Origin of the sequence: Paenibacillus sp. FSL R7-0333, from assembly GCF_038000365.1 — a bacterium.
GTDB lineage: Bacteria > Bacillota > Bacilli > Paenibacillales > Paenibacillaceae > Paenibacillus_AQ > Paenibacillus_AQ silagei.
Window position 1 is genome coordinate 4,554,602 of the sequence record NZ_JBBOBZ010000001.1, and the last position, 57,671, is coordinate 4,612,272.

Annotated in this window: 50 protein-coding genes and 3 riboswitches (2 of these 53 running past the window's edge); of the genes, 13 read left to right on the forward strand and 37 right to left on the reverse strand. The window is 52.8% G+C overall.

The genetic code is table 11. The annotated features are described in order from the left end of the window. The 6 genes from MKY86_RS19320 to MKY86_RS19345 all read left to right on the forward strand — a co-directional run. A protein-coding gene (locus tag MKY86_RS19320) for a helix-turn-helix transcriptional regulator (RefSeq protein ID WP_076079158.1) crosses the window boundary here: on the forward strand, nucleotides 1-661 show its 3' portion. Its footprint begins 293 nt before the window's first position; the window shows 661 of its 954 coding nt (coding positions 294-954); its start codon lies beyond the left edge, outside the window; its stop codon occupies nucleotides 659-661. A gap of 73 nt (nucleotides 662-734) precedes the next feature. Continuing rightward, nucleotides 735-1,985, forward strand: a complete 1,251-nt coding sequence (locus tag MKY86_RS19325; protein WP_036727350.1) for a methyl-accepting chemotaxis protein — start codon at nucleotides 735-737, stop codon at nucleotides 1,983-1,985. A 501-nt stretch (nucleotides 1,986-2,486) separates the two neighbouring features. After that, a riboswitch (cyclic di-GMP riboswitch) is annotated at nucleotides 2,487-2,583 on the forward strand. 146 nt (nucleotides 2,584-2,729) lie between these two features. Beyond that, nucleotides 2,730-4,343 carry a thiamine pyrophosphate-binding protein gene (locus MKY86_RS19330; protein WP_445669903.1) on the forward strand — a complete coding sequence of 538 codons (1,614 nt, stop codon included), beginning with the start codon at nucleotides 2,730-2,732 and terminating at the stop codon, nucleotides 4,341-4,343. A 50-nt stretch (nucleotides 4,344-4,393) separates the two neighbouring features. Continuing rightward, nucleotides 4,394-4,774: a carboxymuconolactone decarboxylase family protein gene (locus tag MKY86_RS19335; RefSeq protein ID WP_051478169.1), complete on the forward strand. Its 381-nt coding sequence runs from the start codon at nucleotides 4,394-4,396 to the stop codon at nucleotides 4,772-4,774. A gap of 151 nt (nucleotides 4,775-4,925) precedes the next feature. After that, nucleotides 4,926-5,276, forward strand: a complete 351-nt coding sequence (locus tag MKY86_RS19340) for a hypothetical protein (protein ID WP_036727352.1) — start codon at nucleotides 4,926-4,928, stop codon at nucleotides 5,274-5,276. 139 nt (nucleotides 5,277-5,415) lie between these two features. After that, nucleotides 5,416-6,408 (forward strand): 3-oxoacyl-[acyl-carrier-protein] synthase III C-terminal domain-containing protein, encoded by a 993-nt coding sequence (locus tag MKY86_RS19345; protein WP_036727354.1) that lies wholly within the window; start codon nucleotides 5,416-5,418, stop codon nucleotides 6,406-6,408. Between the two features lie 94 nt (nucleotides 6,409-6,502). Here MKY86_RS19345 and glpK read toward each other — a convergent pair whose 3' ends face one another. The 8 genes from glpK to MKY86_RS19385 form a co-directional block, all read right to left on the reverse strand. Continuing rightward, nucleotides 6,503-8,008 carry a glycerol kinase GlpK gene (glpK, locus tag MKY86_RS19350; protein WP_076079157.1) on the reverse strand — a complete coding sequence of 502 codons (1,506 nt, stop codon included), beginning with the start codon at nucleotides 8,006-8,008 and terminating at the stop codon, nucleotides 6,503-6,505. 121 nt (nucleotides 8,009-8,129) lie between these two features. Further along, a complete protein-coding gene (locus MKY86_RS19355) occupies nucleotides 8,130-9,569 on the reverse strand; it encodes a HAMP domain-containing sensor histidine kinase (RefSeq protein ID WP_076079156.1) in 1,440 nt (479 codons plus the stop codon). Continuing rightward, nucleotides 9,570-10,286, reverse strand: a complete 717-nt coding sequence (locus MKY86_RS19360) for a response regulator transcription factor (protein ID WP_036727360.1) — start codon at nucleotides 10,284-10,286, stop codon at nucleotides 9,570-9,572. Nucleotides 10,287-10,364: 78 nt separating this feature from the next. Next, a complete protein-coding gene (gene ccsA / locus MKY86_RS19365; RefSeq protein ID WP_036727362.1) occupies nucleotides 10,365-11,627 on the reverse strand; it encodes a cytochrome c biogenesis protein CcsA in 1,263 nt (420 codons plus the stop codon). After that, a complete protein-coding gene (gene resB, locus MKY86_RS19370; RefSeq protein WP_076079155.1) occupies nucleotides 11,624-13,312 on the reverse strand; it encodes a cytochrome c biogenesis protein ResB in 1,689 nt (562 codons plus the stop codon). Before resB ends, ccsA begins: the two co-directional genes overlap by 4 nt. Then, nucleotides 13,309-13,833, reverse strand: a complete 525-nt coding sequence (gene resA / locus MKY86_RS19375; RefSeq protein WP_076079154.1) for a thiol-disulfide oxidoreductase ResA — start codon at nucleotides 13,831-13,833, stop codon at nucleotides 13,309-13,311. Before resA ends, resB begins: the two co-directional genes overlap by 4 nt. Nucleotides 13,834-13,945: 112 nt before the next feature. Continuing rightward, nucleotides 13,946-14,704 (reverse strand): pseudouridine synthase, encoded by a 759-nt coding sequence (locus MKY86_RS19380; protein WP_036727368.1) that lies wholly within the window; start codon nucleotides 14,702-14,704, stop codon nucleotides 13,946-13,948. Nucleotides 14,705-14,724: 20 nt separating this feature from the next. Next, a complete protein-coding gene (locus MKY86_RS19385; RefSeq protein ID WP_076079153.1) occupies nucleotides 14,725-15,069 on the reverse strand; it encodes an N-acetylmuramoyl-L-alanine amidase in 345 nt (114 codons plus the stop codon). Nucleotides 15,070-15,314: 245 nt separating this feature from the next. Here MKY86_RS19385 and MKY86_RS19390 point away from each other — a divergent pair, with 245 nt between their 5' ends. Beyond that, entirely contained in the window at nucleotides 15,315-16,676 is a 1,362-nt protein-coding gene (locus MKY86_RS19390; RefSeq protein WP_076079152.1) for an erythromycin esterase family protein, read from the forward strand. Nucleotides 16,677-16,705: 29 nt separating this feature from the next. Here the strand turns inward: MKY86_RS19390 and MKY86_RS19395 are convergent, their stop codons facing one another. From MKY86_RS19395 to MKY86_RS19455, 13 genes are all read right to left on the reverse strand, one after another. Beyond that, a complete protein-coding gene (locus MKY86_RS19395; RefSeq protein WP_036727371.1) occupies nucleotides 16,706-17,239 on the reverse strand; it encodes a spore maturation protein in 534 nt (177 codons plus the stop codon). Between the two features lie 6 nt (nucleotides 17,240-17,245). Further along, the gene (locus tag MKY86_RS19400) at nucleotides 17,246-17,917 is read right to left on the reverse strand and encodes a nucleoside recognition domain-containing protein (protein WP_076079151.1); all 672 of its coding nucleotides are present in this window, start codon (nucleotides 17,915-17,917) and stop codon (nucleotides 17,246-17,248) included. A 54-nt stretch (nucleotides 17,918-17,971) separates the two neighbouring features. Then, nucleotides 17,972-19,255: a serine hydrolase gene (locus tag MKY86_RS19405; protein WP_083685045.1), complete on the reverse strand. Its 1,284-nt coding sequence runs from the start codon at nucleotides 19,253-19,255 to the stop codon at nucleotides 17,972-17,974. A 174-nt stretch (nucleotides 19,256-19,429) separates the two neighbouring features. Then, nucleotides 19,430-19,924, reverse strand: a complete 495-nt coding sequence (gene ytfJ, locus MKY86_RS19410; RefSeq protein WP_076079149.1) for a GerW family sporulation protein — start codon at nucleotides 19,922-19,924, stop codon at nucleotides 19,430-19,432. A gap of 80 nt (nucleotides 19,925-20,004) precedes the next feature. Further along, nucleotides 20,005-20,703 carry a DUF2953 domain-containing protein gene (locus MKY86_RS19415; RefSeq protein ID WP_340827345.1) on the reverse strand — a complete coding sequence of 233 codons (699 nt, stop codon included), beginning with the start codon at nucleotides 20,701-20,703 and terminating at the stop codon, nucleotides 20,005-20,007. Nucleotides 20,704-20,877: 174 nt separating this feature from the next. After that, nucleotides 20,878-21,474, reverse strand: coding sequence for an SMC-Scp complex subunit ScpB (gene scpB, locus MKY86_RS19420; protein WP_076079250.1), 597 nt, complete (start codon nucleotides 21,472-21,474; stop codon nucleotides 20,878-20,880). Further along, nucleotides 21,443-22,234, reverse strand: a complete 792-nt coding sequence (locus MKY86_RS19425) for a segregation and condensation protein A (protein WP_076079148.1) — start codon at nucleotides 22,232-22,234, stop codon at nucleotides 21,443-21,445. Before MKY86_RS19425 ends, scpB begins: the two co-directional genes overlap by 32 nt. Before the next feature lie 133 nt (nucleotides 22,235-22,367). Then, nucleotides 22,368-22,835, reverse strand: coding sequence for a 6,7-dimethyl-8-ribityllumazine synthase (gene ribH, locus MKY86_RS19430; protein ID WP_076079147.1), 468 nt, complete (start codon nucleotides 22,833-22,835; stop codon nucleotides 22,368-22,370). A gap of 42 nt (nucleotides 22,836-22,877) precedes the next feature. After that, nucleotides 22,878-24,131 (reverse strand): bifunctional 3,4-dihydroxy-2-butanone-4-phosphate synthase/GTP cyclohydrolase II, encoded by a 1,254-nt coding sequence (locus tag MKY86_RS19435; protein ID WP_076079146.1) that lies wholly within the window; start codon nucleotides 24,129-24,131, stop codon nucleotides 22,878-22,880. A 62-nt stretch (nucleotides 24,132-24,193) separates the two neighbouring features. Beyond that, nucleotides 24,194-24,862, reverse strand: coding sequence for a riboflavin synthase (gene ribE, locus MKY86_RS19440; RefSeq protein WP_076079145.1), 669 nt, complete (start codon nucleotides 24,860-24,862; stop codon nucleotides 24,194-24,196). A 26-nt stretch (nucleotides 24,863-24,888) separates the two neighbouring features. Then, the gene (gene ribD / locus MKY86_RS19445) at nucleotides 24,889-25,995 is read right to left on the reverse strand and encodes a bifunctional diaminohydroxyphosphoribosylaminopyrimidine deaminase/5-amino-6-(5-phosphoribosylamino)uracil reductase RibD (protein WP_076079144.1); all 1,107 of its coding nucleotides are present in this window, start codon (nucleotides 25,993-25,995) and stop codon (nucleotides 24,889-24,891) included. 223 nt (nucleotides 25,996-26,218) lie between these two features. Beyond that, nucleotides 26,219-26,393, reverse strand: a riboswitch (FMN riboswitch). Between the two features lie 106 nt (nucleotides 26,394-26,499). Continuing rightward, complete coding sequence (mscL, locus tag MKY86_RS19450; RefSeq protein WP_076079143.1) at nucleotides 26,500-26,901, reverse strand: large conductance mechanosensitive channel protein MscL; 402 nt, start codon at nucleotides 26,899-26,901, stop codon at nucleotides 26,500-26,502. 258 nt (nucleotides 26,902-27,159) lie between these two features. Further along, entirely contained in the window at nucleotides 27,160-30,651 is a 3,492-nt protein-coding gene (locus MKY86_RS19455; RefSeq protein WP_076079142.1) for a collagen binding domain-containing protein, read from the reverse strand. 281 nt (nucleotides 30,652-30,932) lie between these two features. Here MKY86_RS19455 and MKY86_RS19460 point away from each other — a divergent pair, with 281 nt between their 5' ends. Then, complete coding sequence (locus MKY86_RS19460) at nucleotides 30,933-31,694, forward strand: TMEM164-related integral membrane acyltransferase (protein WP_083685039.1); 762 nt, start codon at nucleotides 30,933-30,935, stop codon at nucleotides 31,692-31,694. Nucleotides 31,695-31,946: 252 nt separating this feature from the next. On the opposite strand, the gene MKY86_RS19465 is transcribed toward MKY86_RS19460, so the two are convergent. The 8 genes from MKY86_RS19465 to MKY86_RS19500 all read right to left on the reverse strand — a co-directional run bounded on the left by MKY86_RS19465 (nucleotide 31,947) and on the right by MKY86_RS19500 (nucleotide 43,116). After that, entirely contained in the window at nucleotides 31,947-33,269 is a 1,323-nt protein-coding gene (locus tag MKY86_RS19465; RefSeq protein WP_076086935.1) for an IS4 family transposase, read from the reverse strand. Nucleotides 33,270-33,700: 431 nt separating this feature from the next. Beyond that, entirely contained in the window at nucleotides 33,701-35,023 is a 1,323-nt protein-coding gene (locus tag MKY86_RS19470) for an IS4 family transposase (protein WP_076086935.1), read from the reverse strand. 660 nt (nucleotides 35,024-35,683) lie between these two features. After that, entirely contained in the window at nucleotides 35,684-37,135 is a 1,452-nt protein-coding gene (locus tag MKY86_RS19475; protein WP_340827346.1) for an IS1182 family transposase, read from the reverse strand. A 184-nt stretch (nucleotides 37,136-37,319) separates the two neighbouring features. Beyond that, on the reverse strand, nucleotides 37,320-37,751 hold the full coding sequence (locus MKY86_RS19480; protein ID WP_036727386.1) for a peptidylprolyl isomerase: 432 nt from the start codon (nucleotides 37,749-37,751) through the stop codon (nucleotides 37,320-37,322). 127 nt (nucleotides 37,752-37,878) lie between these two features. Beyond that, a complete protein-coding gene (lysA, locus tag MKY86_RS19485) occupies nucleotides 37,879-39,213 on the reverse strand; it encodes a diaminopimelate decarboxylase (RefSeq protein ID WP_076084227.1) in 1,335 nt (444 codons plus the stop codon). Nucleotides 39,214-39,405: 192 nt separating this feature from the next. Further along, nucleotides 39,406-41,151, reverse strand: a complete 1,746-nt coding sequence (locus tag MKY86_RS19490) for a spore germination protein (protein ID WP_445669936.1) — start codon at nucleotides 41,149-41,151, stop codon at nucleotides 39,406-39,408. An 877-nt stretch (nucleotides 41,152-42,028) separates the two neighbouring features. Beyond that, nucleotides 42,029-42,454, reverse strand: coding sequence for a stage V sporulation protein AB (locus tag MKY86_RS19495; protein ID WP_076084230.1), 426 nt, complete (start codon nucleotides 42,452-42,454; stop codon nucleotides 42,029-42,031). Next, nucleotides 42,451-43,116: a stage V sporulation protein AA gene (locus tag MKY86_RS19500; RefSeq protein WP_076084233.1), complete on the reverse strand. Its 666-nt coding sequence runs from the start codon at nucleotides 43,114-43,116 to the stop codon at nucleotides 42,451-42,453. Before MKY86_RS19500 ends, MKY86_RS19495 begins: the two co-directional genes overlap by 4 nt. A 187-nt stretch (nucleotides 43,117-43,303) precedes the next feature. Between MKY86_RS19500 and MKY86_RS19505 the strand changes: the two genes are divergently transcribed. Continuing rightward, entirely contained in the window at nucleotides 43,304-44,461 is a 1,158-nt protein-coding gene (locus MKY86_RS19505; RefSeq protein ID WP_143803871.1) for a hypothetical protein, read from the forward strand. Between the two features lie 146 nt (nucleotides 44,462-44,607). Here the strand turns inward: MKY86_RS19505 and MKY86_RS19510 are convergent, their stop codons facing one another. Then, nucleotides 44,608-45,570, reverse strand: a complete 963-nt coding sequence (locus MKY86_RS19510; protein WP_076084238.1) for a DMT family transporter — start codon at nucleotides 45,568-45,570, stop codon at nucleotides 44,608-44,610. A 127-nt stretch (nucleotides 45,571-45,697) separates the two neighbouring features. Continuing rightward, nucleotides 45,698-45,844, reverse strand: a riboswitch (FMN riboswitch). A 233-nt stretch (nucleotides 45,845-46,077) separates the two neighbouring features. Here MKY86_RS19510 and MKY86_RS19515 point away from each other — a divergent pair. Beyond that, complete coding sequence (locus tag MKY86_RS19515) at nucleotides 46,078-47,256, forward strand: PstS family phosphate ABC transporter substrate-binding protein (RefSeq protein ID WP_076084241.1); 1,179 nt, start codon at nucleotides 46,078-46,080, stop codon at nucleotides 47,254-47,256. 299 nt (nucleotides 47,257-47,555) lie between these two features. On the opposite strand, the gene MKY86_RS19520 is transcribed toward MKY86_RS19515, so the two are convergent. The 5 genes from MKY86_RS19520 to MKY86_RS19540 form a co-directional block, all read right to left on the reverse strand. After that, nucleotides 47,556-49,037 carry a carboxylesterase/lipase family protein gene (locus MKY86_RS19520; RefSeq protein ID WP_076084244.1) on the reverse strand — a complete coding sequence of 494 codons (1,482 nt, stop codon included), beginning with the start codon at nucleotides 49,035-49,037 and terminating at the stop codon, nucleotides 47,556-47,558. A gap of 19 nt (nucleotides 49,038-49,056) precedes the next feature. After that, nucleotides 49,057-50,214 carry an AI-2E family transporter gene (locus MKY86_RS19525; RefSeq protein WP_076084247.1) on the reverse strand — a complete coding sequence of 386 codons (1,158 nt, stop codon included), beginning with the start codon at nucleotides 50,212-50,214 and terminating at the stop codon, nucleotides 49,057-49,059. 101 nt (nucleotides 50,215-50,315) lie between these two features. After that, entirely contained in the window at nucleotides 50,316-51,047 is a 732-nt protein-coding gene (locus MKY86_RS19530; protein WP_076084250.1) for an SDR family NAD(P)-dependent oxidoreductase, read from the reverse strand. A gap of 42 nt (nucleotides 51,048-51,089) precedes the next feature. Beyond that, complete coding sequence (locus MKY86_RS19535) at nucleotides 51,090-51,899, reverse strand: GNAT family N-acetyltransferase (RefSeq protein ID WP_076084253.1); 810 nt, start codon at nucleotides 51,897-51,899, stop codon at nucleotides 51,090-51,092. A 110-nt stretch (nucleotides 51,900-52,009) separates the two neighbouring features. Next, nucleotides 52,010-52,369, reverse strand: coding sequence for a (2Fe-2S) ferredoxin domain-containing protein (locus tag MKY86_RS19540; protein WP_036727434.1), 360 nt, complete (start codon nucleotides 52,367-52,369; stop codon nucleotides 52,010-52,012). A 148-nt stretch (nucleotides 52,370-52,517) separates the two neighbouring features. On the opposite strand from MKY86_RS19540, the gene MKY86_RS19545 reads away from it, so the two are divergent. The 3 genes from MKY86_RS19545 (at nucleotide 52,518) to MKY86_RS19555 (ending at nucleotide 55,609) form a co-directional block, all read left to right on the forward strand. Beyond that, entirely contained in the window at nucleotides 52,518-54,104 is a 1,587-nt protein-coding gene (locus MKY86_RS19545) for an AraC family transcriptional regulator (protein WP_076084256.1), read from the forward strand. A gap of 102 nt (nucleotides 54,105-54,206) precedes the next feature. Further along, the gene (locus MKY86_RS19550; protein WP_340827347.1) at nucleotides 54,207-55,232 is read left to right on the forward strand and encodes an ABC transporter substrate-binding protein; all 1,026 of its coding nucleotides are present in this window, start codon (nucleotides 54,207-54,209) and stop codon (nucleotides 55,230-55,232) included. A 143-nt stretch (nucleotides 55,233-55,375) separates the two neighbouring features. Next, entirely contained in the window at nucleotides 55,376-55,609 is a 234-nt protein-coding gene (locus MKY86_RS19555; protein WP_076084259.1) for a hypothetical protein, read from the forward strand. Between the two features lie 5 nt (nucleotides 55,610-55,614). On the opposite strand, the gene MKY86_RS19560 is transcribed toward MKY86_RS19555, so the two are convergent. Both MKY86_RS19560 and MKY86_RS19565 read right to left on the reverse strand, forming a co-directional pair. Continuing rightward, entirely contained in the window at nucleotides 55,615-56,712 is a 1,098-nt protein-coding gene (locus MKY86_RS19560; protein WP_076084262.1) for a GerAB/ArcD/ProY family transporter, read from the reverse strand. Nucleotides 56,713-56,746: 34 nt separating this feature from the next. Further along, nucleotides 56,747-57,671, reverse strand: partial view of a Ger(x)C family spore germination protein gene (locus tag MKY86_RS19565; protein WP_076084265.1) — the 3' portion only. 281 nt of this gene lie beyond the right edge of the window; 925 of the gene's 1,206 nt are visible here — the last part of the coding sequence; the start codon falls outside the window, past its right edge; it ends in the stop codon at nucleotides 56,747-56,749.

The following is a 57,671-nucleotide window of genomic DNA, read 5'->3' on the forward strand; positions in this document are numbered from 1 at the left end:
CTCCTCGGCGGCCCGCAAGCTGCAAGCCGTCGCTACCAGACAGCCCGTCACCCCCTTCAGCTTCCTCAGCCAGCGGATTCACATCGACGGAGCCGGGTGGCATCCTTCCGGGGAGACCTATCCCTGCCTGTCCGCTTTGCAGGGAGCCTTATGGGAGAACCGCAAGGTGAGAATCACCTATATGCGCGGGGAGGACACTGCCGAGCGGCTGGTTGCACCGCTGGGGCTGGTAGTCAAGCGCGGAGTCTGGTACTTGGTCGCAGGGCATGACAGCGAGCTGCGGACCTACAGGGTCTCCAGAATCACTGAGGCCAAAGTCACAGATGAGTCTTTTGAGCAGCCGGAGGATTTCCACCTGTCTGAGTACTGGGAGACCTCCACCGCCGCATTCAAGTCTGCCTTGCCCAGGTACCCCTCCAGCCTTCTTGTAAGAGAGCAAACGATGAAGGAGCTGCAGAAGGAGCGATACGTCGCCCTGTTGCACCAGGAGCCTTCTGAGGCCCCGGGCTGGATCAGGGCCGAGGCCGAGTTCAACACGCCGGAGTCTGCGTGCCGGATCGTCCTGTCCCTGGGTCAGGGCATCAAGGTGACAGCACCGCCTGAGCTTGCGGATACGGTTGCTGCGGCTCTGCGTGAAGCGGCAGCATTATACGATTTTTAATAATAGACCAAATGCACTAGTATCCCCTATAATATTACAATACACATTATTATTTATAGGGGGACTTTACATTATGGACTGGATGAACAAGCTGCCGTTGAAACAAAAAATCGTCACCGGATGTTACCTGGTTGCCGCTTTATTCGCTGTCCCTGTCTTAATCACGCTAATCCTCATGGACAGGCTGCTCATCGGCATTATTCTTGTCGCCGTCCTGGCAGCGCTGACTTACCCGCTTGCGCGCTTCATTGAGAGAACGCTTACATCTTCATTTGAGGATATCTCCAATGTGACGCACACGATTGCCAAAGGCGACTTCACCAGCCGTGCCGACGAGAATGGCTCCATGGGCGACATCAGCCGCTCCTTCAACACCATGATTGACAAGCTCAAAAAAATCCTCACCGATGCTTCACAGATTACCCGTCAGGTTATGGACGCCAGCCGCGGGATTGAAGACAAGAATCAGAACCTGAAGTTTGTCATGGCGCAGGTGGCCTCCTCCTCCAATGAACTGGCTCTCGGTGCTAACGAAATCTCGGTGGATATCGCTGATATGACCGAATCGATCAAGGATATCGAAATCAAAGTCTCCAATTATACGAATTCCACCAAGGAAATGAATAAAAGATCTGTACATACGCTGGAATTGGTAGAACAGGGACGGCAATCGGTGGATACCCAAGCCGAAGGCATGCGCAAGAACATCCAGGCTACCCAGAAGGTGGCGGATACTATCGAAGCCCTATCGCATAACGCACGAGGCATTACGATGATTACCAAGACGATTACCGAAATTGCTGAACAGACCAATCTGCTGTCGCTCAATGCTTCTATTGAAGCCGCCCGTGCAGGCGAGCATGGCCGCGGGTTCGCCGTTGTTGCCCAGGAGGTCCGCAAGCTGGCCGAGGAATCCACCGCTTCAACCAAAGAGGTGTTCGGTCTGGTACGCAGCATCGAAGCGGATATCAAGCAGGCTATCGATAACATCGCCATCAATGAAGAGGTAGTCCAGGTGCAGAATGAGATGATTACGGAGACAGCCAACATTTTTGCTCAAATTGTGCATAGTGTCCAATACATAACCGAGCAGATTGCCTCCTTTTCCGCAGAGAGTGACCTTATGCTGGAGAGCGCGCTCAAGATCTCCGGGGCGATCGAGAATATCTCAGCCATCACCCAGGAGACCGCCGCAGGGACGGAAGAGGTATCCGCAGCGATGAACGAACAGATTCATGCTCTTCAATCCGTAGCTGAGGAGACAGAGAAGATGACCTCCGCGGTCTTCAACCTACAAAAAACGATTCATATTTTCAAATTTTAACCTCAGCACAAAGAGACACGCCTGCGGAATTTTCTGCGGGAGGTGTCTCTTTTTTTGGGCAAAACAAAGATTGTTATGTAATATTCACAAATTGTTGAAATTGTGCATAAGGGTAAAAACCGTGCTTTGCACTTCTTTACTATAGTCGTTCTATTGTCATAGCTTGTCTATAAGCTAACATCTCACATCACTATTACTTAAGTCCTATCACCGAAATTTGTAATGCTGTATATCTAGTGAATTCTTAATGTTTTGCAGTAAATCAGGAATGTAATGAGTCTTTGTGCTCACTTCCCACATTAATCAACCTAAATGGCCATTTGCATTTTAAGACTTTAGTCTTCCAGGGACAACCATTTTCAAAAGTTTGAAAATCCAAATATTTAGCCATTTTCACTCCTGAATATTCGCCAAATTCCGAGTTTCTTCTCACAGGGGTTATTGACAAAAGAGGAGCAAGGAATATATTGTAAAGGAAAATTCTCCACAAATTCATTTATAACCGCATACCGGCAAAATTCACCGAAAGGGAATGACGCAAAGCCATGGATCTACAGTCTCATTTCTGAAGTGGGATCATGACAGCCAGGTTGCTGAAAAACTGTGAACGCCTTAGGTTTCGCGTTTGATTATGGTGATTCGTGCAACAGACCTGTGCTCCAATGGTGAGTACAGGTTTTCTATTGCTGACGTATACAAATAACAACTTGCGGGGTGGATGTTCTGAAGACAGTTGCAGATTATATGGCGGAAGCATTACGCAATCTGGGAGTCACTCATTCTTTTGGAATCATAGGCAAGTCTATTTGCCCCATCGCTTTGAAAATGGTTGACTACGGTATAGAGTTCATCCCCGGCCGGCACGAATCCAGCTCCGGCTTCGCCGCCGGCGGTTATGCTCTGAAGACCGGCAGTCTCGGGGTAGCCTTCGGCACCTCCGGTCCGGGGGGAACGAATCTGCTCACCGCAGCAGCGCATGCCAAGGCCAATAATCTTCCCGTCCTCTTCATCACCGGACATCAGTCCATCAAGGAGCTGGGCATTCCCCAATGTCAGGATTCCACTTCCTACCTGGCTGATTTGGCGGATATGTTCCGGCCGGCCACCCTCTTCAGCAAGCTCGTTGAACGCGGCGATCACTTCAGCACGATTTTCAACCATGCCCTATCCATCGCCCTCGGTGACCAAAAAGGCCCAGTCCATCTCTGCATTCCGTTTGATGTGCAGACAGAGCGGCTCGCGGAATGCCGGATTGTTCTGCCGGAACGCGAGGGACTAGTCAGTTATCAGAACTATGACCGGGTCATCTCGGCGATTAATCAATCCGCTAGGCCGCTGATCATTGCCGGTAAAGGCGTCAACCGCTCAGGTGCCCATCAGGAACTGGTTCAGCTGGCCGAAACCTTCAACATTCCTGTAGTCACCTCTCCAGGCGGCAAAGGTGCAATAGCTTATGATCACCCGCTCTACCACGGTCCTGTCGGCGTTGGCGGCTCCTCGCACGGCGATGAATTGCTGAACAACAGCGACCTGTTCATTGTTCTGGGCTCTCGTCTGAGCGACATGACCATCTGCAACCTGAAGCCGGAGAATCATCCGCAGCAGCTGATCCAGTTCGATGTAGATCCAACCTTTGTCGGCAAAATACTGTCCTCATCCACCATCGCTGTCGGCGGGGACTTAAGGGACAACCTGGCACTGTATCTTCAGAAGCTGGACCCCTCTACGGTCACCAGGCATGAAATCACAATCTCCAATGCTTACAATGACGAGTTGCCCGTGCTGGCGGGACTCTCTCTGGCTTCGGTAATGAGCACGATGAGCGACTTGATTCCTTACAACAGCAGCGTTTTTGTAGATGACGGCAGCCACGGGTTCAATGCTGTGAAATGGTTCAATGTCCGCAGGCCCGGCAGCTTCATATTCGATGCCTACTTTGCTTGCATGGGCAATTCAATTGGCATGGCGATCGGCGCCAAGACGGCTTCTCCCGGAGAGACAGTCTTCTGCATTACCGGTGACGGCTGTTTTATGATGCTCGGAACTGAAATAAACACAGCCGTTTGCAAGGACATTCCGGTGATTTTCATTGTGGTGAACAATAAGCAGCTGGATATGGCGCTTAAGGGTATGGAGAAAACGACCGGCCGGATTGACGGTACGATCTTCGAGGTTCCGATGGATGCCGTGAAATTCGCCGAATCGCTGGGTGCAGCCGGCTTCCGCTGCGAGACGCAGGAGGAGTTCGCTGCCGCAATCCGCGAAGCTGTGGCACTTAACAAGGCAGCTGTCATTGAGCTGCTGACTGACCGTGATGAAATGCCTCCTACGGCCCACCGCACGCTGGATCTTACGTAAGGAAGCCGTATCCGCACACCTTTTTTAACCTACTATCAGGAGGACATATCGTGAACAAGAACATGAACAGCGGACTCGATCATTTCACTGATCTCTCAGGAGATTATGGGGCCAAGGCCCTGGCTCCGATCAAAGAGCATTTTCCGGAATTAGCCGAATATATCATGGGCAATGCCTATGGCGATATTTTTCAGCGGACCACGATTGGCTCTGACTGGAAGGAGATCGCGGTGATCTCGTCGCTGATTACGATGGGACAATATGAACAGCTGGGGGTTCATTATGTAATGGCGCTCCGCGTTGGCATGACCGTCGAGCAGATCAAGGGTGTGCTGCTGCATCTGACGCCTTGCGTCGGTGCCCCCCGGGTGATTTCGGCCTTTAATGTGCTGCTGGATACCCTGGAGGAGATCAAAGAAAAATCTTCATAAATCTACAAATTTCGACTTTTGATTGCACGTTTCAGTATGATCTGGTTATAATGAAGGCAAAATATCCCAAATCAAATTGCGGTTTTGTCGAATAGAGTCGCAGGAATAACGTTTTGGAGGTATTGGAAATTACACTTAGGGAGAGATCAACATGGGACAATTTATTTTGAAGACAGATACTGCGAAGAAAGTAATCAATATTGAGCTGGAGGGAACCTTCTCTAACGAGGACGGGCTCAAATCTATACAGGCTTACCAGCAGACTATTAACCCGATCAGCCCTGCTGAATATGCACTAGAGATCGACTGCCGCAAGCTGAATGTAACAGCTCCTGATGTTGTACCGCTGCTTGAAGGCTGCTTCATCATGTTCAAGGCTGACGGCTTCCAGAAAGTGAGTCTTACCCTGGAAAATAACCCGATCCTCAAAATGCAGCTGGCACGCCTGGGCCGCAAAGCAGGACTTGAGAATCTGGAGATCACTTCAACCGTACAAGCTTAATAAATACAAATTAAACCTAAATCAGCCGCTTGAAACGCACAGGTTCATTCATTAAACCGACTGCTAATGCCGGAAGAGAGTTTTGTAAGAAGCAGATTCGTGAGAAGTATAGCTAACAAAACTTTAGGAGGTCTGTACTATGGCGGGGATTCGCATTAAGGACATTGATATCTACCATCCAGACAAAAGAATCGGCAATGACTTTTTCATACAGCATTTTGACGATAAAGGTATTGATATCCGTGGACTGCTGGCTACTCTAGGCCGTGAAAACCGCTACAGCATCGACAGCCCGGATGAGAATTCCCTGACAATGGCTTTTGAAGCCGCAAGTAATGTTCTGGAGAAGACCGGTCTTACCGGCCCTGACATTGACCTGATCGCTTATGCAAGCCAGACCCCTGAATATATATTTCCTACGAACTCATTGATGATTCACCGCCTGATTAACGGGGCTTCGCATACCATCTGTATTGACAGCAATGCCAACTGTGCCGGAATGACCGCCTCGGTTGAGCAGGTCAGCCGCCAGATGATGGCGAACCCGAGAATCCGCCGCGCCCTGGTCATCGGCTCCGATTACGTGGCACCGCATGCGGACAAAAATGATCCGGTGTATTACGCGAACTTCGGTGATGCCGCTGCCGCTGTTATTCTGGAGCGCGATGAGCATTCGGTCGGCTTCATTGACTCTATCTACCAGACAGACACCTGTGTGTACGGCAACTCTCTGTTCCCGGCAGAAGGCCTGGCTAAGCTCGGACGCACCGGTGTTGCCGCAGGAGAGTTCAATGTGAAGTTCATTCCATTCGATGATTCCATCTGTGTGGATGCCGCTTCCGAATCAATCAACACTCTGCTGAGCAACAACGGGATTGCCCCTGAATCGGTCAAGGCTGCCTGCTTCTCACAGCTGTCTCTTCCGAACATCCAGGCCGTCTCCGGCAAAACCGGCATTAACCCTGAGGCCGCAGTCTACATAGGCGATGAGTTCGGCTATACCTCGACCAGCAGCCCGTTCATTGCCCTTCACAGAGCCGTCACTACCGGGCAGCTTGAACGCGGAGACAAAGTTCTGTTCTGGACCGTGGGCGCCGGATGGCAGAATGTCGCATTTGTAATGGAGTACTAATCTTACCGTTCACTTCTGTTTCAGAGTAAGCAAACGGCCCGCAGCAGAGTTTCTGCCTGCGGGCCGTTTCTGTTCTTAATGCCTCTACTCCGCTCTAAAATCTGCCTTCGTGCTTGCCCTCATGCTTCTCCCAGCCCATCGTGCGCGACACAGCATCCTGCCAGGCACCGTATCTGCGTTCCCGCTCCTCCGGCTCCATCTGCGGCGAGAAGACCTTCTCGGCCGTATTGAAGCTCTCCAGCTGCTCACGGGTCCATACCCCGGAGGTAAGTCCGGCTAGCAGCGCAGCGCCAAGTGCTGTAGTCTCCGCGTAGGTTGTACGTGTCACTTCGCTGCCCAGAATATCGGCTTGGAACTGCATCAGCAGATTGTTGCGCACCGCACCGCCGTCTACCCTCAGGCCGGTGAGCGGCATGCCGGCATCCTTCTGCATCGCGTCGATGACATCGCGGGACTGGAAGGCCAGTGATTCCAGCGTCGCCCGTACCAGATGTGCGGAGGTGGTGCCCCGCGTCAAGCCGAATATGGCGCCCCGCGCATACATATCCCAGTAAGGCGCACCCAGGCCGGTAAAGGCCGGCACCACCACAACTCCTTCACTCTCGTCCACCTCGCTGGCCTTCTCTTCCGAGTCGGCGGGCGCGACGATCAGCCCTAGCCCCTCCTGCAGCCACTGCACAGCCGCTCCAGCCACGAAGACACTGCCCTCCAGCGCATAATAGAGCTCATCGCCCATACCCCAGGCTACCGTGGTCAATAGGCCATGACTGGATGCCACAGCTTCAGTGCCTGTATTCATAAGGATGAAGCAGCCTGTTCCATAGGTGTTCTTGGCACTGCCTGCCTCCAGGCAGGTATGACCAAAGAGCGCTGCCTGCTGGTCCCCCAGCACCGACCGGATAGGAATCTCCAGACCGAACCACTGCTGGTCACAGACACCGAAATCTCCGCCCGACATCCTCACCTCCGGCAGAATGGACGGCGGAATACGCAGCGTGTCCATCAGCTCTTCATCCCACTCGCGCTTATGCAGGTTATACATCATCGTTCTTGAAGCATTAGTAACATCTGTAGCGTGTACCGCACCCCCGGTCAGCTTCCAGATCAGCCAGGTGTCTACCGTTCCCGCCAGGAGCTCTCCCTTGCCCGCACGCTCTCTTGCTCCCGGTACATGGTCCAGAATCCATGCCAGCTTGGTCGCCGAGAAATACGCGTCGATGACAAGCCCCGTCTTGTCCGCAATGACTCCGGCCATCCCCTGCGATTTCAGCTCCTCACATTGGTCTGCTGTCCGCCGGTCCTGCCAGACAATTGCCGGATAGATCGGTTCGCCTGTAATTTTATCCCAGATAAGTGCAGTCTCCCGCTGGTTGGTAATGCCGATTGCCGTGATGTGATCAGCCGGTACGGAGCTTGCTGCAATGGCATCTCTGGCTGCGCCAAGCTGGCTCTCCCAGATCTGCTCCGGGTCATGCTCCACCCAGCCCGGGCGGGGAAAGGATTGCCGGATCTCATATTGCCCCTGCGAGATCACTTCCGCCTCTGCATCAAAGAGAATTGCCCGTGAGCTGGTAGTACCTTGGTCCAAGGATAAGATCATAATGCCCAGCCTCCTGCAAGCCTTAGCTTGAAATATATGTTTCACGATGAACAATATTAATGTGCTGATTTCAACAAAAAGCACCTCTGCTCTCAGAGGCGCTGTCATGCACGGTCTTGGTTTACTGTTTTTCGACAGGAAGCCGCAGGGTAAATGTGGTGCCTTCTCCTAGCTTGCTGAAGGCGTAAATGCTGCCATGATGCGATTCGACGATATTCTTCACGATCGCCAGCCCCAGCCCCGTACCGCCCGACTCTCCGCGCAGGCGCGCTTTATCCGCTTTGTAGAAGCGTTCGAAGATAAACGGCAGATCCTCGGGGTTAATGCCGGCCCCCTGGTCTCTGATCGCGATCTCCACCAGACTCCTGCCCTCCAGCACTACTGTGCCTGCCAGAATAGAGATTCTCCGGTCAGCCGGGGTATGGCGGAAGGCATTATCCAGCAGATTGGTCAGCACCTGCTCCAGCTTGTCTTCATCGGCTGCCTCCAGCAGTAGCTCCTGTTCAGGCCTCTTAAGCTCCAGCATGATATCCCGCTCCTTGGCTCTGACGGAGAACTTGCGGTATACCCGCTCCAGCAATTCTCCCACATCCACCCTGGACTTCAGCATATCCGTATGTCCTGCTTCCATGCGCGCCAGGTCCAGCAGATCCTTCACCAGACGGCCCATACGCAAGGATTCATCGTGAATGACCTGAACCAGCTCACTGCTCTCCTCCGGGGAGGAAGCCATTCCGTCTAATAGTGCTTCACTGTAGCCCTGCATCATGGATAGCGGGGTGCGGATCTCATGGGATACATTGGCCACGAAATCACGCCGCATCTTCTCCAGACGTACCTCTTCGGTCACATCCCGCAGAACGGCAACAGCTCCGCGCAGATGATCTTCGGAATAGAGCGGTGCCATGTGCACCGACCATACCCCCTGCCGGACATGGACATTGGAGCGTTGATCGCCCCCGCCCTCAAGGGTGCTGAAGAACAGCGGACGCAGCGGCGGCGGCACCTCACTGGAAGCGGAGGCCTTCGGAACGAGTCCGTTATCCTCTTCCTCCTCCCAGGCAAGATCACTCCACGTTTCGAGGAGGGTCTGGCCATGCGGATTGGTGAGGATGATCCGGCCTTCGATATCGAAGGTGATTACCGCATCGCTCATGCTGCGCAGAACACTGGATAAATGCCCTTTTTCATTATTCAGACTGCGTATATTCTCTTCCAGCTCTTCCGCCATGTGGTTAAACGATGTGGCGAGCTGGCCGATCTCATCGCTTGTGACTAGGGTCAGTCTTGTTCCATACTCGCCGCGGCGGATGTCATTCGCTGCCTCAATAACCTGCTGCATCGGCTGGGTGATCTTCGTGAACAGGAACAGGGCAAAGAAGGTGGTCAGAGAGAACCCGATCATGCATGTATACATGAACAAGCGCTTGATTGCCCCGGAATTGGTGAAATTACTGTCGATGTAAGGCAGCAGGAACAGCCCGAGTGTAATGAGCACGACAGCAACCAGAAAGATGATCGTGATCCACAGCTTACCGACAAGGCTTCTCCAGAAGTTCACTTATTTAGGCACCTCTAGCTTATAGCCTACTCCCCATACCGTTGTAATCATCGCTGCCGATTCCGGGGATACCTTATTCAGTTTTTCACGCAGACGCTTGACATGGGTATCCACGGTGCGCAGATCTCCGAAGAACTCGTAATTCCATACATCCTTCAGCAGCTCCTCACGCGAGAATACCTTGTCCGGTGAGATGGCCAGATAATGCAGCAGCTCGTATTCCTTGGGCGTCAGACTTACCTCTTGGCCCCCTGCGCTTACGCGGTGTGCATCATGCTCAATAATCAGGAACGGGAACACGATATTGTTGCTTGAATTACTCTCTTTGGACAAAAATGCCGTTGCGGAAGAACGGCGCATGATCGCCTTGACCCGGTAGATCACCTCGCGCGGACTGAATGGCTTGACGACATAATCGTCTGCCCCCATCTCAAAGCCCTGAACCCGGTTGATCTCCTCACCCTTAGCGGTAAGCATCAGGACCGGTGTGGATTTCACCCCTCTGAGCCGGGTCAGCACTTCAATCCCGTCAATACCCGGCAGCATCACATCCAGCAGAATCAGACCGTAGTCATTCGCGGTTGCTTTGCGCAGGGCAATTTCCCCGTCCTCTGCCTCATCAATCTCGTAGCCTTCTTTTTCAAGATACATTTTGAGCAGGCGGCGGATACGTTCTTCGTCATCCACCACCAGAATTCTATTCAAGTGCTCAGCCATTTACACAACAACCCCTTCATCAATTACAGTAGAACGTCACCCTGCATCATACGCATGCCCGAAAGAAGCCTGAGCTTATCAGTCCGTTCCCGCATATGAATGAAGTCCGGCGATAACCAGGTTAACGCCAACCAGGGTAAACATTACGATTAGAAAGCCGAGTACAGCGAGCCAAGCGGATTTGCGTCCCTGCCAGCCGCGGGCCAGCCGCAAATGGAGATACGCACTGTAGAACAGCCAGGTGACGAGAGCCCAGACTTCCTTGGGGTCCCATCCCCAAAATCTGCCCCAAGCCACCTCGGCCCATATCATTGCAAAAATCAAAGCCCCCAGTGTGAAAATCGGGAACCCGATGGCGATTGCCCTGTAGGTAATCTCATCCAGGTCATTCTCATCAATTCCATCAAGTACCGGATGAAGGGCCTTCCCAAGCGGCTTACGCACAGCCAGCCGAAGAAGCCCGTACAGGAGCAGTCCGGACAGCAGTGACCAGATCACAGTGTTGAACTTGCGCCCTGCATTGACGCCATTCATCCAGGATGGTGCTTGAAACAAAGGCTTCTGAAGTCCAAGAAACGGCTGGAAGCTCTCAATTTCGCTATGGTACGGTGCCACAATCGGCGGCATTTTATAACTCACTTTCTCTATTGTACTATCTTCCTGCCCGGGGCTGTCAATCGTAACGTTCGAACGGACAAAAACAGATTCATAGCCCGCGCCGCGGAAGGCAAATACAGATCCAAGAAATCCAATTATAACAATGATCGAGAACAGAGTAAATTCGACCAGCCGCTGCTGCTTGCGGTCACTGCGTTCCTTACTGTCAAACTTCACTGTCCGCAGCAGGTACATCAGCCCTGCGGCAAAGCCCACCGCGAAGAAGGACTCCCCGAGCGCAGCGAGCGTGACATGAATATTCAGATAGATCGACTTCAGCGAAGGGATAAGCGGCTGCACTTCCTGCGGAAATACCGCTGCATAAGCCATTACAACAATGGAGATCGGAACCGCGAATACCCCGAGAATCATCTTGCGGTAGATGGCGAAGATGACTGTAAAGGCAACCATCACCATCATCGATAGGAAGGTCATGAACTCGTACATGTTACTTACCGGAATATGACCGGCCCCCATCCAGCGGGTAATGAAGTAAGCCAGATGGCAGAGCAGCCCGAGTGAGGAGGTGATAAAAGCAATCCGGCCCCACCGTGCAGTATGCTCCTCCGGCTTCCTGCCCGACCATTTGCGGCCCATAATAGCAATGGTGAACAACATGAAGGCACCGCTGTATAAGAAAAATGCGGCTATAAAGACGTCACTGCTGAAATCGAGCAAGTTCATGCCATGCCTCCTCCGTTGTCCAATGATTTGTCATCGACTGTCATGTCTATCTGCTCCAGAATAGAAACGAGCTCACGGCGGAAGCCGAACCAGTTCTTGTTCGTGTGGCCTCCAAGCACCAGCTGTCCATCCTCAACGATCAGCCAGATGCGTCTGTGCTGCCAGTAGAAGCCGAGAATCAGCCCCAGCATGACAATACCCGCACCAATCCAGACGAACGGCATGGCCCGGTCCACACGTATATTGAGATAGGTGGTGGATTCCGAGAAATCCACATCCGTCATACTGCCCACCTCAAGCTCCAGAAACCGTGTGCCGCCTCCAAGCTTGTCGTTGATGGCCTCCTGCTGGAAGCGCTCCTTGTCCACCTGCTTCGGGAAATAGAAATATTGCTGCCCCTCTGCTGGCAGATCCGGACCACGGATCAGGAAGAGAAACGCCGGAGCGTTCGGATAAGGGGAGGTGGAGACCGGACGGCCTTCCTCATTCAATCCGAAATCCATATACTTCTCCTTCAGTTCAAGCGTGTACGGTCCGGCCTTGAAGCTGCGCTGCGGATTCTTCATATCCAGTCTGAACTTGCCGTAGCTCTCGCCGGTTGAAGCATTGACCAGATCAGGCTGCACGGAACGCAGCACAGGCGTAAGGTCATAGTCAAACTGATACGCTTTCATTCCTTGGTAGCTTAGCGGAGAATTCACCTGAATGTCGTGTCTGGCCACTTCCGCAAGCTGAGGCTCCTTGGAGGGATCGCTGCAGTCTGCCGTACATTCATATAGAACCGCCTTCGTCTCATAGAGCTTAGGGAGAACCTTCTTGCCCCGGAATTCCTCGGGCATCTCTTCTTCACTATAGAATTCTACCGTGAATTTCTCGTTCTTCAGGTACATGCTGGTGTCCGGTATCTTTACTGTCTCTCCCTGCGGAAAGGCAAGATGCTGATCCATATTCAGACCCGGCAATCCCCTGGCAAGCACAGCAAGCAAAAATATAATCAGGCCGATATGTATTACATAAGGTCCCCAGCGGCTGAAACGGTGTTTCTCGGCCAGTAAAGCGCCACCCTCCGTCCGCACGCGGTATCCTTTCTTCTTAAGCGGCTGAACGATCCGTGCCACCCATTCCTCCGGCTCCCCCTCCACTGCTGTATTCAGCGTAAGCTTTTGACGGGTAAGGAACTGGCGGTGCTTGCGGATCTTCTGCCGGGTTAGTGCCTTGTAGAGCGGAAGCACGCGGTCCAGGCTGCAGATGACCAGAGAAGCTCCGATCATAACCAACAAGGTCACGAACCACCAGGATTCATAGGTATGCGAAAGGCCGAGTCTATAATATATATTCCCGGCTGTTCCATACGTTTGTTCATAATAGGTTGAAGCGTCAATATTCAGAAAGGTGCTCTCTTGCGGAAATATCGTACCGAGCATCGCACCCAGCAGCGTCAGCACAATCAGGTAGATGGCTATTTTGACGGAGGAAAAAAAGTTCCAGACCTTGTCGATCACTCCCGGGCTTACCCGCTGTGAACGGCGGGCCACCCCATCGTAGCGCATCTCCAGGTTCCCCGAAGCGTTCTCTTCCTTCTCATCCAGCGGCTTGCCGCAGGCTTCACAGAGAACCGTTCCTACAGGATTCTGGTGACCGCATTCGCATTTGGTGTTGCTGATCAGCGGCTCATGCTTACTCATGGTCCCACCAGCTTCCCGATTTGCTCGTCAAGCGAGTTCAGATCCAACTGGCCGATATGAATGCTGTCCACCCTGCCCTTCGTATTAATGAAGAAGGTAGTGGGCAGCGGGGAGACCCCGTAGCTGCGGACCGCGTCGCGTCCCTTATCCATCACAACCGGAAAATCAATATCCACGAGCTTCACGAAATTGTCCACCGTCATCTGATCCTCGCCCACATTCACGCCCAAGACCACGACACCCTGGTCCTTCCATTTCTCCCACTGTGCCTGGAGGGCAGGCATTTCCTTCACGCATGGTGCGCACCAGGAGCCCCAGAAGTTCAGGACAACCGACTTCCCTCTAAATTCCTCCAGCGTATGGGTCGCACCGTCCAGCCCAAGCAATTCAAAATTTGGCGCTTTCCCGCCTTCTTGAGGCTTGCCGTCTCCCCCGAACACAGAGGAGCTGATGGCATAACCCCCAAGCAGAACGATTAGAAATAGTATCACGATTTGGATTGGCTTCCTGGCTTTGCCCATACAGGGGTACCCCCTTCTGTGACGCAACTCATTACTTTAGTTGTAAGGTGTGAACATCCTATGAACATTATAACGAATATTGTCACAGTTTTAGGAGGGGAAATTGTGAACTTTATGTGTCTTTGCGTGTCTGATTATCCCGAAGCATTCCCGCTTTGGCAATTTGCTGCAGATGATTGATCTCATCCTTAGTCAAATGGCGGTAAGAGCCGCGCTTGAGATTCTGGAGCAGGATATCCCCGAAGGAAATCCGCTTCAGACGGATAACCGGATGCGACACCGCCTCGAACATCCGCCGGACCTGACGGTTACGGCCTTCATGGATCGTGATGCTGATTACCGCTTCCTTATTGGCTTCATCGATATCCTTATATTCGACTTCTGCCGGAGCGGTCATGCCGTCTTCCAGCTTAATGCCGGCCTTCAGCTTGTCCAGCGCTGTGCCGTGCGGCACACCCTTGACCGTGGCCAGATATGTCTTCGGCACATGATGCTTTGGATGCGTGAGCAGGTTGGCAAACTCACCGTCATTCGTCAGCAGCAGCAGCCCTTCCGTATCGTAGTCCAAGCGGCCTACAGGGTATACGCGCTCTGTGATTCCTTTCAGGTAATCCGTTACTACCTTGCGGCCCTTGTCATCCGAGGCGCTTGTAATTACACCTTTGGGCTTGTTGAACATAATATAGATTTTATTCTCGCCCCGGATCAGTCTGCCCGAGACTTTAATAATATCGGTTGCGGGGTCCGCCTTCGTGCCAAGCGTAGTTACGAGTTCCCCGTTGACTTCCACTTTACCGGCCAAAATCATTTCTTCACATTTGCGTCTGGACGCAACACCTGCTTGCGCCAATATTTTCTGTAATCTTTCCATTTTCGACTACTCACCTCAGGTTAATGATAACCATCAGAGGCATAAATCACAAGATCATTCCACGGAAAAAATGCGCCGGGGCAAGTTTCACTATGCGGCTCCACCGTAAGCGGCGACATTTGATAGCGCCCGGACAGCTCCAGTATAAGCTTCCCCGCCGCAAACAGCTGCTGCTGGCGCTCCGGAAGCTGGGGCAGCTGCTCCGCCTCCCCGTAGTTGCCTTCGAGGCAAATATGAATATGCTCCGGGTCTGTCAGCAGCGGCGCCGCATAGACCGAGCCGTTCAGCCCGACCCAGAAGTCGAAGCCTTTGCCGTTAATAGACGGACAGCGGGAATGATGCAGAATAAAGCCTTTGTAGTCCACCCTTTGTCGTCCTCCCTCCGTATTGCTGAAATAGCATATGTAGGGAGGGGGAACGTTGTGACCTGCGGACGCTGTTTTTGTGCCCTATCGGAATCGTTCATTACATAGCAGCAGAGGAAGACGTAAACCTAATATAACAGGGATGTAAGGAAGCTGTAATCTAAATCGATAGTCAGAGTGATGAGAGATTCTTAGACTTAAGACGACAGCGAATCATACTATATTTTTGTAACGGAGGAAAAGAAATGTTGCTTAAAGGAACATGGAAAAAACGAGTCATCGCAATATCAGCAGTCTCGACGCTGCTCGGAGGTTCGGTTCCCGTCTCAGCCGCACAGCTGGCTCCGAATCGGCTGCCCTATGCGCATGAGATTCAATCATTGACAAGTGAAGACTACAGCGATCTTTCTTTTTTGAAGCCGCTGCTGAAGGACAAAACCGTCGTCAGCCTTGGTGAAAATTTCCATCGGGTAGGCGAATACGCGAGCATGAAGACGAGATTGGTAAAATATCTGCATGAGGAGCTGGGGTTTGAGGTCATCGCTTTTGAGTCGGGTCTGGCTGAGGCTTCCGTCGTCAACGATGTGGCTGATGAATTGACTCCAGCAGAGATGATGGATAATTCCATATTCGATATCTGGAGATCCGCAGAAACCCTGGAGTTGTTCAACTACATCAAGCAATCCCGCCAGACGGACAAGCCCTTGCAACTGGCCGGATATGATATGCAATATACATCCCCCATGCTGACGCTGGCCGCCCGCAGCAGCATTTCCAAGGTTAATGCTGCTTATGGCCAGGAATTTATGGATTTTGACAACGAGGCCATCGGGAAATTTAATGAACTGATGAGTCAATACAGCCTGGAGACCAAGAGCAATGCTGTTTACCAGAAGAAGACAGGCCAGCTCATCCAGAAGTATGTCCCTAAATATAAGGAATACATCAGGTTCATCCAAGAAAACCGGATTCAGTTGGACGCAGCTTACCCTAAAGCTCCCCACATGGTAGATACTGTCCTAAAAGGGCTGGAGGACCGGGTGGCGTTGTTCATACAAGCCCAGCTAAAGAATGTGCGGGAAATTTACGAAGCCCGGGACAAAGTCATGGCTGAGCATGTGGAATGGCTGATGAAAGCCAGATACCCCGGCAAAAAAATCATCCTGTGGGCCCACAATGACCATTTGGCTAAAAAAACCTCGAACATTCGCGTCCTCGAGCAAGGAAAGTGGCAGAACAGTTTCACCAGTATGGGCGAACTGCTGCATCAGAAGCTGAAGGATAAAATGTATGTGGTAGGCTTATATATGTACCGGGGCAAAGCGGCAGTTATTTCAACCTTGAAGGAATTCCCTATAGGTCCGATGCCAAAGGGCACTCTGGAAGCGAGAATCATGCGAAGCGGATATGCCCGGACCTTCGTAGACCTCACCGGACATACCCAGGCAGATGCAGACAACAGCTGGATGTTTCAGCCACTGTATGCTGCTGAGGACGGGCTGACCAGAGAGGTTATTGTTCCGATGGCGATGAAATTCGTACCGAAGGAACAGTTCGATGGCCTGATCGTCATAGATAGAGTATCCCCGCCAAACCGTAATTACTAACGGGGCATGACAGATCTCCTCCTGCCTCCCTACCCGAATACCAGCAGACAAACGGCAATGGCAGCAATAAAGCCGACGACGTCCGAGAACAGGCCCACTTTCAAGGCATAGCGGCCGTTGCGGATGCCTACGGCGCCGAAATAGACAGTCAGCACATACAGGGTGGTGTCTGTGCTGCCCTGTATAGTAGAAGCAATCATACCGATGAGAGAGTCCGGGCCGTGGACGCGGATCAGGTCTGTAGTATAGGCGAGTGATCCAGTGCCCGTCAGCGGGCGCAGGAGACCGAGTGGAAGCACCTCTGACGGAATACCCAGTCCCTCCATCAGAGGGCTTACAAAGCCCATCAGGAAGTCCAGCGCACCGGACGCACGGAACACACTGATCGCCACCAGCATGCCGACCAGATGGGGGATAATCGCGATCGCGGTACCGAAGCCATCCTTCGCCCCCTCCACAAAAGATTCATAGACCGGAACCTTACGCGTGAAGGCATACAGTGGAATAAAGGTAACCATTACCGGAATCGCCCAGGCAGAGATCAGACTGATCAGTTGTAACACGGACGGTCACCCTTTCACCGAAGAATGTGGGAGCGCCCCGCTCCCGTTTGCCGGGCCGCTCCCGGCCTTCAGGACCGGCGGCGGTCCGGGCGGCCTGCGGAGCAGGGTCAGGCGGCGGAACAGCCTGTCCGCAGCAATCGCCGCCAGGGTAGCCACGGCCGTCGCCGCCAGGGTGGTCCCGACGATGGCCGCCGGGTCCGCCGATCCGTAATTCAGCCGGATCGCAATCAGAGTCGCCGGAATTAGAGTGATGCTGGCAGTGTTCAGCGCAAGCAGGGTACACATGGCCGGCGTTGCGGTCTCCTTATCCGGGTTCAGCGTCTGCAGCTCCTGCATCGCCTTAATGCCCATCGGAGTGGCTGCATTCCCCAGCCCCAGCAGGTTGGCGCTCATATTGGAGAGAATGTAGCCGATCGCGGGATGCCCTTTGGGCACATCCGGGAACAGAAAGGAGACTACGGGACCCAGCACTTTGGAGATTTTCTTCAGCAGGTCGGCATCCTCCGCAATCCGCATAATGCCCAGCCAGAACACCAGCACACTGATCAGCCCGAAGCTGACGGTCACCCCGCTCTTCGCTCCATCGAATACGGCGGCGGTGAACTCGTTCATTCGTCCGTTCACTGCCGCAAAGCCAAACCCGATCAGAATCATCCCCAGCCAGATTCCATTTAACATCGGTATCCCCTCCCCCGGTTCATTCTTTATACTCTGAATAACTGAACAGCTTCACTATTCCCCCGTGTGGAACAGCGCCCGCAGCGCACTGCCGAAGGCCTGCAGCCAAGTCCCCGCCGGATAGGCGGAGGCGCTCGCAGCGTTGTATTTTTCCACATATGGTGAGGTCTCCGGCGGGAGCTGGCCAGGCGTATACACCGGAACCCGCCCGATCTCCTGATCTCCCAGCTGCAGAATAATCACACCCCTGAAACCGAAGTTAACATCGCCCTCACTCCCGCTGGCATTCATACCTGCCCTGCCCGCACCTGCACTTACACCGGAGTCCGCACCTGCACTCCCCGTACTCACAGTGCCGCCACCCGCAGCAGCCTGCGCATCCGCATTAAGCACCAGCTTGTTGACGAGCCTGGCTTCCTCCCCCTGACCAAGCGGATACGCGAAGGCCTTGCCGGTCACCAGACTGTAGCCTTTGACGGCCTCGCCCCGCTCGACCAGCGTCTTCAGCGGATAATGGTTGAAGCCGAAGTCCAGCAGCGAGGCATGGTCGTTCCAGTCATTGCCGTCGTTCAGCGTAACCGCCACGAGCTGCTGCCCGTCCCTTGTAGCGGAGCTGACCAGGCAGCGCAGCGCTTTTTTGGTATACCCCGTCTTCACCCCGTCCGCTCCTTCGTAGAGGCGCAGCATCTTATTCTTGTTGCTCCATTTATAGTCCCATTTCTCATAGGGATTGTCCGCCGTCTTCTCTTTGGTGGCTACGATCTCCTTGAATACCGGGTTATGCATCGCATATGCGGTCAATACGGCCAGATCATTCGCACTGGAAAAGTGGCCTTCTGCATCTAATCCATGCGGATTGGCAAAATGCGTATTTTTCAAATTCAGCTCCTGCGCCTTGGCGTTCATCAGGTAGACGAACCCCTGCTCCGAACCGCCGACATGCTCGGCGATTGCAGTTGCCGCATCATTGCCGGAGCGCAGCATCAGCCCGTACAGCATATCCTTCAGCGTCATTTCCTCGCCCAGCTTCAGGTACAGGGAGGAGCCCTCCTTGGCAAAAGCATTTTTACCAACCTTGACCTTCGACGTAATATCACTGTTCTCTATCGCCACAAGGGCGGTCATAATTTTGGTCAGACTGGCAATCAGCATCGGTTCATCCCCGCGGCTGCTGTACAGAATTCTTCCGGATGTCACATCAATCAGCGCCGCCGCCCTGGCATGGGTAGAGATCGAACGGTTCTCTGCACTAACGGCAGACACCGGCACCAGCGCAAGCAGCAGCACACACAACAGTAAGGACAGCATAGATTTTCGGGTTAATGTCTTCATGTTCATCCTCCGGCTTCTTATCCGTTCCTTACGCAACGGTTCATCAGTCTTGCCTGGTTGTACAAGTGTATGCGGGGCATGGGGCAGGTATGTCCTATCCTCCATCATCCGGCAAAAAAGGGATACCACCCTCTTAGGTGATATCCCTGACAATTCATGCTTTGCTTAATTCGCTCAATCCTAATGTGTTGACGAATGGTCAGACGAGCCGGACCCGGTCTCCACAACGGTTTTGGTTACCTTGGAGCCGGGAATATCTGAAGCTTCGGGAACCATGCCGGGCTGGAACATATTCTGGATTTTGTCGAGCAGGTTAGGCGTGGCATCAATAATTTTCTCGAACAGATGGGTCTGATTATCCAGCGGCACAATATGTACCCCTTCCCTGCCAACGACCAGAAAAGCGATTGGACGAATAGACACGCCGCCCCCGCTGCCGCCCCCGAAGGGTAGCATTTTGACACCGGACCCGCTGCTGTTCACGCCCGGACCATCATCCTCCACCCTGAAATCACTACCGCCGGCTGCGAAGCCGAACGTCACCTTGCTAATCGGCAGAATGACCGTGCCATCAGGCGTTTCAACCGGATCTCCTACAATTGTATTTACATCAACCATGCCTTTAATATTCTCCATTGCGGTCTGCATGAGACCTTGAATCGGATGATCTGACATTGTTTGTCTCCTCCTCGTGTGTATATAAATGTACCTGCAGTATTTATCTTGCCCACTATAGATTGGAGTATGTAGATTATTTAGGAACGATCACGGCTGAGCAATTTCTTCCACCGGCCCAGACCGCCTTCCACTCTCGACACACGCCGCAGCAGGAGAAGCCCCGCATAGAGCGCATATCCGGCGGACAGCTTGCCACTGCAGACGGCTTCCGTTGCAAAAGACGGCTGATCCCGGAAGACAGGTGTCACGAATATCCCCGGCTTATGCACCAGTCTGACCATACGGGAGAGCACGCCGATCATCGTCCACTTCAGTCCCCATAAGGCCCCCACCGCCGTGGCGGTCGTTGCAGCCTCCCCCAGAGAGAAGTCTGTGGACCAGTCCAGCTTGGTGATCTGAATATGTGAAAGAGTGTCCTTGAGCCATTTTTTCAGACCGCGGGTGGCATGTAACGCAGTGCGTACATTCTTTAACCATTGCGTCACAGATTCCTTATCGACCTGCCCTTCCTTCTCGCTATCCAGCTTCACAGGTGCGATTCCGCTTTTCTCCACCTTGAGCTTAATTCCCTGTTCAAGGCCCTGGAAGACCAGCGCAGGCACCTCATAATGAAATTTAACGAGGCCATACACAGCTCTGATATCGAATTCGATGCGGTCATCCTTACCCAGCCTGCGGACACGAAAGTGAAAATGAATCGATGACGCTAGAGCCAGCAGGAACAGCAGAACAACGAGCAGCAGCAGGATTAAGGGTATTGCCAGCCATAACGTCACACGGTTAACCTCCAAGCAGACTTTAGAATAATAAACATGGAGCCTCTGGATTAGTATGGCAATTACGGCTGGATAACATTCGGTGATTTCGCAAACTTCTCCATTTTTCATGAAAAAATGCCGCTGCCCCCGAAGGGTCAACGGCATCTCTGTCACAGCGGCAGTCCGCTGCGGTTATTCCGGCTCATCAAAAGTCATCTGGCTGTCCAGCTTGCTGAACAGCAGCTGGGTCTCCTCTTCCAGGCCCTCGGAGGTGTCGAAGTTCGACGGCTCCGGCAGCTCCTTCAGGCTGGCCAGCCCGAAGCTGTCCAGGAAGGACTTGGTCGTGCCGTACAGAATCGGACGCCCGACAGCCTCCGCCCGGCCCACCTCGTGGATCAGATCCTTGTTGCCCAGCGTATGGATGGCCCGTTCGGATTTTACGCCCCGGATCTCCTCAATCTCCACTCTCGTGATCGGCTGACGGTAAGCCACAATGGCAAGTGTCTCCAGCGCCGCCTGGGACAGGGACGACCTGGAGGGCGAATACGCCAGACGTTCGAAATACTGCGCATGCTCCGGGAGTGTCGCCAGCCGGTAATTCCCGGCAATCTGGACCACCTGAAGGCCACGGCTCTGCGAGTGGTAATCCTCTCTTAAGTCATCCAGCGCTCTTGTAGCCAGATCAGGCCGCTGCTCGGTAATCTCGGCAATCTGCCGGACCGACAGGCCTTCATCCCCTGAGAGAAATAGCAGGCCTTCAATAATTGATTTCAGCGTGTTGTAGTCCACTGACATCCTCTCCTCCTCTCCACTCCATCACAATATCCTCAAATAATTTCTCCTGGTAGCAGTAAATGGCCTTCATCTTCATCAGCTCCAGGATGGCCAGGAAGGTGGTCACAATCTCATGCCGGTCCATCTCCTCATGCAGCAGGGAAGAGAAGCGCATTCTGCCGCCGATCCCTTTGCGCTGGAGCGCTTCGGATACATCACGGATACGATCTTTTACCGAGATCTCATCCCGGGTAATCCGCTGGTACGAGGTGCGCCGGGCAGCCTTGCTTAGCGCCTTGCGGAACGCAGCGATCAGATCGGCGGTATGCAGACCCTTCAGTGTATTGTCCGTCTGCGCAGGGACGAAGGGGCCCAGATCCTCAGGCTCTTTCGTAAAAATCAGGCTGCGCTCGCTCTCCATATCCAGCAGCTGCACCGCGATGCTCTTGAACTTACGGTATTCAATCAGTCGCTGCACCAGCTCCGCACGCGGATCATAGCCGTCATCCTCATAATAATCGAAATCCTCGATTTCAATGACGGGCGGCTTCGGCAGCAGCATTTTGCTCTTAATCGACAGGAGAGTGGCAGCCATCACCAGAAATTCACTCGTGATATCCAGCTCCAGCTCCTTCATTCCCTGTAGGAATTCCATATACTGCTCGGTGATCTCGCTGACCGGAATGTCCTGGATGTCGATTTCCGCCTTGTCAATCAGATGCAAGAGCAGATCGAGCGGACCTTCGAACGTCTCCAGCTTGTACAATACAGTCACGCGGTTTCCTCCCGCCCAAAAAAAGTAAAGTGCAGCGCCGCAAGGACGCTACACAAGTAGAAAGATCTATGATCATGCTTTCTTCTCATACCTATAAATAAGCACGATTTACGCTCTTTCGTCAAGAGGTGTATTATTTGAACTGCTTATTCAGGTTAGCCATTTCGATGGCGGCAGTCGCTGCATCCCAGCCTTTATTGCCGGCTTTGGTCCCCGAGCGCTCAATGGCCTGTTCGATATTCTCCGTCGTAACCACACCGAAAATAGTCGGAACACCCGTCTTAAGATTAATCGCCGCTACGCCCTTGGCAACCTCGTTGCACACATAATCATAGTGTGTTGTAGATCCGCGAATGACGGTGCCCAGCGTGATAACGGCGTCATATTTGCCGCTTTCGGCCATTTTTTGGGCGATCAGCGGAATTTCGAATACGCCCGGTACCCAGGCTACATCCACTTCATCATCGGCGACTCCATGACGCTTGAAGGCATCGAGAGCCCCGGAGAGCAGCTTGCTGGTAATGAACTCATTGAAACGTCCTACGACAACCCCATATTTCAAGCCCTCAGATACTAAATGTCCCTCAAAATAATTCGGCATGCTACTCATCAACCCTTCGTGTATAGGATAGGAAATCTATGATTAAATTTTGGTATTCTCATTCTGTTCGATCTTGTCAAAATTCAGCAGATGCCCAAGCTTCGCCTGCTTCGTATGCAGATAATTGGTATTGTCCTTATTCTCCGGCATCTGGATCGCTACGCGCTCCACCACCTCAAGGCCGTAGCCTTCCAGCCCCTTGATCTTGCGCGGATTGTTGGTCAGCAGCCGGATCTGGCGGATGCCGAGATCCTTAAGAATCTGTGCCCCGATGCCATAATCCCGCAGATCCGCCGCGAAGCCCAGCTTCAGGTTGGCATCCACAGTATCCAGCCCTTCTTCCTGCAGCTTGTAGGCGCGCAGCTTGTTGATCAGGCCAATGCCCCGGCCCTCCTGGCGCATATAGAGGAGTACCCCTCTGCCGGCTTCTTCAATCTGGCGCAGCGCCGCTTCGAACTGCGGGCCGCAGTCGCAGCGGTGCGAATGGAACACATCGCCGGTCAGGCACTCGGAATGCACACGTACGAGTACCGGCTCATCCCCTGAGATATCGCCTTTAACCAGGGCAACGTGCTCCTTGTCGTCCACCTCATTCGTATAGGCAATGGTCTGGAAATCACCGAAATCCGTCGGCAGATTCACTGCTACCTCACGGGTAACCAGATGCTCCTTCTCGTTACGGTAGTGAATGAGGTCCTTGATGCTGATCAGCTTAAGGTCATGCTTATTAGCGATCTCAATCAGGTCAGGCAGGCGGGCCATCGTACCGTCCACCTTCACCACTTCACAGATGACACCTGCCGGATAAGCCCCGCACATGCGGGCCAGATCAACCGCAGCCTCCGTGTGTCCGGAACGCCGCAGGACTCCGCCTTTTTTGGCGATCAGCGGGAACATATGCCCCGGTCTGCGGAAGTCGGCCGGCTTCGCCTTCGGGTCCAGCATGGCCTTAATCGTCTGGGAGCGTTCACCGGCCGAGATGCCGGTCGTCGTATCCGCGTGGTCAATAGATACCGTGAACGCCGTACCATGATTATCGGTATTCTGGGACACCATCGGATGCAGGTCCAGCTCCTCTGCACGCTCTGCTGTGATCGGTACGCAGACCAGGCCGCGTCCTTCGGTAATCATGAAGTTAATCACTTCCGGGGTAGCCCGTTCCGCCAGAGCGACGAAGTCTCCTTCATTCTCACGGTCTTCATCATCTACAACGATAACGACCTTACCGCGCATTAAGTCGTAGATCGCATCTTCAATCGGGTCTAGAACACTGTCCTTATCAGCTTGCTGGCTCATATTACCGTCCTCCTAATGGCTATACGCTTGCCTGACGGCTTGCCGTATGCCTGATCTATAGATTATACGAACCCGTTGGCCGCCAAAAAATCATGACTGATCTTCGAGCTTCCTCCATCATCTTCATTGCCCGCACGCGAACCGTAATGGAGCAGATGGTCCACATATTTACCGAGCACATCACATTCAATATTCACCCGGTCTCCCGCCCGCTTGTGGGCCAGCACTGTCTCTCCCAGCGTGTGCGGGATAATCGACACGGTGAAGGTTGCGGCTTCCGTCCTCACAACCGTAAGGCTGATGCCGTCTATCGTAATGGAGCCTTTGGGAATGATGAATTTGAACAGGGATTTGCGGTCCGGGGCAATCTCGAACACCACTGCATTCTGATCGCGCCTGACGCTGCGGATCTCACCGGTTCCATCCACATGCCCCTGGACAATATGCCCTCCGAAGCGTCCGCCGGCAGCCATGGCGCGTTCCAGATTCATTTTGGACCCGGTGCGCAGCTCCTTGAGCGTACTGTTGCGGTAAGTCTCGGGCATGACGTCAACGGTGAAATGATGGTCCCCAAGTGAGGTTGCCGTGAGACAGACTCCATTGACCGCCACACTGTCTCCGATCTTCAGATCTCCCATGATGAGCGAAGCGCCGATACTCAGCACCATCATCTCCCCACCGCTGGTGACGCTGCGCAGAACTCCCACCTCTTCAATTAAGCCGGTAAACATACCATCCCTCCTTCCTGAATATTCGGTTACTGCAGAGGAACCGGGGTGCCGCTGATACACACATTATCCCCGAGCACTTCCACTTCCAATCCTTCAAGCTGGATGGCATCACGCATCAGCTCCACACCCCCGAAGTCGAAGGTACCCGCTGCTTGCGCGCCGCCGCCGACAATCTTCGGAGCGAAGAAGAGGACCACCCGGTCAATCAGCCCCTGCTCAAGCATCGCCCCATTCAGCGTTCCGCCGCCTTCCAGCAGAATGGACCCAATCTCCATTGCACCGAGCGCAGCCATAGCCGCCTGCAGATCCACACGCGGACCGCTGCCCGCAGCAATCACCTCTAACCCTGCAGCCAGCAGCGCTGCTCTGCGGTCAGGATCGGCTGCCTCTGTCGTCACAACCACCGTAGGCGCGAGTCCGTCCTTGACCACAGCGCTGTCCAGCGGCAGGCGCAGCGAGGAGTCAATGATAATCCGCACCGGATTGCGTCCGGGTACATTCAGTCTAGTTGTCAGCGAAGGGTTATCGGCAATCACCGTATTCACCCCGACCATAATCCCCTGATGGCGGTGACGCAGGGTATGTACAATCTCCCGTGCCTCTGCATTCGAGATCCACTTGCTGTCTCCGGTCCGTGTGGCAATTTTGCCGTCCAGTGTGCTGGCGCTCTTCAAGGTTATGAACGGCCGCTTCGTTAAAATATACTTGATGAACTTCTCGTTCAGCCGCAGCGCCCGGCCCCGCAGCAAACCTACTTCAACATCAATCCCCTGCTCGCGCAGCATCGCAATTCCCCGGCCTGCCACCTGAGGGTTGGGATCCTCACAGGCGACAACCACTCTCGCCACCCCTTCATCGATCAGACGCTGGCTGCAAGGAGGCGTAATGCCGTAATGACTGCAAGGCTCCAACGTAACATAGGCTGTACTCCCTTGCGCTTTACCGGCTGCCATATTGAGCGCATGCACCTCGGCGTGTCCGGTTCCGCGCTGCAGATGAGTTCCAATCCCGATCATGGCGCCGTCCTTCACGACTACGCAGCCGACCACAGGATTAATTCCCGTCTGGCCCTGTGCCCGCTCCGCCATATCCAGCGCAAGGGACATGTAAAACTCATCGTTCATCTTATCCATGTCTTGCCTCCTATCCCAAGGCTGTAGTCTTTATGTGTACCAAACTATAAACAGAAAAACCCGTCTCAATCTCCAGGAGGAGTTCAAGACGGGATATACGAGAGGTGATCGCAGCAAAGAATATATGCGTAAATAAACGCCGGACCTCCGGCATTGTGAAAGTTCGCACATATGTTCCGAAAACACTGCTGCTCGGCCGCCTGTTGCAAGCGCGGCGCGTGAATCTCTCCTTCTTCCATCCAGACTATACTGTCGGTCCCGGAATTACACCGGGTCCACCGTCCGTAGCAATATCATACGAAGCGGGTAGCGGACTGAGCATCAGAAGCGGCAATTATTAAGCCAGCTCCAACAGCATCACCGCCGGTAGGGAATCACACCCTGCCCTGAAGGATTGATCTATTCAGTTCAATACCAAGTTAAGCCTACAACAAAATTATCACTTCGCCGGATGAAATGCAAGTGTGTTTCGGAAATTTACTATATTTATGTAACTTAATTCCCTTATACACCCGTCTCACGCTGCTTGTCCGCTCTCAGCAGATCGCGGATTTCCGTCAGCAGGAGGATATCCGGTGCCGGGGCAGGTGTCTCAACGACTTCAACCTTAACGGTCTCCTTGCGTCTGAACCGGCTGCTCAGCTTCACCACCATGAAGATGGAGAAGGAAATAATGAAGAAGTCGACTACGGTCTGGAGGAACATGCCGTATTTTACCGCAACATCTCCTATACCAAAGCTAAGTTCCTTCAGATCAATACCTCCGCTGATCAGACCGATAAGCGGCATAATAATGTCAGCCACCAGCGAAGTAACAATTTTGCCGAATGCCGCTCCAATGATTACGGCAACCGCCAGATCAAGTACATTACCTTTCATGGCGAAGCTTTTGAATTCCTTCCACATGACGAACCATCCCTCCGAAACTTTGAATTTGAAATTATTATAGCATTTATAGCAACACATATAGCAAGATGCAAGTTGAAAAATGTATAAGTGGAGTAGGATTAACGTATGCACTTGGATGGACGCTCCGCTGTTTAAGCGGGATGCGAAGTACCTAATTTTCTAAAAAACGCAAAGGAGCGAGTCTCCAATAACGGAGAATCGCTCCTTTTTTACATGTTAAGCTTTAGGAACCCTATCCTGCTGCTCTAATTCTGCCTAATCCTGCTTGCGTGTTCTGCGGAATACCCGGCTGAGGATGAAGCCACCCAGAATCAGGCCTGCACCCGTCAGGTAGATCGGCAGCGGGCTGCTCTCTCCGGTCTGCGGCAGTCTGCCGCTGCCGTCATTCGTACCCGAGACCGCCCCTTGCGGAACCGGATCGTCTTCAACATCTACTTCCGGATTGCCCAGCGGGATATTATCGTCGATTGGCGTTACCACTTCAGGTGCTGCCGGTACCGGAGTAACAGTTGGTGCCGGTGCAGATGGCTGCGCCGTTCCCGGCAAGCCTGGTCCTGCAGGAATCTGTGACTCATCGATAATGACTCCCGGTTCGAACGTACCGGCTGGTGTTGGTACCGGAGTAAATACCGGACCTCCGGCAGGCGATGTCGGAACAGGTGTAGCCTCTGGCCCCGTAGAATCTGTAGGCACCGGCGATGGAACTGTGGTCGGAACTGTGGTCTCTACAGGTGTCTCAGTCGGCACAGGAGTCACAGTCGGCGTTGGTGTTACTGTCGGCGTTGGCTGCTCCGCCAACTTATTATACAAGGTAAGATTCAGCACGGCCGATGAGCCGATCGTCACCGGATGCTCGGTGGAATCAAGCACATAGCCCTGCGGTGCTATTGTTTCAATCAGGACATAACTGCCCAGCCACAGATTGTTGAATGCCGCGATGCCTGCTGTATCAGTGGTGCGGGTATTCACCAGCACCCTGTCATTTCCGTTCACGCGGTATAGCTCATAGGTAGCTCCCGCCAGAGGTTTTGCAACATTGCCTGCTTCCAGCTTGAAGACATTAAGCGTCCCTCTGACGCCGCTGCCTGTTCCCGAACCGCTGGAAACTCCTACGATAATCTCCTTGGTCGTCTCCTTGGTGATAAGCTTAACGTTATTGCCGCTGAAGCTCACGGAGTTAACCAGCTTATCGCCAGTGTTCGCAACGATCAGCGACTGATATTCCAGCACATAAGCGGAATGGATGTCACCAGGGAAGCTTAAGACGAAGGACTGTCTGCCCTGTGCATCGGCGCTGATCGTCAAGCTGTAATCGGTATCCTTCACCAGCGGAGGGCCGCTCTTCGTGACCTCTCCGTTCACTGACGTAACCGTACGGTACAGCTGGAAGCTGTCCGGCAGCAGGATCTGATTCGTGCTCGGCACATCGGTGATTACGGCATCTTTTACATGGGACTGGGTGCGGTTGATCGCAATGGTCCAGTTCAGCTTATCCCCGTTCTGCACGCCGTCTTTGATCACATATTCATCCCCGTGCGGGATATCTACCGTGGCCTTCAAATCCTTGGAGACCTTCTTCGTCCCATCCAGCAGCTTCGCTGTATTGGCTACCTTGGTTCCGATTAGCTGTCCGGCCAGGCTGGTCTTGAATACGATGTAATAGGGCGAATTAATGGCTTTGTCAAAACCAACCTTCAGCTCATTGCCGCTTCCCACGCTATAGCTGAACTCATTACCGTCCACCTCAGCGCCTGGGCTATGCGTTCCATCCTTAGCAATATTCATCTTGTATACCTTAAGTGAGCCAGGTACCAGAGACTGTCCATCACCCAGTACATCCGTCACTACAGGATCGGCAATGGATTTGCTGTTGTAATTGACGCCTATAGTCCAGGTCAGCTCCTTGGCAGAAGCATCATACGCCCCGGATTTGATCCCGTTGTTCTTCACCTCGGAATTAGGAATGAACTTCCCGCTGGCTTCTGTCCACTGTGCCTTGTTCTGGCTGTCCTTCCAGTCAATCCGGGCCACGTTGATGAAATCACTCGTATTGCCGGTAAGCCAGTCATTGCTGAATTCCGTCTGATAACTAATGGTATAAGTCCCTGTAACCGGTGCGTTAAACTTCACCTTGAAGCCTTCATTCGGCTGAGCTGGTGAATTCACAATCAGGGTATACGCCGATGGAGGGATCACTGTGCCGGAAAGAGTACGGACCACCAGTGAACCCGAGATGTACTTCTGTCCTCCCTGCGGGAAGCTGTCTGTAACCACCACTTCGTTCATTGGGTAATTGTCGCCGTTGAATGTGATTTTCCAATCGGTGGTGTGTTTGTTGTAATTCACGCCGGACAGATTCTTATAGATAATAATAGGCCGGATCAGTTGAGAAGCGTTGCTGCTATAGGTGCTGTCAGAGACAGTGTTGGTAATATTCGTATCTTTGAACACACGGTCTGCGGCTTTGGTCGTATATTCGATCAGATAAGCCGATTTCACCGTATTCTTGAACTCCAGTCTGAATCCGTTGCCGGATTCGCCGTTGACAGGCGTGACTGTGTAATCACTGCCTGCATTCAGAGCCGTCCCTTTGGCAGCTTCTCCGGCTGCATTCAGCGTAACCGGATAGATCCGCACCGAGTTCTCCAGGAGCACCTGGGAGCTGTTGAACACATCCGTCAACACCGCGTTCTCCGGGGAGATCGTCCGGTTATTGTAGTTGTATTCGATAGCCCAGTTAATAGTCTGAGTGCCCCAGTCATAACGGACGACTTTTTTGTTAAGGCTGCCGCCTCGTTCAATGACTACTGTATCCGAAGCACTTACCGGGTCACGGCCGTCCCCTGTAAAGGTTGCCGTGTTGGTGAAGCTGGACAAGTTGTCGCTTACTACCTGCGTGGTATAAGTGATACGGTATGCCCCTGTGATCACAGGGGCCGTGAACTGAAGCTTCAGCGTCCCGCCGGAGACGCCGGCAGTATATTTGCTGCTGTCTACCAGTTGGCCTTGCGTAACTGTGCCGTCAAGCTGAACATTCAGCTGGTAAACGGCAAGTGTAACCGTGCTGTCCAGTGCCAGCCCGGCAGGAATCGGGTCGGTCACAGCAGCGCCGCTTACCGGCTCCAGTCTTTTGTTCACATCGACGGTCCAGTCAATATGATCCGCGTTGAAGCCGCTGGAGATTCCCTTCTTGGTAATCGTCGAGCCTACAGTAGGCTTGAATGATACTGTAATCGTCTGGACCCCACCGTTCACCGGGAACAGAATCTGCTGGACGGTGCTGCCGCTGATCACTTTTTTGTCAAATTGGGTATTAATACGTAAGGTCCCCTGCACATTGGCATGACTCTCGATGTAATCATTGAAGGTCATCACCACCTGATGGGTAGCCTGGCTGACCGTGAATGTGCCTACCGTCCCATCGTCCGATTCCAGTCCGCCCTGAATGTCATTGAAGAGCTGGAACTGCTCGGGAAGCTGGAAAGCAAAAGTGTCTCCCTGGCTATAGCCGTGGCCGTTAGGAAGCGACCAAGTATAGTCCAGCCTCACGGTGGAATCCACATCATACACACTGCCTGTCACCGTCTGTCCATCCGGACCATATACCGCCATGGATACGCTCGTAATAATGTCCCGGTCCTGTTCAATGGCCGCCGCTGTAGCCTGCCGGGTGAAGCCCAGCCCTGAGACCAATTGCACAAATAACATGACCAGGACTACTGCCAGGCTTGTTCTTTTTTTCACCATTTCCCATAAGCCCCCGTTCTTTCGATTGAATGATTTGAAGCATACCTGCTAAAAAGATGGCTGCTGAACGCACCGGTAAGGACACACTCCACCTGAAGTTTCGTTATGTATACGGGCTAAGAGTCCATCTTATGTAAATAAACTAGTAAACCTGACTTTTCTGCCCACTACAGACGATATATACTTATATCACCTAAGAGTAGAACTTTAGAATCAGAAATGGTTAAAATTAAAGAAATTATTATGCAACCCTTACTTCAGGATTCAAGGAGAGATTTCAAGTGAACCGAACTTTATTCTGGGAGCGTGCCCGTGACAGCGATTTCGTCATGCTCTCCGCCTCTCATCTCGTTGCCCTGTCTGTCATTGCGCTATGCTGCCTGGCGCTCTTTGGGGCCCGCTTCGCCCTGCGCAGCCGGTCCGGCCTGCGGTTAGGCATACGCCTGCTGATGATCCTGTTGCTGGCTGCTTCTGAGGGAGGCCTGCATGTCTGGTATCTGTCCCATGACAGCTGGAGCCGCAGCTCCTCCCTGCCGCTGGAACTATGCGGAATTACCCTGCTTCTGTCAATCGTGATGCTGCTCACGCGCAGCAGGCTGCTGTACAGCTTTCTTTATTTTGCCGGGATCGGCGGTGCATTCATCGCCCTGCTTACACCTAATCTGGTCTATCCGTTTCCGCATTTCCGCTTCCTGCTCTTCTTCATCGCCCACGGGTCGATCATACTTGCATCCCTGTACATGACCTGGGTCGAAGGATATAAGCCCACCTGGCGCTCACTGTTCTTCACCATGCTCTGCCTGAACCTTGTCGCAGCATGCGTCTACGCCGCCAATAAGCTGCTGGATTCCAACTATATGTTCCTGATGCGCAAGCCCAGCACGTTCTCGGTACTGGACTATTTCGGCCCTTATCCTTATTATCTGCTGGTTGAAGAAGGCTTCGCCTTCGTCATCTTCCTCCTGATGTTCCTGATTTTCTTCAAGCTGCCGGAGCTGTACACCGCCCGCCGTGCCGCAGCCCGCGGGAAACTTGGCAGGTAAACGGAGGGGATGAATTCAGGGGCACTTGTGCTCCTCATTCCCGCCTCGTGCCGACTTTCGGCGGATTCAGGGGCATTAGTGCCAATGTCATTAAGATAAGTTCAAAGATAAGTTTGGAATTAATAAAGAGAATCCAAAACGGTATGGGGGAAACGTCCTATGCCGTTTGTTTTTGGTGTAAGGAAGGAAAAAAGCGCATAGCAAACAAAGCGGATGGAAGATCCACTTAAAAAAATGTTCATGCGAACCGAATTATGCTACTCTGTAGACGAAGCTAATGGCGGATTTGCTACGTATTCTGCGTGTATTCCTTTGCCCAGGACGGGTGAGACGAATCGGCAAAATATTTTTGCGAATCAAAGCTTCCACATCAGGCGGGGGTCCATCGCCCTTGGAGCGCAGGAAATGTCTACAGACGTGAACGGCCACCGTGAAGTTGACTTGGTAGAGGTGCCGTTTATCCTTTTGGGAAATGACTACGTGCGAGGTAATCATTTCAGCGAAATTGTAGAGGATCATTCTTGCGAATATCTCTTGGGTAATGGACTCTTGCTTCTTTGCGTGAAAATGGGTCAGACCGATGGTGTATTTTAAGGCCCGGAAAGAGGTCTCAATCCCCCATCGCAGGTGATACAGTTCCCGGAGTTCATCCGGTGAGAATTCAGCAGCCGGTAGATTGGTAATGACGGTTTCATAATCGCCACTGGGCAGGAGGAAACGAACCACCCGAAAGGAAATCGGGTAAAACAGGTTCTTTTGCATGTCCAGAAAATCAAAGCTAGAGGTGGCCGGAAGAATTTTATAGATTTCGGGGTGATCCCTGAACGCTTTCGTTCGTTTTTTAGTCAGCGTCAGGTGAATCTCCTGATCAAACGCCCCTTCAAAGGTCAAGTGCAAGCCCGAAAGAATGCCATTCGAATGCAAATCCTTGACCCGTATGACGTACTTCCATCCTTTCCGTTCCAGATGCGCGAACGTATTGTAGCTTTCCAATCCTCGATCCGCCAACACAATGACGTTCCCCTGAATAGGGGACCGATCCACCATCGTGGACAGCGCCCTTCCTTCGTTGCGCAGCTTTCGAGGTTGAAGGATGGCGTCCACGTAAAGCCGGTTACAGAGGTCATAAGCAGCGTTCAAGTGCAGAAGGTTAAAGCCTTTCGAGTGGGGCTGACTTTGAGAATAGGTCAACGGGTCCGCAGGATCTGTTGCAATATGCAGATCGGAACCGTCAATGGCCAATAATCGATAGCCTCGATAATCCTTGAATTCCGTATGGGACGCGGTAAAGGTGTGAAACAAAGATTCGACCGCAGACGGCAAAATTTTATTTCTTTGCTGAACAAAAGCAGAAGAAGTTGCGGTGTTAACGTCATAGCCCTGCGATTCCAACAGTTCCTTATAGAGGCTGTTGCCGCCCATAAAGATCAGGGTTTGCATAACCATTTCAAAGGGTAGTTTTTTCGTTCGGGTAAAATCCTTTCCCGGGTTTCTGACGTAAGGCGCGGGGGCAGCCGCCATCTCACGGATGAGAGATGTCAGTCTGTCTTTCAGCGAATTTGCATAAGCATTCATTGGCGTAACCTCCTCGTTTTTTCAAGGGGCTTCGCCACACGTTTTCTACGGATTGTCAAGATTTTTTTGTGCAAAAAAAGAGCAGGCTATCTTTTCGATAACCTGCCTTTTTCTTGTTTTTGGCTATATATCTTAACTTAATGACATTGGCATTAGTGCTCCTCATTCCCGCCTCGTGCCGACTTTCTGCGGTTTCAGGGGCATTAGTGCCTCTCATTCCCGCCTCGTGCCGACTTTCGGCGGATTCAGGGGCATTAGTGCCAATGTCATTAAGATAAGTTCAAAGATAAGTTTGGAATTAATAAAGAGAATCCAAAACGGTATGGGGGAAACGTCCTATGCCGTTTGTTTTTGGTGTAAGGAAGGAAAAAAGCGCATAGCAAACAAAGCGGATGGAAGATCCACTTAAAAAAATGTTCATGCGAACCGAATTATGCTACTCTGTAGACGAAGCTAATGGCGGATTTGCTACGTATTCTGCGTGTATTCCTTTGCCCAGGACGGGTGAGACGAATCGGCAAAATATTTTTGCGAATCAAAGCTTCCACATCAGGCGGGGGTCCATCGCCCTTGGAGCGCAGGAAATGTCTACAGACGTGAACGGCCACCGTGAAGTTGACTTGGTAGAGGTGCCGTTTATCCTTTTGGGAAATGACTACGTGCGAGGTAATCATTTCAGCGAAATTGTAGAGGATCATTCTTGCGAATATCTCTTGGGTAATGGACTCTTGCTTCTTTGCGTGAAAATGGGTCAGACCGATGGTGTATTTTAAGGCCCGGAAAGAGGTCTCAATCCCCCATCGCAGGTGATACAGTTCCCGGAGTTCATCCGGTGAGAATTCAGCAGCCGGTAGATTGGTAATGACGGTTTCATAATCGCCACTGGGCAGGAGGAAACGAACCACCCGAAAGGAAATCGGGTAAAACAGGTTCTTTTGCATGTCCAGAAAATCAAAGCTAGAGGTGGCCGGAAGAATTTTATAGATTTCGGGGTGATCCCTGAACGCTTTCGTTCGTTTTTTAGTCAGCGTCAGGTGAATCTCCTGATCAAACGCCCCTTCAAAGGTCAAGTGCAAGCCCGAAAGAATGCCATTCGAATGCAAATCCTTGACCCGTATGACGTACTTCCATCCTTTCCGTTCCAGATGCGCGAACGTATTGTAGCTTTCCAATCCTCGATCCGCCAACACAATGACGTTCCCCTGAATAGGGGACCGATCCACCATCGTGGACAGCGCCCTTCCTTCGTTGCGCAGCTTTCGAGGTTGAAGGATGGCGTCCACGTAAAGCCGGTTACAGAGGTCATAAGCAGCGTTCAAGTGCAGAAGGTTAAAGCCTTTCGAGTGGGGCTGACTTTGAGAATAGGTCAACGGGTCCGCAGGATCTGTTGCAATATGCAGATCGGAACCGTCAATGGCCAATAATCGATAGCCTCGATAATCCTTGAATTCCGTATGGGACGCGGTAAAGGTGTGAAACAAAGATTCGACCGCAGACGGCAAAATTTTATTTCTTTGCTGAACAAAAGCAGAAGAAGTTGCGGTGTTAACGTCATAGCCCTGCGATTCCAACAGTTCCTTATAGAGGCTGTTGCCGCCCATAAAGATCAGGGTTTGCATAACCATTTCAAAGGGTAGTTTTTTCGTTCGGGTAAAATCCTTTCCCGGGTTTCTGACGTAAGGCGCGGGGGCAGCCGCCATCTCACGGATGAGAGATGTCAGTCTGTCTTTCAGCGAATTTGCATAAGCATTCATTGGCGTAACCTCCTCGTTTTTTCAAGGGGCTTCGCCACACGTTTTCTACGGATTGTCAAGATTTTTTTGTGCAAAAAAAGAGCAGGCTATCTTTTCGATAACCTGCCTTTTTCTTGTTTTTGGCTCTATATCTTAACTTAATGACATTGGCATTAGTGCTCCTCATTCCCGCCTCGTGCCGACTTTCGGCGGATTCAGGGGCACTTGTGTTCCTCATTCCTGCCTCGCGCCGACTTTTTGCGGATTCAGGGGCATTAGTGCTCCTCATTCCCGCCTCGTGCCGACTTTCTGCGAATTCAGGGGCATATTAGTTGGAAAAACGTATCTTGTTTCGGATGTTTTGGAGCTTTCGAGGAAAGTAATTGGATAAACGTCATTTAATTTTGTGCATTCCCTCTACTCTGTTCTATTTGCAGCATTTTAAGTGCTGTTTTTCCAACTGTTTCCTGACAAGCCTTCCTCAGCTCCTGAGCAAGTGGAGGAAATCCAACTACTATTTGTACAATTCCCCGCACGGCAAAAAGCACCCGGCTGGATAACCCGAGGCCACTGAAAAACTAGCCTTTCTTAGAAAAAGTAAAAAAACGTATTTAAAAGACGACGTTATTCGGTTTCTCCGAATGGACGTCGTCTTTTTCTTACCTATTTCTTCAACTTTGGTTACTCCATGAGTTTCAATATTCGTTTTAAATTAACAGTGAATATCGCCATGGCTCCTTGAATCTCCATGCCAACTAAACCCGTGGAAGATGCAACATCGTACCCGTGTCTGTGTTTGAGTTCGCTATTCTTGGCTTCTATTTTGTAGCGCTCTTTCGCTTTGACCTTAAAGGGTTCACTTTCCTGAAACACAGCTTGCTTGGCATGTTCGTTGCTCTTTATACTTACCGAGTAGGTCTTACTCCGAGCGCCTTCTGTGTAGCACCCTTCCTTTAAAGGACATCGCTTACACTGTTCAATATCATAAAAGTAGGTATCCTTTTGGTTTTTGCCCTGTCCCTTTTTGCCTTGCCGTGCTCTTCGAATGGCCAGATGCCCGGCTCTGCAGACATACATACCCGCATCTTTATTAAAATCGAATTCGTCTTCTTTTCTTCGGTTTCCTTGCGTAATCTGTGGATGTAATTTGGCCACAAGTTCAATGCCCTGCTCCGTACTGTAAGCAATATTGTCTTTTTCTGAATAGGCCTTGTCTCCAATGACTGTCTCTACGCTCATGCCCGCAGCTTTGCTCTTTTCAATAAGAGTTTGCAATTCCTTCCCGTCGTTTCGTTCTCCCGTGGTAATGGTCGCTGCCGTAATGATTCGCTCTTCACTCATCGCGATATGGGTCTTGTACCCGAAAAATGAGGAATCTGCGCTTTTGTGGCCTACTTTGGCATCTGGATCAGTAGAAGTCTGCAACTGTTCGACATCGTCAGCGACGGTTTCTTTCAATAGATTGAAGGGTTCTTTGACCTTGGGGAGTCCGGTAAAACGTCCGTCCTTTTCAATGACCTCAATGAGATCTTGGCAGTACCCGATTTCATCTTCCAGTACATTCGTAACGGGCTTCACTGGAAAGGAACTTTTCATAGATTCATCTAAGGCATAGATTGCTTTTCGTACCTTTTTGGAACGTTCTCGCAGCAACTCTTGCGGACTTTTTTGGGTATAGCGGGCTTTGGTGTGGGTAGCATCGACAATAATGGATTTGCTGCGAATGATTCCTTGCTGAATGGCAATCTCCACCGTTTTACCAATGAGTATATCGAGCAACTTCATATCTTTCAGCCGCAACTTACGAAATTTGCTCAGTAAACTAGAATCAATAACCTCTTCCTCTGGCGCCATATGTAGAAAAAACTTGAACGACAAATCGGTTTTGGTGCGTTCCACAAGATCGCCGTCAGACAAGTCATAAATGGATTTAAGCAGTAGATATTTAAACATTCGGACCGGGTCTACCGCGGTTCGTCCATTATCTTGGCAATACCTTTCGTTTAGTTCCTCATAAACAAAGCTGAAGTCCACCAACTCGTCCATGCGCCGCAACAAGTTATCTTTTGGAATGAGTATATTGTAAAGTTCGATATACGGGCTCAAGATAAAACTTTGCTGCTTAGGAAGCATGAAGACCACCAGCCTTTGATTTAATTCTTTAATTGTATCGAAAAAAAGAGACATTCTTTGTGTCGAATGTCTCTTTCAGTTCTTTATGGACTTTTTCAGTGGCCTCGGATAACCCAGCCGGGTGCTTCGGCGATGCCTTAGGAAGAGAAGAACCTCCCCCTATAGCGTCAATGGAGTACTTGTATTAAGCTTCTACAATTTCAACGGTCGTCATCTTGTCGCGGCCTTTGAAAGCGTCAACCAGATCCATGCCTTCAACCACTTTACCGAATACTGTGTGTACTCCGTCAAGGTGCGGCTGTGGAGCGTAAGCGATATAGAACTGGCTTCCGCCTGTGTTCTTGCCGGCATGGGCCATAGCCAGGGAGCCGCGCTCGTGCTTGTTCGGGTTGATCTCGCAGTTGATGGTGTAGCCAGGACCGCCGGTGCCTGTTCCGTTCGGGCAGCCGCCTTGGGCTACGAAGCCTGGAATCACGCGGTGGAACAACAATCCGTTGTAGAAGCCGTCTTTTGCCAGCTTCTCAAAGTTTGCTACTGTATTAGGCGCATCCTGATCGAACAAGTCGATCAGCACGACGCCGCCGTTTTCGAGTGTAATTTTCGCTTGCTTAGCCATATGTAAATGACCCCTTTCGAAATGACAGATGTAGAACACGTTTATTAGTTTACTATGAAACGGAGCACAAAGCAAAGCAAGCGGGAAGTCTTCCCGCCTGCCGCTATAGCACAACCCTATAGTCTTCTTATTTCGTAACGGCTTGTTTGGAAATCCGTGCAGGCACAATATCATTGGCAACAATATCCTGATGGGACTCGCGGCGTACAACCAGATCACTCTGCCCGTTCTGCACGAACACCACCGCCGGACGGCGGATACGGTTGTAGTTGCTGGCCATGGAGTAATTGTATGCCCCTGTGCAGGCCACAGCCAGCAAATCGCCGCTCTCCACCTTAGGCAGCTCAACGTCCCAGATCAGCATATCGCCGCTCTCGCAGCATTTGCCGGCGATGGATACCTTCTCCACGTTAGGCTCAGTCGCACGGCTTGCCAGCAGCGCTTCGTACTTGGATTCATACAGAGCCGGACGCGGATTATCGGTCATGCCGCCGTCAACAGCTACATATTTGCGCACTCCCGGAATTTCCTTGCTGGTTCCAACCGTGTACAGAGTCGTTCCGGCATCCCCTACGATACTGCGGCCCGGCTCTACCCAGATCTGCGGCAGCGAATCGTTAATGCCGGCGAAGTGGGTCTTCACTGCATCTGTGATGGCTGCGACATATTCGGACACCTGCAGCGGCGTATCGCCGTCCACATAACGGATTCCAAAGCCTCCACCCAGGTTGACTACAGGGAAGGAGATTCCCAGCTCTTCCTTGACGGTACGGGTGAACTCGGCAATACGTTCAACGGCAAGCTGGAAGCCCTCGGTCTCAAAAATCTGCGACCCGATATGCGAATGCACGCCGAGCAGGTTCAGATTAGCCAGGCTGTCAGCCAGACTGACCGCTTCACGGGCCGAGCCGTTGCCGATATCAAAGCCGAATTTGGAGTCGGTCTGTCCTGTCGATGCGTAGGCATGATGGGCATGGGCTTCCACTCCAGGCGTAACGCGCAGCAGAATATTAACAGTCACTTCTCTGCGGGCGGCAATGGACTGAAGCAGACGGAGCTCCACCAGATTATCGGCGACAAAGCAGCCAATCCCTGCATCGATCGCCATCTCAATCTCATCCGGTGTCTTATTATTGCCGTGGAAATGAATGCGTTCCGCCGGGAAACCGGCTTGCAGCGCAGTATACAGCTCTCCATCGGAGACCACATCCAGCGACAGACCTTCCTCATCCGCAAGCCGGCACATCGCCATTGTCGAGAATGCCTTGCTGGCATAAGCCACCTGGAACCCGAGGCCGGAAGCTGTGAACGCCTCCATATACTCGCGGCAGCGGCGGCGGACCAATTGCTCGTCCACTATATATAGCGGTGTCCCATACTCCGCCTTCAATTCGGTTACATCACATCCGCCGATCTCCAAATGCCCTGCATCATTGATTCGGCTCGTCCCGTGTAAAAACATTGCGCAGTCCTCCAATTTCTGTGGAATCATCCGTTCCACCCTGTCTAGTATATGATTTGGGGCCCCGATGCGTTCCTGAAACAGATGCTCAGAATACAGATACGGCTTATTGCGGGGCTGTTCAGTATATTCAGTATAACAGACAGAGGGAACACCATTGAATGGACTTTTTTGCAGTTGATTTGTATTTTCCTACGACTTGCGCGGGGCATCCTTATGCTCAGGCATCCGGGTGCTATCTCTTGTTTTGTTGAAGGATGGCCTTGTTTTGGAGCTGAGCACCGGCTGACGCAGGAGGATCTCCGCCATGGCTTTTGCATTAAATGGTATAAACGGCCACATGTAAGGAGAGTTATACGAACGGTGCGTGGTCAGCAGCACCACCAGCAGCGTCGTCCCGATCATGAAGCCGGGGATGCCGTAAGCAGCCACCGCCAGCAGCAGCGCAAGCCGGACAATCCGGTTGGCCAGCCCCAGCTCGTAGCTCGGCGTTGCAAACATCCCGATAGAGGCCACCGCCATATAGAGCACCACTTCATTGACAAAAAGACCGGTCTGCACAGCGATATCACCGACCAGAATGGCAGCGATCAGCCCCATCGCGGAGCCGAGCGGCGTCGGTGTATGCACCGCAGCCATCCGCAGCAGGTCTACCCCAAGCTCGACGATCAGGAACTGGGCAATGAGCGGGAGATTGGCTGATTTTTGCGGACCGATGAAATCAAGCATGCCGGGCTTCAGCTCCGGATGGAGAACCATCAGCATCCACAGCGGAAGCAGGAACATCGATGCAAAGATCCCGATGAAGCGGACCCAGCGGAGATAGGTTCCCATAAAAGGCGTCTGGCGGTTCTCTTCCGCATGCTGGCACAGATCAAAAAACGTCGTCGGCAGCACCATCACACTCGGGGAAGTATCGACAAACACAACCACCCGGCCCTCCAGCAGATGGGAAGCGACAATATCCGGCCGTTCCGAATAACGGACCAGCGGATAGGGGTTCCAGCCGCCGCCGACAATCGCTTCCTCCAGCTGCTTGTCCGCCAGGGGAATGCCGTCGAGATTGACGCTTTTCAGCTTGTCCGTAACGGCCTGCACCTGGGTCTTATCCACGATATCATCGATGTAAGCTAAGCAGACATCTGTCCGGGTCCGCCGTCCAATCTGATGCATCTCCAGCTTCAGCCCAGGGTCGCGGATACGTCTTCTAACCAGAGCCACGTTGCTTAGCAGCGTCTCTGTGAAGCCGTCCCGCGATCCGCGGACCACCCGCTCAATCGACGGCTCATCCGGGCTGCGGGAAGGATACGAACGGGTATCCATGATAATAACCTGCGATTCCCCTTCAATGAAGATCGCGCTCATGCCGGCTAACACTTTGTTGATGCTCTCGCTGAACAGTTCGCCCTTCTCCACCTGGACATGGGGAATATATTCACTCATGAAGCTGGCGAGTACATCTGTCGATACATTTTCGGGGGTCAGATACGTCAGGCGCTTCAGAATTTCATCGATAATCGTATCCTTGGCGAAGCCGCTGATGCAGAGCAGCGCCGCACTTTTCCCGCCGAAGGACATTTCCCTGAACACAATATCGAAGGAGGAGCCCAGCCCAAGTACCTCGGTCAGTGTATTCTTCGCATCCGCCAGGGATTGCGGGATCTTGTCGTTGCCTTGCCAATACGTAATCGACTGCTCCAGGGAGTCAGAGCGTTCATTGTCACGTTTTTGCTGCAGAGGGTCATTGGACTTGCTTGCAGAATCCGCTCCCTGACCGGCTTTGGACTTCTTAGGGGCGGATTGCTTGGGCGCAGACTTCTTCGGCTGCTGGGGCTGACCAGCTTCCTGACCGTCCTCCTGATCCTCAGGCTCTTCATCATCTCCAAATAATCTGGCAAAAAAGCCTTTATGGCTCTTATCCTGCGTCTGAGCCCCCAACTCGTCCGAGGTTTCCATATCCTGTGATTGGCCTCTGCCGTCTTCATGGGCTCCCTGTCCCGCTCCGGAATCCGCAGCCGAATGATCCGTTCCTGAATGATCTGTCCCTGCCTGCGCAGCTCCGGTCAGCCCGGGTGTACCCGCACCTTCGGAATCTGCTGATTCCGGGCCTGCAAAACCGGCGGAGGCAGATTCTTCTGCACATTGTGTTCCCTGCTGCGAATCGTCTGCTGCCTGGTCTCTCGTACCGGATTCCGCAGATGATTCCTCCGGCCCGGCATCGTCGCCGAACAGACTGCTGAAGAACCCTTTGATTCCTCCGCCGGACGATTCCTGACTGTCTCCGTTCTCGGATGCGGGATCATCCCCGGGACTGGCCTCATCATCTGTAGCCGCAGCATCTTTCCCACCGACAGCCCCGCCATCTCCAGATGCAGCGTTCTTACCGCTGCTATCCTCACCTTCTCCAGCCGCAGCACTCTGACCGCCGCCAGCTTCTCCATGACTCGCCGCCCGGGCCGCTTCATTCCCATCTCCGCCACTATCTGGCGGAGCATTCAGGCCCGACGGGCTCTCCTGCCCGCCTTCAATCGGGCGCTTCACCGCGCCCAGCTCCGCTGACGCCTCCAGCTCCTGTCCTCTGTCGCTCTGGGATGCAGCCGGTTGCTCTTCCTGCTCCGGCGGTTTCTGCCCCGTCACCGCCCCCAGCTCCGCCGACGCCTCCAGCTCCTGACCCATGCCGCTCTGGGACGCAGCCGGTTGCTCTGCTTGCTCCGGCGCCTTTTTCTCCGGCGATTTCTGCTGCGCAGAACGGTCTTTCTTTTTATCCGTCTCTATCTGATCACCGCTGTGAATATACCTCACTCCCTAGCCCCCTTTACTGTTGATAGACAAACCAGTCGAACAACGAGCCTGCCACCTTGCCGCATACCATCGCCATTAAGAGACCAAGCAGCAGATGGGTCATATGCAGACGTTTGGCCAGGATCGGCAGGACATTCAGCACCTCGGTCAGAGCCGCCGCCAGCATGCCGATGAATATGCCGTTGAACAGGCCGACCCCCAGCTCGATCAGCGGGCCGGCCGCCATTTTCCAGTTCCAGAAATCGCTCACCGTCCCCAGCAGGGAACCGCCGACCATCGCTCCCTCATACCAGTGAACCTTGTCATAGGAGGAGGTAAGCTGCGCCAGCCGGGGGATGAGGTCCAGCACTACGAATAGCGCAATCACCCCGCCGCCCACTGCGATTCCCCCGGCAATCCCAAGCAGCAGATGAAGTCCGAGTGACATTGGTGCGGTCATGTGCTCCCCTCCCGGCTGCCGGGCGCCTCGTCCCTGCGGCGTTTCATTTTGCGGTACTCCTCGTTGATTACATATTGATCGATATTCTTCTGATACAGGAACATTTCCACCTCAAGGGGAGTCGGCTCCTCGTTCCATTTCTTTTTGAACAAATGATTGAAAAAAATCACCATCCCAAATCCGATGCCCAGCGAATAAGCGATCTGAAACAGATAAGGATGCTCGTCCCTGCGTCCCGTCAGCATCTCCACAATCCGGATCTGTACCTCCATCATGCTGACATCGGCATGGAAATTCATAATCGTCAGCGCCGAGCCGAAGAACAGCAACAGCCAGACCAGCACGAACAGGGCTATAGAAGGTTTAGCCGCCGTAGACGGACCTTCAATCTGTACAATGGTGCGGCCTTCGCCAATCGGCTGAATCTCCGCATCGGGGTACACATCCTGAATCCGGGGAATGACGGTCAGCAGATCAATCAGGATCAGATTGCCGTCACTCTCCTTCGGCTGAAGCACAAGCAGTGTATACAGCGGCTCCCGCCACTGCGGATCAGTGATCAGATAAGCGACATCGCGCAGCAGCACCCCCTTGCCCTTGGGCACCGTCACCCGGTTCTTAAGCTGGATATATATGCATGTAGCCGGGGAATCAGTGTTCATTTGCGGGCCTCCTTAAGCTCAGGTGTGATGCGGTCCTACGGCAAGAATAAGGGTAGTATGGGAAAAAAGGCTTATTTTTACTCTTCTCCTCCGCAATTCATCTGATTTAAGCAGGACCACCGAAACTTTTCCTGCCTCAGGGCCGTCTATAGTTACAGTTATTTACACAGAAGGGATGGAAGTTCATATGAGAAAAGCATTGCACCACTCCTTACGGATGGTTCTCTCTGCATCGATGCTTCTGGCATTCGCTGCGCCACTCACAGCACATGCAGCCGAGAAGATCGAGGTATACGATTCCTATACCAGCAAGAGCAGCAACGTCCAGCTATATTCGGTGAGTCAATTGGACGGGAACCAGTTCATCAATGCTGTCATTGCCCGGCAGCCGGATGGGACCTATAGTAAATGGCCGGAGGCTTTTCAGCATTTCCGGAAGAGTGACAGCGGGAACCTGCAATTGACGGGGATGGATGATCCGGAGCAAGCCTATGTCTACGATACGCAGAGCCAGTCCATTATGCGCAAAAGCGAATACGCCCTATCCCCTGACGGCCGCTGGGGTGTACTGGAGCGTTCCCGTTACGAACGTCAGCCGGAGGGCTATATCGCAAAATTCAACGATCAGTATCTGAGAAACACAGCAACCGGCAAAGTCTCCGTCTATTATTCTACTCAGCGGTACTACAATGCCCGGTGGATTAACCAGCATACGCTGCTTGAGAGCGGATATAATGAGGCTGCCAAGCAGAATGTGATCAGTACGTACGATCCGTCCACCGGGAAGCGGCAGGAGCTGCTGAGGGGGACCTTGAACAACTGGAACTTGTCGAAGGGACTGCTGCAATATGTCAAAAACGAGCCCAAACGCCTCCCATGGATCTACAATCTGAAGGACGGATCGTCACGGCTGGTCAAGGATGCCCGCGAGCTTGAAGCCTTGTTCCCTGCTGCTCCATCTTCAAGACCGGAAGTCACATTCCCTAAGGGTATGCTGCTGAAAGAGCTGCCTGTCACAGAGCTGCCGATCACCTTAGCCTATGAACACAACCTGAATCTGGACGGAAAAAGTGTGGATGTATCCACCATATTCACTAAGGGCGGACAAGAGTGGATACCGGTGAAGCCGCTTGCAGCGGCCCTCGGCTGGAAGATCGAAGTCATGAACATTAGCGCAACCGGCGACCCTTCTGCGGCTTATATCTATAAAATCACAAACGGTAGCAATCACGCGGTTCTTACGCCTGTGAACAGCTTCAATTCGGCAAGCAGGCTGTATATCGCACCAGCGCAGCTTAAGGAGCTTGGGTACAAGAGCATCAAGGTCACTCCATATGTGAAATAAAATCACTCCAGCGGCGGCAACCTTGCCCCAAGTCTGCCTATACAACAAAGAGGATGTTCCCGGACGGCGCGGCCGTATAGGAACATCCTCTTTGTATGTTGCGCTGGGTCCTGGGGTCTGTCCCCTCAGACTGTAGCGCTATGAAGTTAATTCTGTTTGGCCGGCTGCAGCTGATCCCTCTGCTGACTGGAGATGAAGAACAGTGCCGTCCAGATCAGCGCGAAGCCGACAATCTGTGGCAGGGTTACAAGCTGATGATAGACTACCCAGTTAATTAGAATACCTGTCATCGGGAAGCTGAGTTCGGCCAGGGTTGCTACCGAAGCTTTGGTCGTATTCAGTCCCTTGTAGTAGAGCAGCATGCTGAGCAGTCCGGGCAGCAGCGCCTGCAGCAGCAGGTTAATGGCAACTGCCGCCGAGCCGCTGACTCCGCCGCTCATCTGCCACGGGGCGCCTTCCATACTTGTAATTACGAACAGCAACGGGAGCGCCAGCATGAAGCGCAGTGAGGTTACCGTCTCATATTTCATTGAGCCCAGCAGATAACGCCCCATGACTGTAGAGCCGCCCCACAAAGCAGCAGCGCCCAGCGCCATCAGGCTTCCTACGCCCATGAAGCTGTTCACATGGCCGAAGGGAATCGTCCAGCCGAAGGTCAGCAGGTACGTCCCGGCCAGCGCAACAATAAGCAGCGGTGCGAAATTGCGCGGCAGGCGTTCTTTTAGAATAACAGCGGCAAGACCAATGGCGAACAAGGGCTGAAGCTTCTGGAGCAGCAGCACGGCATTGAAGTCTCCGCTGGATAAGGCCTTGGTGAACAGAATGGTCGCTACGGCTGAGCCGCCCCACGATACCACGAGCAGCGCTGCGGCCTGGCGCAGACGTACACCCTTCAGCTCTGCGCGATTGCGCCACATTACCGGAGCGGCAACCAGGAAGAGCACAACATGCTCAAGCAGTACAATCTGGGACGACGTCAGGGATTTCAGCAGGATAATGCGGAACAGCGGGTCAACTCCCCATAAGGCCGCCCCCAGAACCACCAGCCAGAATCCGCTGCGCACCGGTGCGGTACGCACGCCTTGGGATGAAGCAGATACATTACTCATCTTTCATTCTCCTTGTCGATACAAACCCTCGATAGAGACCAAAAACCCCCGTGAGTCCTGAGAACAGGACAAACATCGGGGGCGTTATCAATAAAGACATACGGAATAGACCCGCCTGCCTTTATCTTATGATCCTCTCCCATCCGGACTTTACCGTCGGCTCTGGATTGTCACCAGATCAGTCGCTTCCTCTGTGATAGAGTAACGAGTCGCGGGCTTAGTTCTCACGAACATCACCGCCGGTCAGGAATTTCACCTTACCCCGAGAATCTTGTATTCTGTTATTATTTTCACAATCCCAGAATACCTCTGATTCTTCATTTCGTCCAGCTTTTTATGAAAATAATCATTATATTTCATTCAATAATCATCAAAACAATCATTCTGCCAAGCAAATCTGCGTACCGTATCCAGGTTCTGGTTCGTTTGGCAGAAACGGCGGCTTGCGATACACTATAGTATGAGCATTAATCATACCCATTATAGAGATTTTATTTGGAGGTCATCATGAAAAGAAGCTTTCCGACCAATCTGCTGTATTCCATCTTTGCTCTGGCCGGCCTTGCCATCATCGGCTTCATGGCTTATGTTATCGCCGCTTTTACAGGAGGAATGCTCTTCTATGGTCCGCTGGCTCTCGTCGTAGCTTCAGGGCTGGCTGTACTCTCCGTGCTCAGCATCTTCGGCTTGTTCAGCAGGAAGCTACGCCGGATGATCCTGGCTGCTTTTGCCGGAATCTGTGTGCTGGCAGCCGCAGGCCATGAGATCAGGCAATCGTATGTGAACAGCCTTGCGGAAGTGAGGGAGCCTGAAGTGGACTTGTACCAATATGCCCCATTTGAGGCGAATACCAAAGTTGCCTCTCTTGAGCATAAGGCGTCCTATCAGCTTACGGAGCAAATGCCCCGTCTGGATGGTGCAACCGCGCTGTATCCGCTATATTCTGCTTTTGTCCAGGCGGTGTATCCGCAAGATACCTATAACTCCAGCATTGAGCTGACCGGAAATGATCTCGTCCTGTGCACCAGCACTTCCGAGGCTTACAAGCGGTTGATCGCCGGAAACGCTGATATTATCTTCGCTGCGGCACCTTCGCTGGCCCAGACGAAGCAGGCGAAGCTGGCAGGCCGTGAACTGAAGCTCACCCCGATCGGGCGCGAAGCATTCGTCTTCTTCGTCAACAAGCGCAATCCGGTGGACAGCTTAACGATAGAGCAGATTAAGTACATCTATTCCGGCACAGTCACGAACTGGAAGGAGGTTGGCGGCAAGAAGGCGTCTATCCGTGCTTTTCAGCGGGCAGAGAACAGCGGCAGCCAGACCAAGCTGCAAAAAATCATGGAGGACCGCCAGCTGATGGCTCCCCCGAAGGAGAACGTCGCGGATGTGATGAGCGGAATTATCAGCCTGACCGCCAGCTACCGCAACTTCAATAACGCGCTCGGCTTCAGCTTCCTGTTCTACGCCTCACAGATGAATGCCAGCGATGAGATCAAGCTGCTGGCTATCGATCAGGTGCCACCCTCCAAGGAGACTATCCGCAGCGGCGAATACCCGCTCGCCGTGGAATTCTATGCCGTAACGGCCGGCAGCACCAACCCGAACATCGAACCGTTCCTGGACTGGATTCTGTCCGCCGAAGGCCAGGAGCTGGTTGAGAAGACCGGGTATACGCCAGTTAAATAAGCAGAGGCACCAGCATCCTTTACGGGGGAAGGATGCTGGTGCCTGCGCTTGCCCATTGTAATCGGTTTTTCGATTACATTTGGCTCACGCACCCCGCGCCTGCCCATTGTAATCGGTTTTTCGATTACATTTGGTCCACGCACCCCGCGCCTGCCCATTGTAATCGGTTTTTCGATTACATTTGGTCCACGCGCCCCGCGCCTGCCCATTGTGTCCGGATTTCCACTTACATTCCGGCCCGCACACAGACAGCAGCCCTCCCGGAGGTCTTCCTCCGGCGAGGACTGCTGTCTGTAAACTTATCCCTTATAATACTCAAAAATCCGTCTGCGCTTCTCCCCGTCCGGGTCGTTCACCACGCCCGAGGATTGGTCAAATATCATGGTTGCCCGCGTCTGCGGTGTGTACTGCGGCCAATCCAGTCCCGGCGCTGCCGGATCTCCACCATGGGCGAAGGCTGTCCAGGCGGTCTGCATTGCCTCCGCCACTGCCTCCATGTCCGGCGTCACGTTCAGGCCGTACTGCTTCAGCAGCGGGAGATTGTTGAAGACATATAGAATCTCCGCTCCGTGAATGGCCTTCTCCAGCAGCGGATGCCCGGGCACCGTCCAGTCGAAGCGGTACATCCAGACGGGGGCATGTCCCTGCTGCTTGTCCGCGAACGAAATCGAGCTGGCCCAGAAGAACAGGTCGGTCAGCACCTCCGCCTGTCCTTCCCAGGTATGGCTGTAATCCGAGGTCAGCTCGGAGAGGTCGTCCACTCCCATCAGCTGCTCCAGCGCTTTGAGCGATTGCTCGAAGTTATCTGCCTTCTGCCCCTCGCGGAAGAACAGATTGCCTTCGTGCAGATTCGTTCCGATCACCACGGGAATGCCGCTGGCGGCTCCCGCCGCAATGGCCTGTACCGGTTCAACCGGCAGGGTTCCCGGCTCAACGACCGGCTGGAAGAACATATTCATCGAGTCTCCGGACAGCTTGTACGCCATCCGGCCTGCGGCTTCCATAATCTCTCCGGCCGGGAGCTTATGTAACAGCTGTGTATCGCTGCCGGGCTGAAGGCCCAGCTCGGCTAGCAATGCGGCGGCAATCTGCACGCCCTGCTCCCCATTCAGCGTCTGCGCCGCCCCGCTCTCCATAATGGCCCGGGCGAACAGTCCCTTCGCCGCAGGCATCGCCAGCAGCGCGGCAATGCTCATGCTTCCTGCCGATTCACCGAAGACCGTGACCCGCGCCGGATCACCGCCGAATGCAGCGATATTCTGCTGCACCCATTCCAGGGCAGCAATCTGATCCAGGAGGCCCAGGTTGCTGCCCAGCCCTCCGCCCAGCGGAGACAGATGCAGGAACCCGAGCGGACCCAGCCGGTAATTCACGGTAACCACCACGACGTTCCCGGAGACAGCCAGTTTGCTGCCCTCGAACATCGGCTGGCTGCCTGCGCCGGTAACGAAGGTGCCGCCGTGAATCCACACCATTACCGGCAGCGATTCTGTCTCCTCAGCTACCGCCGGGGACCAGACATTCAGATACAGACAATCTTCATCGTAGACCGGGGTGGTACCACCGAACCGCGTCCCGCTGGTGCTGAACGCCTGCAGGCTGACCGGTCCGAACTTGATGGCCTCCCGTACGCCACTCCAGGACTCCGGCGGCTGCGGTGCCCGGAAGCGCAGCTCTCCGAGCGGCGGGGCAGCGAACGGGATGCCGCGCCACACGTTCACGCCGTTTCCCGCTTCTCCCTTCAGTTGCCCATAAGCTGTATTCACCAGTTGTCCTGACATTGCACTCATTCCTTTCGCTTTATTCCTCAGTCTTTTCTTCAATGACTCTGTAGAGCCCGGAGCGGAAGCGGAACCACTGGAAGATATGGGTCATTACCACTTTAAGCACGGCGTAGCCCGGAACCGCCAGTATGATACCGAGTACACCGAACATTTTTCCGGCAAAAATAATCACAAAAATAATCGTAATCGGGTGAATCCTAAGCGATTTCCCCATAATCTGCGGCGAGATGAACTTCCCTTCGATCAGTTGAACTGCAGTCCAGACAATGACCATCTTCAACAGCATAAACGGTGAGGTAACCATCGCCACGATCAGCGCAGGGGTAATCGCAATGGCCGGCCCCAGATAAGGAACTACAGCCGTACAAGCGGCAACGATTGCCAGAACCAGCGAATACTCCAGCCCGATAATCAGGTACCCGATATAGAGCAGTGCCCCGATGCAACAGCTGACAATAATCTGGCCGCGGATATATGATGCAATCTGATTGTTCATTTCCTGCATCACCATCCGGGACTGCGGCCGCAGTGCGGTAGGGATGAGTCTCATAAGATAGTCGGGCAATCTTTTGCCGTCGCGCAGGAGATAGAAGAGAATGAAGGGTGTAGTCACTACAGCCAGCACAATTTCGGTCAGGGTTCCAACGAAGCTGCCTACGCCGCTGACAGCATTATTCAGGAAGGTTGTGGCCCAGGTCGTCACCTTGCTGGTGATATCACTAAGGTCCGTGCCTACGCTCGACTGAATCTTATTGAACAGTTCACTGCCGGTAAGCTGGACGAATTCCTCCTGAATCTGCTCACTGTAGACGGGGAAGTTGTCAATCAGGCCCATAAGCTGGGTGCGGATGATCGGGATGACCATAAGCAGCACCAGAGTAATGATCCCCATTATGATCAGATATAGAATGACAATACCATACGCCCGCTTCACCCGGCTTCTCTTCTCCAGACGGTCCACCAGCGGATTCAACAGATAATAGGCGATCCCAGAGAGCAGCAGCGGCGCTGCCACCGTATGCAGAAGCACAGACAGAGGCTTGAACACAAACGGAATCTTTGAGAATACGAGTATCGTTAAGCCCACCAGCAGCGCAATCAGCAGACCCACCACAAACTTGTTGTTCAGAAAAAACTTCTTGAATTTATCCGGCCATACCTGCCGTCTATCCATATCCTGCCGCCCCCTAGCTGCAACTCTTACCTGTTAAGTGTGATTATTTGCACTATGTATAAGCATAGTAACCCTGTGGCTGCAAGTCAAATCAGGGACAATCAACGCAAATAGCAGCCATTGTTAATATCAAAGGTGGCTCCTGTATAAGCTCTGGCTCTGCTGCTCAGCATAAAAATCACCGTATCGGCAACATCCTCCGCCAGCAGCGGTTCAGGATTTAACTGGTGTTCCCGGTATTCCTGCTGCCTCCAGGCGGGGATATGTCCCATCATCGGGGTGTCCGCCATGGTCGGCGCCACTGCATTCACGCGGATCAAAGGGGCAAAATTCATTGCGCAGCTTTTGGTCAAGCCAAGAATAGCAGCCTTCGTTAGACCGTATACTGCATCGGAGCTGCCTTCCTGGCCGGAGACTGATGACATGTTAACGATGACGCCCTTTTGCTTCTGCTCCAGCAGCATGCGTCCGAAGGCCTGGGAGAAATAGACATACCCTTTGATATTGATATCCATCACCCGGTTGATCTCCTCTGGCGTGTACTCCAGCAGGCTGCGGCCCAGATAAATTCCTGCATTGTTGACCAGCCCGCTCACATCGGCATGCTCTTGCTTAAGGGCTGAGAAGAAGTGCTCCACCTCGCTGTAATCGGCGACATCCAGCCGGTAAGTGTAGAGCTTATCCGAAGCGGCTTCGTGCCTCAATTCCTCCAGACGGGGACCATCCAGGTCACAACCAATGACCTCAGCTCCCGCCTCCAGACTATGTCTGACAATGGCCTTACCAATACCTGAAGCAGCACCGGTCACTATTATTTTCATTTCTTGCAGCATCCTTTGACATTCCTCCCTGTATTAGACTTAATAATTAACGTCTTACTGAAAGCGCAAATCAACAATACTTCCTGTCCGCTTGAAGCCCACCGACTGATAGACCTTATTGGAATCGGGATTCGCCGCATCGGCGTAGAGCATGGGCGTCACGCCCTTACTGAGCAGCTCGGCACACAGGGCAGCTACAGCCGCACTCGCATACCCGTGCTTGCGGAACTCACGCGGAGTGAACACTTCATTAATCCGCGCTTGCCTGGCAGACTGATGGGCCAGATTAACCATGGACACCGGCTGTTCCCGGTCGATCCATAGACGGAGCTTGCCCGACTCCGTAACCGCTGCGGCATAGTCCAGATGATCCTCGGGTGCACTCTCCGTACCGAAGCAATCCTGCACGAATCCGGCTAAATACCCGGCGATAAGCGGAATATCACCTGGCCCCGCCTGCTGCAGCTTGCCGCTGAAACCATGCGGCAGCTGCACCTCCGGGCAGTGATAGGCCTCCATCATCATCCGTACGTGGTGAGACTTACCGGTAAGTTTGCTGTACGCATCGGCGAACAGCTTCCCCGTCTCCGGCGTTCCGTTAACCCCCGGCAATTCGCGGTCCTCCAGCATTTCCGCCAGCTCCCGGACAAGGGAACGGCGCCTTTCTTCAGCCAGCTCCGGTGATAACCACAACCACGAGTTACGCCCGGCGGCATGGGCGAAGATGAGATCATTCTCCTCTGTCCTGAGCCGCAGGGCTTCCCCGTTCTCTACAATCAGATGGATGAGATTATATTCCACCTCTTCCTGCATGAACTGCCCTATGTGCAGCACATCATCCCCCGGCCCAAAGCTTACGAACATCCCGCTTCCCCCTTTTAGACTTTTCTATCTATTGTAATGCTCCCCTTGGAAAAAATAAACAGCCCTTAGCCGGAGAATTCCAGCGGCGGGCTGCACTGATCACTATATTATCATTTCTTCTTCTTACCTTTGGCACCCTTGGGAGTAGCGGCCTTGAAGCCTTCTTCATACGTATAGAGCAGATTCTCTTCGAGCTGTTCTCCCTTCAGCACCTTTCGCACCAGGCTTTTGGCAGATTTAGGGGTGACATCCCTGTACCATACGCCTTCCGGGTAAGAGATCACGACACAGGCATCCGAGCATCTTCCGTTGCAGCGGGTTACTGTTGTATGTATCAGCGCATCTGCCCCTTGCTTCGTAATCTCATCCTCAATCGCTTCCGCTACCTCTTCACCCTTATGCTTCTTGCAGTCACTTCCGTTACAGATCAGCAAATGGCTGACCGTTCCTTGCAGATTCCAGGTTGTCATGGCCTTCTTCGCCCCCTCTAATACAACTATACCCTGCTTGTCTCTGACCCTAAACTTTACCTTTCGATTCGAGGATCGTCAATAGCAGGAAAGACTGTTATACTATTACTGAGAATGATTATCATCCAAGAAAAGAGTGACTTGTAACATGCAGACGCGAAATGCCGGCAGTTCATTGCCTACTCCTCATAGCTTTTATATTCCGGTACATGTAACGGCACTGGATAAGGCTACCTTTGACCGGGAAAATCCCATTCCCCCCTTCACCTCATTCCTGGTAGTAGTCACCGGCGGAAGCGGAGTCATCGAGCTAGATGGAGAACGTATCCGTCTATCCGGCGGTCATACCTTGTGCAGTGACAGTCCGGTGGATATCAGGCTGCCCCGCAGCCATAAGCTGCAGGGTGTGTGGATCGAATATGCGGTGATCTCCGGCAACAGCCGGCCCTTCAGCCCGCTGAACCATGATCTGCCGGTCCGAAGCTGCCCTCCCCAGGTAAGCACGCTTGCTGTGCAGCTTCTTAGCAGCTGGAACCAGCCGGAGCAGCGCACGCCATTTGCCTTACAAGCTCTGTTCACAGAGCTGCTCACTGAGCTGCATAATAGTGCTGCCGAGTATAAAGAACCGCAGGCTCAGTGGATTGACCGTGTACTACATCATATAGAGTCTAATTATAATGAAGATTTGACGAGAGAACAGGCTGCCGGACTTGCCGGAGTGACCCCGGAGCATTTCTCCCGTGCCTTCCGCAGATTCACCGGGCAGACCTTCAATCAATATATAACGCTGCTGCGCATCCGTAAGGCCCAGCAGCGTATCCTTACAGGAGCCCCGAATCTGAGTATGCTGGCGCTTGAGGTTGGTTATAGCGAAGGAACCTATTTGAGCCGCAAATTCAAGCAGGTTGTAGGGATTTCGCCTTCAGCCTATCACCGTAAGAGCAAATCCGTAGTCTCGCTGAACTTCAATCATACGGCCAGCCTCCATGCGCTCGAAGTCGTTCCCCGGCTGGGAGTCTATTCGTCCTGGATGGAGAGCATGCAGCCCGTTCCCTCCAGGAAGCTGCTGGATGAAGGAATCGGCTCCGCAGGTCTATACGAACGTCTGTCGTCAGCCCGGCCGGATGTCATTATCAGCTACTCCTTGCCTGACAAGAGCAAGCAGCTCCTGTCCGTCGCACCGGTAATTGAGATTCCCTTCATGCAAATGGACTGGCGGGAGCAATTCCGGCTGATTGCCGAGGTGACTGGGCGTCAGCCGCAGGCTGAGGCCTGGCTAAGCCTCTATGACTGGCATTGTTACCAGGCTAATCAGCTGCTGGACCGGCGGATCGGTGACCGTGGAACCGCCATGGTCCTGGAGCTTGGCGCAGAGACGGCCTACTGCTTCAGCAGCAGCTACGGGCGCGGGACGCAGATTCTGTATCATGATCTTGGTTTCCGCCCGCCGCTTGGCCTCGTTGCCGAGGGACTGCTGGATAAGGGCTATCTGGAGATTGCCTTCCATAACATCGCCCGCTACCCCGCTGACCATATCTTCATTACCTCTAGTAGGGAGGCTGCTGAAGCGCTGGAGCCGCTGCAGAGCTTTCTTCACCCTGTACAGCAATATCATATCGATGACTCTCCAGGCGGAAGAATCTATTACCTGAATCAGCCTGGCATGTTCTACGGGTTCGACCCGCTCTCCTCCGAGGCTCAGCTGAAGGTCCTGGTGCAGGCGCTGACATCATAAATTTACATAGCCGGACATCACATTCAGCCATAGTCTAATCATAGCAAACTCTGTAAAGTGTTATTGAGAATGATAATCGTTCTACATTAAGGAGGCTGCATCTTGAAAATCCCGTATTTACGTTCTCGCCGCATTCACCCGAAAGCTTGGATGGTCCTGTCTTTGCTTCTGGCATTGACTCTTATCGTCTCCGCTTGTGGAAACAACTCTTCTAATAGCAGCAATGGTGCTGCTTCAGCTAAGGCTACCGGCACACCCGCTTCCTCCACTCAGCCAGAGAAGGCTGCTGCAACCGCAGCTCCCGCCTTCCATACTGTGACAACTGTGAATGGAGATATTGAGGTGCCGGCAGCACCGAAGCGGATTGTTGCCGAGGAATATCTGGGCAGCTTGATTGCCCTGGATACGATACCGGTCGGTGCGCCCGGGCTTACCCTGGAGAATATGTATTACAAAGAATTCCTCACAGGAGTCGCAGATACCGGCACATACGGTAAAATGTCACCGGAGAATATCATCGCGCTGAATCCCGACTTGATTATCTCCGGCAATGCAGACAGCTATGCGGCGCTCAGTCAGATTGCCCCAACGGTCATTGTGCCATATGGCGATTTGAAGAATGCGCATGAAGAGCTGACCTATTTCGGTAAGCTGCTGGGCAAGGAGCAGGAAGCAGCAGCCTGGCTGGCTGATTACGATAAGCGTATTGCTGACGCCAAGGCCCGTGTGGATGCAGCCATTCCTGCCGGGGCCACCTTCAGTATTCTGGAGCATGCAGACAAGTCCACCTGGGTCTATGGGGATAACTTCGGACGCGGAGGACAGCCTATTTATCAGGCGCTGGGGCGCAAGCCGCCGGCTGGAGTGGCTGCTGAAATTATGGAGAAGCAATGGGCAGAATTATCCGCTGAGACCCTGGGCAAATATGCTGGTGATTATCTGGTCATCACCGACAATACCTGGGCTGCTCAAGATTTCCAGGCAGACCCGATCTGGGGCAGCCTGCCGGCAGTCAAGAACGGGAAGATCTACGTATGGAAAGAAGAGCGCTCCTGGTACTATGATCCGATTGCCGTTCTGGCCCAGACGGAGGAGCTGGCTGATTGGCTGACCGGGGCACAACAATAATGGAGTCATGAACAAGCTGCCCGGAGCCTTCAATGGCTTCCGGCAGCTTTTGGCGTTTACCCTATCCATTACTCGGAGATAATAGCTGTAGCCCGCCGCACCGGAACCGGTGAATTATTCTTGCGGTGCACAAGGAGACCTCCATGAAGATTATCAGTATCTATGTCCTGTTAGCTGTTCTTACGCTTACGTTAATAGTCATCATTGATGTGATGTCCGGCATCAGCCTGCGTGCATCCATTCATTCGCTCTCGACCATCTTTGCTACAACCACACTACAGGAAGCCATATGTATCACAATCTTCCTGCTTCTCCCGTTCGTTCAGGTAGCCGTTCATGCCTCTAAGAAGCGTCAATCCCGCCGGAAACCGTCTTAATTCTGCTAACGGTACAATCCGAACTTGCGCCGGACAAGATGAATCAGCAGCAGCAGGATTGGAATCACCGCACAGAATACCGGCAGAATCGTCTGCAGAAAAGTCTTCCCGTCATTCATATGCTCCGAATAATTCTGCGCGCTGACAAAAGAGCTGAACAGCATAATCACGCCTGCCGGAATAACCAGCCTGCTTGTATCGTTAACCTTGAACAGATCGTTGGCAATCGCAACAGCAGCATAACAGTAGACGGTCAGCTTAAAGAACGCCCCGATAATCAGTGTAAGCATAACCAGGGCATCCAGCCGTTGAATGAAATTGGCCATATTCACAAGGGTAATGGTCGTAAACATGGGAAAGGCGGTACGGCTGTACAGGTTCTCGCCAAGCACAGACATTTCGATTGCATGTGTGAAGCTGAGCAGACAGGCGCTGACAATGATGGCTGCGATTCCGGTTTTCTTAATTTTCCGGGATTTGTTGAAGTGGGGCAGAATGGTAGTGAAGCACATCAGTTCGCCGAACGGAAAGATCAGGATGTTGGGATAGGCTGATTTCAAGGCTTGCTTGTAATCATTCATATGAAGCGGAAACAGATTCTTATACTCCACCAGCCCGGCTGAGATTACAGCAATAATACAAATGCACCCCATAATGATCACGATCCACAGGACAATCTCGGCAGTCCTCGCGAACACTTCTATCCCTTTGCTCAGGATATACATCACTGCAATAATCATGATTGAATTAATGATCAGAATCGGAGTTTTGTCATAGGAGGCCGAGATCAGCAGATCACCCGCTTCCCGCAGATTTCTTGAACCGTTATAGAGAAGCACCGGCAGGAACAGCAGACTTACCGGCCAGCCCAGCCATGGCCCGAGAATAGAACGCGTATACCCGCTTATGATCTGGTTCGGGAATTGGAGGCAGAGATGTGCGAACACCAGATACAGCAGAACGCCCCCGGGAAGGGCAATCAGAATGGCGAGCCAGACTGCATGTCCGCTCTCCAGGCCAATAGGTACAAGCACGGCGGTTCCCAGCTCAAACAGAATGATCAATGCAAGCAGCTGGCTCGGGCCGATCACTTCTTTTTTCATAACATCAATCACCTGATTTCTGCGGTTAAGCCAATTATTTACCTTCGGGGATATAAGGTTTCAGACTCATGCCTGTACTGCGGATGTAAGCCTTGATCTTGAGGTCCAGCTTCCCCTCCGCGAAGATCCGGCCCCAGTCCCCGTCCAGCGCCGCCCATTCCTGCGGATTCGTCCGCTTCAGCTCATTGCCGAAATTGAAAATATCGCTCTCCAGCTGTTGTCCCTTATGAAAAGCCTGCATCACTTCAATCCTCGTCTTCTTCTCCAGCTCTTGTTCAAGCTTCATGATCTCTTCCCGCTTGCTGAGATCCACGAAGCTGTCCGTTTCATTGACGCTCCCCTCCTCGGCAATCGTCACATGAAAGACCGGAAGACCATCCTCAATCGCGGTCTTTACCTCCGTTCTGGAGTAGATGATATTGACGGCAATGGATTCTTTTTTATCATCTGAATCAATATCCAGCACTGTTTCTTCTATCTGGTTAAGCAGCCACTCGGTTCCCCGTGCTTCTGAGTCTTTCATCCAATAGAGCAGCTTGCCCTGCCTGAAGACCCCAAGCCCGCTCATCATCGTCTCGGTCAGGGTCTCAGCCCCCTCCAGATTGCTTTTCTTCTTCCCTTCCTCCGCATCTCCATTGATCTTCACCGCATTGATCGTCAGATCCCCTTCTCCAGTAATGCCTTGAATGACATCGAATACTCTAATGATCCGGTTCTCCCCCCAGACGCTGGAGGTATTCTGCGCTTTTTTGACCAGTCCCAGAGCCGGCAGACTCTCTACAGGGGTCAGCAGCTTCATGACAGAGGCGGCATCGCTGCCACGGGCAACCAGTATTTCTGAATTGAGCCGCAGCTCATGGGACCGCTCGAAGATGTCGAAGATATCGTTAATCCCATCCCGCGCCAAGGACTCTCCAAGCACAATAAGCTGGGTATGGGCAAAAAAAAGCTGGCGGGTT

Bases quoted from the DNA above. Each gene is read 5' to 3' on its own strand.
- MKY86_RS19325 (WP_036727350.1), top strand. From the start codon at position 735: ATGGACTGGATGAACAAGCTGCCGTTGAAACAAAAAATCGTCACCGGA.
- MKY86_RS19330 (WP_445669903.1), top strand. From the start codon at position 2,730: ATGGCGGAAGCATTACGCAATCTGGGAGTCACTCATTCTTTTGGAATC.
- MKY86_RS19340 (WP_036727352.1), top strand. From the start codon at position 4,926: ATGGGACAATTTATTTTGAAGACAGATACTGCGAAGAAAGTAATCAAT.
- MKY86_RS19345 (WP_036727354.1), top strand. From the start codon at position 5,416: ATGGCGGGGATTCGCATTAAGGACATTGATATCTACCATCCAGACAAA.
- glpK (WP_076079157.1), bottom strand. From the start codon at position 8,008: ATGATCTTATCCTTGGACCAAGGTACTACCAGCTCACGGGCAATTCTC.
- MKY86_RS19360 (WP_036727360.1), bottom strand. From the start codon at position 10,286: ATGGCTGAGCACTTGAATAGAATTCTGGTGGTGGATGACGAAGAACGT.
- ccsA (WP_036727362.1), bottom strand. From the start codon at position 11,627: ATGAACTTGCTCGATTTCAGCAGTGACGTCTTTATAGCCGCATTTTTC.
- resB (WP_076079155.1), bottom strand. From the start codon at position 13,312: ATGAGTAAGCATGAGCCGCTGATCAGCAACACCAAATGCGAATGCGGT.
- resA (WP_076079154.1), bottom strand. From the start codon at position 13,833: ATGGGCAAAGCCAGGAAGCCAATCCAAATCGTGATACTATTTCTAATC.
- MKY86_RS19380 (WP_036727368.1), bottom strand. From the start codon at position 14,704: ATGGAAAGATTACAGAAAATATTGGCGCAAGCAGGTGTTGCGTCCAGA.
- MKY86_RS19390 (WP_076079152.1), top strand. From the start codon at position 15,315: ATGTTGCTTAAAGGAACATGGAAAAAACGAGTCATCGCAATATCAGCA.
- MKY86_RS19400 (WP_076079151.1), bottom strand. From the start codon at position 17,917: ATGTTAAATGGAATCTGGCTGGGGATGATTCTGATCGGGTTTGGCTTT.
- MKY86_RS19405 (WP_083685045.1), bottom strand. From the start codon at position 19,255: ATGAACATGAAGACATTAACCCGAAAATCTATGCTGTCCTTACTGTTG.
- ytfJ (WP_076079149.1), bottom strand. From the start codon at position 19,924: ATGTCAGATCATCCGATTCAAGGTCTCATGCAGACCGCAATGGAGAAT.
- ribH (WP_076079147.1), bottom strand. From the start codon at position 22,835: ATGCCGAATTATTTTGAGGGACATTTAGTATCTGAGGGCTTGAAATAT.
- MKY86_RS19435 (WP_076079146.1), bottom strand. From the start codon at position 24,131: ATGAGCCAGCAAGCTGATAAGGACAGTGTTCTAGACCCGATTGAAGAT.
- ribE (WP_076079145.1), bottom strand. From the start codon at position 24,862: ATGTTTACCGGCTTAATTGAAGAGGTGGGAGTTCTGCGCAGCGTCACC.
- ribD (WP_076079144.1), bottom strand. From the start codon at position 25,995: ATGGATAAGATGAACGATGAGTTTTACATGTCCCTTGCGCTGGATATG.
- mscL (WP_076079143.1), bottom strand. From the start codon at position 26,901: ATGTGGAAGGAATTCAAAAGCTTCGCCATGAAAGGTAATGTACTTGAT.
- MKY86_RS19455 (WP_076079142.1), bottom strand. From the start codon at position 30,651: ATGGTGAAAAAAAGAACAAGCCTGGCAGTAGTCCTGGTCATGTTATTT.
- MKY86_RS19465 (WP_076086935.1), bottom strand. From the start codon at position 33,269: ATGAATGCTTATGCAAATTCGCTGAAAGACAGACTGACATCTCTCATC.
- MKY86_RS19470 (WP_076086935.1), bottom strand. From the start codon at position 35,023: ATGAATGCTTATGCAAATTCGCTGAAAGACAGACTGACATCTCTCATC.
- MKY86_RS19475 (WP_340827346.1), bottom strand. From the start codon at position 37,135: ATGCTTCCTAAGCAGCAAAGTTTTATCTTGAGCCCGTATATCGAACTT.
- MKY86_RS19480 (WP_036727386.1), bottom strand. From the start codon at position 37,751: ATGGCTAAGCAAGCGAAAATTACACTCGAAAACGGCGGCGTCGTGCTG.
- lysA (WP_076084227.1), bottom strand. From the start codon at position 39,213: ATGTTTTTACACGGGACGAGCCGAATCAATGATGCAGGGCATTTGGAG.
- MKY86_RS19495 (WP_076084230.1), bottom strand. From the start codon at position 42,454: ATGACCGCACCAATGTCACTCGGACTTCATCTGCTGCTTGGGATTGCC.
- MKY86_RS19500 (WP_076084233.1), bottom strand. From the start codon at position 43,116: ATGAACACTGATTCCCCGGCTACATGCATATATATCCAGCTTAAGAAC.
- MKY86_RS19505 (WP_143803871.1), top strand. From the start codon at position 43,304: ATGAGAAAAGCATTGCACCACTCCTTACGGATGGTTCTCTCTGCATCG.
- MKY86_RS19510 (WP_076084238.1), bottom strand. From the start codon at position 45,570: ATGAGTAATGTATCTGCTTCATCCCAAGGCGTGCGTACCGCACCGGTG.
- MKY86_RS19515 (WP_076084241.1), top strand. From the start codon at position 46,078: ATGAAAAGAAGCTTTCCGACCAATCTGCTGTATTCCATCTTTGCTCTG.
- MKY86_RS19520 (WP_076084244.1), bottom strand. From the start codon at position 49,037: ATGTCAGGACAACTGGTGAATACAGCTTATGGGCAACTGAAGGGAGAA.
- MKY86_RS19525 (WP_076084247.1), bottom strand. From the start codon at position 50,214: ATGGATAGACGGCAGGTATGGCCGGATAAATTCAAGAAGTTTTTTCTG.
- MKY86_RS19530 (WP_076084250.1), bottom strand. From the start codon at position 51,047: ATGCTGCAAGAAATGAAAATAATAGTGACCGGTGCTGCTTCAGGTATT.
- MKY86_RS19535 (WP_076084253.1), bottom strand. From the start codon at position 51,899: ATGTTCGTAAGCTTTGGGCCGGGGGATGATGTGCTGCACATAGGGCAG.
- MKY86_RS19540 (WP_036727434.1), bottom strand. From the start codon at position 52,369: ATGACAACCTGGAATCTGCAAGGAACGGTCAGCCATTTGCTGATCTGT.
- MKY86_RS19545 (WP_076084256.1), top strand. From the start codon at position 52,518: ATGCAGACGCGAAATGCCGGCAGTTCATTGCCTACTCCTCATAGCTTT.
- MKY86_RS19555 (WP_076084259.1), top strand. From the start codon at position 55,376: ATGAAGATTATCAGTATCTATGTCCTGTTAGCTGTTCTTACGCTTACG.
- MKY86_RS19560 (WP_076084262.1), bottom strand. From the start codon at position 56,712: ATGAAAAAAGAAGTGATCGGCCCGAGCCAGCTGCTTGCATTGATCATT.